A 57671-nucleotide genomic window follows, 5' to 3' on the forward strand; every position below is an offset into this window, starting at 1 on the left:
CACGGTCTTGGATGTGGGCAAAGCCAACCTTTCCTTTGCCGCGCTTGGTCATGAGACGGCCAGCGATAATAGCTGTTTCATTGAGTTCGTTTAATTCTTCTTTATCTTTATCGTTGTATTTTTCTTTCAGTTGAGCAGAGTTAGCAGTTCGCTCAAAGCGTTTGCCAAAAGGGTCAATTCCCTGCTCAGCCAGCGCAGCCATTTTTTCACGGCGGATAATCTGCTGGTCGTTTAATTCCTCGATATGTTCAGTCGTCATGTTTTTCCTCCAAAAGTTTTCCTACCTATTTTATCACAAAAGATAGGGAAATTCATCTATATTTGGCTATAAAGTAAGAAAAAAAGCTAGAAATCCAGCTTTAATTTTCTGCCTTTTCAAGTAAGTAATCCGTATTATTCCAAGTGATCAGCTCAAAATTCTCAAAGTCTTCTGTTTCAAGGATGGTGATGCTGGCGTTGGTCAGACCGCCATTCTTGCGCAGGAGAGGTGTGTCATAGCCCAGCATGGTTCGAATGCTGGCGGTTAAGTTAGCTCCGTGCCCGACAATGAGCACTTGTTCGTAGTTCTTGTCCTTTAAGGTCTTGATAAAGGAAATGGTCCGGTGGGTCGTATGGTAGACTGACTCAGCGTCAAAAAAAGTATGATTGAATTGCGAAAGGTTGTGGCGGAAGGCAGTCATCTGGTGCGGATAGATGGCTTCAATGGTAGAGATTCTTGCGCCTTCCAGTTTTCCCAACTGCCATTCTCGCAGTTCAGGTACTGATACGATTTCAGTCGGAAACTGGCTTTCTTCTTGAATAATCTCAGCAGAGCGAACGGCACGCGGGAGGTCGCTGCTGTAAATTTTGCCAAATTGAGTCTGGGCCAGATGTTTTCCTAGGGTATGCAGTTCTTCAACGGCGGCTGGCAGCAGTGGCGAATCACCGCTGGCTCCCTGAAAGCGGCCTTCCTGATTCCATTCCGTTCTTCCGTGTCGGACAAAGTATAATTTCATAGTGGTTGATTGTTTCTTTCTTATTAGGGTTTATTGAGAATATTAGGTGCAATATTGAAGAATTATGAGCTAGAATTTTCCTTGAGGTCTGCAAAGTTAGCTTGAACAAAATCCGCCAAATCTTGAGCCTTGATTTCGATACTGCGGCCGACTTCGCCAGCAGACACGACGATGCTATCTCGCTCTAGAGCTGACTGGTCAATATAGATTGGAAAGTTGTGCTTTTGCCGGATACCGACAGGATTGTTGGCTCCGTGGATATAGCCCGTTGTCTTTTCCAAGTCTTTCTGAGGAATCATACTGACCTTTTTATTACCGGAGATCTTGGCTATTTTCTTTTCGGACAAATGTTCTGTGATTGGCAGGATACCGATTATTGTGCCAGTCTTGTCTCCTGTCAAGGCCAAGGTTTTATAAATCTGGGAACGGTCCAAGCTTTCGGCAGGCTGTTCTGCTAAGGCATTTAGCTGCAGACCTTTATGTTCAATCTTAGCCTTGCTTAAAATTTGCTCGACCAGTGTTTTTTTGATTTTTGTTTTTTTAGCCATTAGTATATCTCTCTTCTAATTGTGACATCCAGAGTCCCAGCCAGGTTCCCAGGCCGAAGAAAAAGGCTGCAAGAACAAGTGTCAATATAGAAACTCCATGATAGCTAATGCTTTCACTGTTTCCTGCTTGAGGCACTACAATGAGAAGTGTACTGGATAGGACGATGCCAATGATAAAGTGATAGACACAAGAGTAGTAGTTTTTCAAAATATGATCCATCAGTTTAGAGAAGAGAATCAGTGCTAAGGCGCCTCCGATTCCGATAGGAAGAAAGGTGCCCAAGAGATCCAGTTTGCGGAAGCCATTCAGCATAGGGGCATAGAGGCCTAAAATCAGGAGAAGGTTGGACGGACTAAGTCCGGGAATTAAAATGCCCAGTGCAATCAAGGCTCCTGCTAAGATGAAAGAGAGGAAGTTGGCTGGCAAGGTGCCGACCATACCGTTTAGGGAATAAAGAAAAATTCCTGAGACGATGAGGCTGACCCAGAAAACGAGAATATCAATCCGATCACGCTCACTTTTAGCAACAGACTCTTTAATAAGACTAGGAACAGTCCCAATAATGGCTCCGGCAAATCCCCAGAGGACAATCACTTTGTAGTTGTCCAGCAGCAGATTGACAGGGTAGGAGAAGGCCGCTATTCCTAGAATCATCCCGATTCCAACTGGTATGAAATAGAGAACATTTTCGACGAAGTTTTCCTTTAAGTGTGCTAAAAAATGAATCAAGCGCTCGTAAATACCTAAGATAGCTGCTAAAACACCGCCTGAAACTCCCGGCAAAATAAAGCCAAGTGCAATGACCATTCCTTTGAAAATTCTATTCAACCAAGAAATCATTGTATTTTCCTTTTCTAATTTCATTTATCAAATCATTATATCATAAAATATAGGCTTTATTAAGAGGAAACGGCTGGAAATTTCCTATTTTTTGACAATAAAAAACGACAGCAATCATTAAGATTTGAGCTGTCGTTCTGAGCTATTGGCTTTCTTTAGGAACTGTAAATAGCTTTTGATAAGTAGCTGTCTGGTCTTTCAAGGTTGACAGCTGGTTCAAATCAAGATAATGAGAGAAACCAGTCAGCTGACCTTGTGATGTGTACTGATGCAAGTCGTAATCCTGCTCAGTATTTGGTGCGGCATTGTAGTAGCCGTCGTCATTACCATAAGTCGGAATCCAAATTGCTGTGAACTTATCGGTAGAGATGCTATGCTCTTCCATAAAATAAGTTCCAATATAGATACCAATATTTTTAACACCAAGTGACTCTAGCTTGGCTCGGAAAGCTTCAACTCCTGCATTCATATCAGACATGGTCTTTTCTTCGACGTCTAGCCAATAATATGTTGGATGGTACTTGGCAGAAGCCTTGTAGAAACTTTCAGCTTCTTTTTCCATTTCCTTTTTGCTATTGGCGGCCACATAGGCATAGACAGCGACAGGGATGTTGCGCTTTTGAAATTCTTTGATATGTCTTTCATAAGACTTGTCCAGACCATTCAGATGAGTTGCTGCGTTTTCTTTTTTTGCCTGCGCTCCACTATGAACACGGACAATTACTCCTGAAACATTCTGTGCGAGTAAGTCGTAATTAATCTCACTTGGCAGCTGCCAGCCAGAAATGTCAATGATTGGTCTGGAAATAAACTCTTCATCCAAGGACGAATCGTCAGATGTTTCCTCTTTTTTTGAGGAACTTGGAGTTTGTTTAGTTTGTAAAATTTTTGCCTGTGCTTGCTTTTCCTGAGAGTCAGTAATTTGCTTGCTTATCAAAATAAAAGCGATAAAAGAAGCAAAGAAAATTAGGATTGCAAGCGGTTTAATCCTCTTCCTCATACTGGTTTATTTTAACTTAAAACAAATAAAAAAGCAAAAAATATCCCTAGAATTGCTAGAAAATGAATGAAATGTAATATAATTGAAATATTATAAAGCAAAAACAAGACGTTTTGAAAGTTCAAAATGCCTTGTTTTTAAAGACCTTAGCCAAGCTGTGGAAGATGAGTTACCGTTGGCTAAATCGTTTTGCTTTTTTTTACCTTTTATAATAGCTTTTGAATGAGTTCTTCTATCTTTTGGGGAGAGGTTTGTGGAGAGAAGCGTTTGATGACTGTTCCGTCTCGGCTGACCAGAAACTTTGTGAAGTTCCATTTTATTTTTTCGCCCAGAAGACCGCCCTTTTCTTTTTTGAGCCAGTCAAAGAGTGGAGCAGTATGAGGGCCGTTGACATCAATCTTAGCAAATCGAGGAAAGGTCGTTCCGTAGTTAAGGCTGCAAAAGCTGTTGATTTCTGCTGCGTCTCCTGGAACCTGCTGGCCAAACTGATTGCAGGGGAAATCCAGGATTTCAAATCTGTCTTTCTGATAGCGCTCATAGAGTTCCTGCAGTTCTTGATACTGAGGAGTGAAGCCACAGCCGGTCGCTGTATTGACAATCAGCAGAATCTTTCCTTTATAATCACTCATTTTTTGCGGACTTCCGTCTTGTTTTTGGATTTCGATATCATAAATGTCTGTCATGTTCTCCTCCTTTGTTTGCTTCCTATCTTATCACCTTTTTATATAAATAAGGCAAAGCAAGCCATGATTGTCCCTGTCTTTGCGCTAGTGCTTTTTTTTCAATCCAAAAGGTGGTATAATGGGAATTGAATTTTTAGAAGTTTGATGGTGAAATATGAAAATTGACAAGAAGCACTTTTTGAATTATTCCATCTTGATTCCCTATTTGATTTTATCTGTCTTGGGATTGATTGTGGTCTATTCAACGACGAGTCCTACCTCGATTCAGGCCGGAGGAAATGGTTTTGGGATGGTCATGAATCAGGGGATTTTTTGGATAATAAGTCTCTTTATAATTGCGCTCCTATATAGAATCCGCTTGGGTTTCTTAAAAAAAGGAAGTATCCTGACTATAGTTATCTTTGCTGAGATTATCCTCTTGCTTTTATCTCGTTTTATAACAGGGACTATCAACGGAGCTCATGGCTGGCTCAAACTTGGAGCTTTCAGTATTCAGCCTGCAGAGTATTTGAAGATTATTCTGGTCTGGTATCTAGCATTTCGCTTCACAAAGAGGCAGGAGGAGATAAAGGTCTATGACTATCAAGCCCTGACTCACAACCATTGGTTTCCTAAAGCCTTTAACGACTGGCGGACTATGGTGGCTATTCTGATTGGGATTGTAGCTATTATGCCAGACCTTGGAAATGCGACTATTCTATTTTTGACCGTCGTGATAATGATAGCTGTCAGCGGGATTGGCTATCGATGGTTTTCTACGATGCTGGGAGCCATTGTTAGTGTTTCCGGCTTGGTTCTAGCTAGCATTTGGTTAATTGGGGTTGAGCGCGTGGCTAAGATTCCAGTCTTTGGGTATGTGGCCAAGCGTTTCAGTGCTTTTTTCAATCCCTTCAGGGATTTGTCTGGCTCAGGCCACCAATTGGCTAATTCCTACTATGCTATGAGTAATGGCGGCTGGTTTGGTCTAGGCTTGGGGAACTCTATTGAGAAACGAGGTTATCTGCCGGAAGCTCATACAGACTTTGTATTTTCTATCGTGATAGAAGAGTTTGGTTTCTTTGGTGCCAGTTTGATTCTGGCCTTGCTCTTTTTCCTGATTCTGAGAATTATCTTGGTAGGGATTCGGGCCAAGAATCCATTTAACTCCATGATGGCTTTGGGAATCGGCGGTATGATACTCATGCAGACCTTTATCAATATCGGTGGAATCTCAGGTCTCATTCCTTCTACAGGAGTAACCTTCCCCTTCCTATCGCAAGGAGGGAACAGTCTTCTGGTCTTGTCAGTAGCCATCGCCTTGGTTCTCAATATTGATGCCAACGAGCGACGTGATGCCCTCTATGAACAGATGGAAGCGGAGGCGCAAGACCAGTCTGAGGAAGCTTAAACGCAGTTCGTGTGAACAGTTGTTGCAAAAATGAAAGGTGCAGATTATGTCATTTAACAAATTAGAAAGCTACAGCAATAAAGAAGTGATTCGAGAAGAAGTCGCTATTTTGACAGACTTGCTTGCCGATATTACTCGGAATCTTCTCAGCCCTGAGACCTTTGAAAAAATCTCCCTCATGGAAGAGCTGGCCGTTAACTCCAAATATCATGAGTTAAAAGCGATTGTGGAAGAACTGACGACGGATGAAATGGTTTATATTTCTCGTTATTTCTCTATTTTGCCGCTTTTGATTAATATCTCAGAAGACGTGGACCTAGCTTATGAAATCAACCATCAAAACAATATCAATCAGGATTATCTTGGAAAGCTGTCAACAACTATTGACCTGATTTCAACGCGGGAAAATGCTCAGGAGATTCTGGAAAATCTGAATGTTGTGCCAGTACTGACAGCTCACCCGACCCAGGTCCAGCGCAAGACTATTCTGGACTTAACCAATCATATTCATAGTTTACTGCGTCAGCATCGTGATGTTAAGGCTGGCCTGGTAAATGAGAAGAAGTGGCTCGGAAATCTCCGCCGTTATATTGAGCTCATGATGCAGACAGATATGATCCGTGAGAAGAAGCTGAAAGTGACCAATGAGATTACCAATGTCATGGAGTACTACAACAGCTCTTTCCTACAAGCGATCACTAACTTTATGGTCGAATACAGACGCTTGGCGGAAGAGCGGGGGATCAAGCTGGATAATCCTAAGCCTATTACCATGGGAATGTGGATTGGTGGAGACCGAGATGGCAATCCTTTTGTAACCGCAGAAACCCTCAAACTATCAGCTACCCTCCAGAGTGAAGTCATCCTCAACTACTACATTGACAAGGTTTATACACTCTATCGCACCTTCTCGCTATCGACCAACCTCTCAGAAACTAGTCAGGCAGTAGCAGAAATGGCAGCTCTGTCTACAGACAAGTCTGTTTATCGGGAAAATGAGCCTTACCGCCGAGCTTTCCACTATATCCAGTCCAAGCTGATTCAAACCTTGCTTTACCTTAAAGAAGGCAACTTTTCAAGTGACGATCAGCGATTGACTGACCGAGCTGAGGAAAAATTGTCTGCGAAGGCCAATCTTTCTGTCAGCAATAAAGGAAGAGAAATCATTCCTAACTATATCCAGTCTCGTATCAGCGAGACCCTGACAGAGCTGAAGAAAGAAGAGACACCTTCTTACAAAACAGCTCAGGAATTCAAGGAAGACTTGCAGGTCATTTATGATTCTCTTATCGAACATCATGGCGAAGCCTTGGTAAATGGGGACTTGACTGAACTTCTCCAAGCGGTTGATGTTTTTGGCTTTTTCTTGGCCAGCATTGATATGCGGCAGGATTCCAGCGTTCATGAGGCCTGTGTGGCTGAGCTCTTGGCTTCAGCTAATATTGTTCAAGATTATAGTAGTCTGTCTGAGGAAGAGAAGTGCCAAGTACTGCTCAAGCAGCTGCTTGAAGATCCTCGTATCCTATCAGCTACTCACGAGCCTAAGTCTGAACTCCTGCAAAAAGAACTGGAGATTTTCAAAACAGCCCGTCAGCTAAAAGATGCCATTGGTGAGGAAGTCATTAAGCAGAATATTATCTCTCACTCAACCAGTGTATCGGATCTACTTGAGTTGGCTATTATGCTTAAGGAAGTAGGGCTGATTGATGAAAACGGGGCTCGTGTCCAGATTGTTCCGCTCTTTGAAACCATTGAGGATTTGGACAATTCCTGCGATACCATGGAGAAATATCTGTCTCTGCCGATTGCACAGAAGTGGATTGCCTCTAAGGATAATTACCAGGAAATCATGCTGGGCTATTCAGACAGTAATAAGGACGGTGGTTACCTATCTTCTTGCTGGACTCTCTACAAGGCTCAGCAGCAGCTGACAGCCATCGGTGATAAGTTTGGCGTGAAAATCACCTTCTTCCATGGCCGGGGAGGTACGGTGGGACGTGGTGGCGGCCCAACCTATGAAGCTATTACTTCTCAGCCACTCCGCAGTATCAATGACCGGATCCGTCTGACTGAGCAAGGGGAAGTCATTGGTAATAAATATGGAAATAAAGACGCAGCCTACTATAACTTGGAAATGCTAGTGTCTGCTGCCATTAACCGCATGGTAACTCATAAGAAGAGCGATAGCCATACGTCTGATAAATATGAACGAATTATGGACCAAGTAGTTAATCGCAGTTATCAGATTTACCGTGATTTAGTCTTTGGTGACGAGCGTTTTTACGATTATTTCTTCGAATCCAGCCCGATCAAGGCTATCTCTAGCTTTAATATCGGTTCTCGTCCAGCTGCCCGTAAAACCATCACTGAAATCGGTGGTCTCAGAGCTATTCCATGGGTCTTCTCATGGTCTCAAAGTCGGGTTATGTTCCCAGGCTGGTATGGTGTTGGGTCAAGTTTCAAGGAATTCATTGATGAAGACCCAGAAAATAACTTAGCCTTTCTGCAATTTATGTATAAGAGATGGCCTTTCTTCAAGTCACTCTTGTCAAATGTAGACATGGTTCTGTCTAAGTCAAATATGAATATCGCTTTTGAGTATGCGCAGCTTTGTGAAGATCAGAATGTGCGTGATATTTTCAATATTATCTTGGATGAGTGGCAGTTGACTAAGGATGTTATTTTGGAGATTGAAGGTCATGATGAGCTCCTAGCAGAAAACACCTATCTGAGAGATAGCTTGCACTATCGTATGCCTTACTTCAATGTTTTGAACTATATCCAGCTAGAACTGATCAAGCGTCAGCGAAACGGCCAGCTCACACCTGATCAAGAAAAGCTGATTCACATCACCATCAACGGTATTGCGACTGGTCTGCGAAACTCTGGCTAATACAAAGAGAAAATCGGAATTGTTCCGGTTTTTTCTATTTTTGTAACCAAAGGGCTACTTAATTCGTTATACTAGTGAAGGAGGGGGTGAGCTTATCAAACTAGATGAATATGAAACAATCTTGATAGGCTTTGCTCGCGAGATTGTCTCCTATCTGCAGAAGTCAGGGGCTTCTAAAGTGGAAGCAGAAGATGTAGTTCAGGACGTTTTTGTCAAGATGTTGGAAACAGAAGTTATTATTCCGGCGGAAAAGATGCGAGCTTGGATGTATCGAGTTTCCATCCGGCGCTATATCGACAGATATAGGAGAGATAAGCATTATTTGGAGATTTTGCGAAAAGAATTTTTTGGAAAAGATCTTGTCAATCCCTTTGAAAATGAAGATTATGAGCTGCTAAGAAGTATGATAGAAGATCTACCACTCAAGGAAGCCACGCTTTTAGAACTCTATTATTTTCAAGATTTCACGGTCAAGGAGATTGCCCAAATCATGTCTTACTCAGTGAGCAAGGTCAAGATTCAGCTGATGCGCAGTCGTGCTAAACTCCGAAAGGAGCTGGAAAAGAAAGGATATCGAAATGGAAACATTTGAAAATGTTGCAAAGAAAAGCAGAAGAAAAAGACTCTGGAAGACAGTCGCTATTAGCTCCGTTTTATCTTTAGTTCTCTTAGGTCTTCTAGGAAAGGGGCTGGCAGAATTAGCCTCTGGTAACGGACGAGACTTGCAGAAACAGTACGAAGTTATGTCCGAAATCGCCTATCCTAATGTTGACTATGACAGTCTATACTACAATCCGACCTCTTATCTTTCGGGAACATTACGTTCTGATCGTTTTAAAGACCTTGATGGAGTGATGGTGGATTATCCAGCCTATGAGGGGAACTATTCACTAACAGGTTCTTATAAAAATCCGACGTCAGAGGCGACTTATTCCTCTACCTCAGGGACCTATACGCGAGAGCTTCGGCAGAAATATCCGGTCTTTTACAATGTCAATGCCAAACAGACGAAGTCTTCAGATCCAGCACCTCAGGAACTTGTATCTGTCAAAGAAATGCCGAATCAATTGGTAGAAATAGCTCTGACTTTTGATAAACCTTACACTTATAAGGAAATCCAGCAGATGATACCGAGCAACCTCAAGATTAACTGGTACTGGATTGGCAGTCAGTCAGAAGATGGTGAAAATGGTATGGCATTGCGCACCGATCCTCAGACGACTTATGGAGCTAATAGTACGCTGCTTAATCCCTATCCGTCGGACGGCAAAAAAGAGAGCAAAGAGGCTAAGCAAGAGCAACAGACTTTCTTAGACTATTTGAAAAAGGCCGATAAAAACCTTTTCCCAACTGTCAACAAGTACAATATGTACAATGATGTTGAGGCCTATCTCAAGAAATTTGGTCAGCTAGATATTCGTGAAGCAGCAAATCGGGATCAATTGACCTTTTCTGGTATTATTCTGACTGGGAAAGCTGAGAATTTCAGTCAATTAGAAGGGAAAGAATGGATTGCTGCTTCGAGTATTGGTGCTTCCGTTTCCAATCAGCCTTACTATCAGTTAGACAAGGAATAATTCACAAAAAAATGCTAAAAGACTTGCATTTTCATTTAAATTTGATAAAATAGTAAGGAAAGTTAGACTGTATTGCCTACTGTCTATCTATAAAATATATTTTATTGGAGGCTTTTACTCAAATGGCAAAAGAAAAATACGATCGTAGTAAACCACACGTTAACATTGGTACTATCGGACACGTTGACCACGGTAAAACTACTTTGACAGCAGCTATCACAACTGTATTGGCACGTCGCTTGCCTTCAGCAGTTAACCAACCTAAAGACTATGCGTCTATCGATGCTGCTCCAGAAGAACGCGAACGCGGAATCACCATCAACACTGCGCACGTTGAGTATGAAACTGCTAAGCGTCACTACGCTCACATCGACGCTCCAGGACACGCGGACTACGTTAAAAACATGATCACTGGTGCCGCTCAAATGGACGGAGCTATCCTTGTAGTAGCTTCAACTGACGGACCAATGCCACAAACTCGTGAGCACATCTTGCTTTCACGTCAGGTTGGTGTTAAACACTTGATCGTCTTCATGAACAAAGTTGACTTGGTTGACGATGAAGAATTGCTTGAATTGGTTGAAATGGAAATCCGTGACCTCTTGTCAGAATACGACTTCCCAGGTGACGATCTTCCAGTTATCCAAGGTTCAGCTCTTAAAGCTCTTGAAGGTGACTCTAAATATGAAGACATCATCATGGAATTGATGGACACTGTTGATGAGTACATCCCAGAACCAGAACGCGATACTGACAAGCCATTGCTTCTTCCAGTCGAAGACGTATTCTCAATCACTGGTCGTGGTACAGTTGCTTCAGGACGTATTGACCGTGGTATCGTTAAAGTCAACGACGAAATCGAAATCGTTGGTATCAAAGAAGAAATCCAAAAAGCAGTTGTTACTGGTGTTGAAATGTTCCGTAAACAGCTTGACGAAGGTCTTGCAGGGGACAACGTAGGTGTACTTCTCCGTGGTATCCAACGTGATGAAATCGAACGTGGACAAGTTATCGCTAAACCAGGTTCAATCAACCCACACACTAAATTCAAGGGTGAAGTTTATATCCTTACTAAAGAAGAAGGCGGACGTCACACTCCATTCTTCAACAACTACCGTCCACAGTTCTACTTCCGTACAACTGACGTTACAGGTTCAATCGAACTTCCAGCAGGTACTGAAATGGTAATGCCTGGTGATAACGTAACAATCGACGTTGAGTTGATCCACCCAATCGCCGTTGAACAAGGTACTACTTTCTCTATCCGTGAAGGTGGACGTACTGTTGGTTCAGGTATGGTTACAGAAATCGAAGCTTAATTCGATTCCGTTCCCAGATAACAATTATAGTCAGACACTAAACCCCGTGAAAACGGGGTTTTTTAATATTGTAATTGTTTTAAAAAATAAGGAAGAATAGAAGGTGATTGGAAATAACCAGATTATAGAGCTAGGTTTTTCGGAAGTAACTTGAAGATGATTTAGGAAACGGAAAAAGAAGAAGTATAGATATAAGCTTGATAGAAGTTTTCCCCTTTTTAATTAGGTTGGGGAGAAATGAGTATCTAGTACCCTAAGGATACTTTTTTTACAGGAATTTATGGTATAATTGGATAAAGTTTTATTTATAATGAAAGAGAGTTTGATTATATTGAAAGTGGTATCGCCACAAAAGATTTTCTTTTGGAATATTCTTGGCAGCCTGTCTTCAGCAGCTGTATCTGTTATTTTATTATTTATAGTTACTCGGACTTTATCTAGTGAGTCAGCTGACTTATATAGTTTTTCTTATGCAATTGCGAATTTACTAGTTATTGTTGCGGGGTTTCAAGTTCGAGATTTTCAAGCAACAGATATTAAAGAAAAATATTCTTTTGATGCATATTTGACTACTAGATTTCTAACTAATATTTTAATGATATTAATTTTATTAGGTTATTTAATTTTAAATTCTTCTACTCATGAAAATTTTTGGATTATATTTTGGGTATCTTTTTTCAGAGTTAGCGAAGCGCTGTCTGATGTATTTCAAGGTTTATTTCAGCAAAAAGAACGATTAGATATAGCTGGTCAATCATTATTTTTTAGAAATATGATTTCAACAATAACATTTGCTGTTCTGTTATTATTTTCTAAAAATCTTCTTTTATCTATTGTTTTTCAAACACTCACCTCTTTCATAGTAGTTCTTTTTTTTGATTTTCCAAAATCTAAGTTGTTTCATCGTATTAATATCTCTACAGTAAAGCTAAAAGATATTTATAGTATTTTAAAGGACTGCTTACCTTTATTTATAAATGCTTTTTTATTAGTTTCAATCTATAACCAACCTAAGTATGCATTAAACGATATTTTTAATAGAGGATTGATTGAAGCGGGAGTACAGAGAGACTTTAGTATTTTATTCACTCCAATTTTTGCAATGAATCTAATGATTGTTTTTTTACGCCCTATGGTTACACAACTAGCAATTTTCAAAGAAGAGAATAAAATTTCTCATTTTATTACGTATAAAAATAACTTGTTTAAAATTTTATGGGGAACAAGTGTTTTGATTTGTCTTGGTGGGACGATTGTTGCCATACCTATTTTAAATATCATTTATGGGACAAGGTTGGATCAATATCAAATTAGTTTCGTCATTCTTTTGTTAGGTGGTATTGCTAGTACGTTTTCTACAGTATGTGATAATATTTTAACTGTTTTTAGAAAACATCATTATTTAGTCATTTCATTCTTAGCGGGGTATCTTGTATCCATTCTTACAGCTGAACCACTAGTATCCCAATACGGAATTTTTGGAGCCTCTTTGTCTTTTCTTATCTCTATGATTGCTTGGTTGAGTGTCTCGCTGATTATTTATTTTATGACGAATCCATATACTTTTTTGAGAAGGAAAAAATAAGGAACTTATGAAATTTTCAATTATTATACCTGCCTATAATGTAGCGGATTATTTGGAAAAATGTGTTAAGAGTGTCTTAATTCAAGAATTTAAAGATTATGAAATTTTAATCATAAATGATGGGTCAACTGACGCTACTGCAATAGTCGCTGATAAATTGTCTGTGGAGAATACCAATAAAGTAAGGGTGTTAAATCAAACAAATGGTGGAGCTTCAAAAGCAAGAAATACAGGTATTGAGTCTGCTCGGGGAGAGTACTTATTGTTTTTAGATGGTGATGACTTTTGGAGTGATCAACACTTTTTGAATCAACTTGATGAAATAACTACAGAATGCGTTGATGATGTTATCGTTTTTGGCTACAGTTATTTTTATGATGATAGAATTATAGATTTCCCTATATCTATGTTTGAGGAAAATATTTTAAAAGCTACTTGCTTTGGAATATTTAATGGTCCAAATTGGAATAAGTGTGTATCGAAAAAATTATTTCAAAACGGCCTGAAATTTCCAGAGGGAATGGTATCTGAGGATAGTTTATATTGTTCTCGGATTTTAAAAATGACAAAGAAATTTTCAATTCTTAATAGTACTCAATACATGTATCGACAGAACCGCAAAGGAAGTTTGACTAATGTCGTGAAAGAAAAAAATGTTCAAGATACTCTTGAAGGAATCAGGATGGGACTTTCTGACTTGAAAAACTATTCAGTTGAAATTCAAAAAGCCTTAAATATCTATTTTGCAATCTCTTTTATCTCTATATTACCTTATGTAAATCAATACATTGATAATTTTAAAATTAAAGAGTTGCTTTATCAGTATAAGTATTTGCTACAGTATGCAAAATATATAGAGAACCGAGCATTTAAATTAACAGGCCTAGTAGCCAAGTTATTGGGGATAAAATTTTCAATAAAACTATTTCCTGTTTTATTGAAGTTTTATAAATAGAGCGGATTAGTTATGAAAGGAAAAATATGTCTAAACCAGCTATTTCAGTTATTATTCCAGTTTATAATGCACAAGACGGGATTAAACGCTGTGTAGATTCTCTTTTGAATCAATCGTTTAAGAATTTTGAAATTATTCTTCTGAACGATGGTTCGAAAGATAACTCTTTAAATATTTTAAAAGAATATGAATTGAAGTATAGTTTTGTAAGAGTAATTGACAAACAAAATGAAGGAGTTGCAGTAACTAGAAATAAGGGGATTCTTCTAGCTGAGGGAGAATATACTATGTTCATGGATAATGATGATTTTGTTGATAGTGATTACATTGAAACTTTTTATCAGGCTATCCATGAGAAAAATTTAGACTTGGTTATTGGTGGGTACAAACGTGTCAATCAGGATAACCAGATTATCTTTAGTCAAGATATACAGCAGTCAGAGTGGTCCAAGTATATTATAATGGCTCCTTGGGCCAAAGTTTACCGCACCGAGTTCTTGAAAACGAACAATCTAGAATTTTTTGACTATGGTATAGGAGAAGATATCATTTTTAACCTAGCTGCCTATAAGACAACAGATAAAATAGGATTGTTAGACTATAAAGGATATAATTGGTATTACAATAATAAGAGTATTTCTAACACTTCTCAGAGAGGTTTTTCTCCTAAAATTGATATTTTAGTTCTTTTTTCAAAAATATTAGAGCTGGGTAAGCCATCTGAGCTAGTAGTATACTACTTGAAAAGATATTATGTTTGGTATTTGCTTTTTTCTGGGAGAGCCTCATCAAATCAGGAGTTTATTCATCAGTATATTAGGATCAAGGAATGGTTAAAAGAGAATAAACTCATCAGTACTATCTCTCCGTTGTCTAAGAAGGTTCAGGGCGAAAGGTTTCAGACTAAAATTTCACTTATTGTTTTTTTGAGCATAGAGAAGTTAAGGTTAGTTCCATTATTTGCTAAAATTTATTGTAAAGGGAAGAAAGATAATTGAAAGTTTTAATGATAATTCCTGCTTATAATGAGGAAGAAAGTATTTTAAATACGATTATGAGCATTGTAGAATATCGGAAGAAAGTTGATTTTGACTTAGACTACGTAGTTATCAATGATGGGTCAGTTGATAGAACCAAGGATATTTTGGACAGCCATCATCTGAATGCTATTCATTTGGTTATGAATTTAGGGATTGGCGGAGCTGTTCAGACGGGTTATAAGTATGCTCTTGAGAAGGATTATGATGTGGCCGTACAGTTTGATGGAGATGGTCAGCATGATATTGAGTCGCTGGATGCTTTGCTGGAGCCTATTCGTCGTCAGCAGGCTGATTTGGTTGTTGGTTCTCGTTTTATCGGTGACAAGTCTTCGGAATTTCAGACGACTTTTATGCGGCGTTTTGGCATTACCATTATTTCAGCTTTTATTAAATTAACAACAGGCAAAAGGATTCTGGATACCACGTCAGGCTATCGTTTGGCCAATCGTGACATTATTCGACAATTCGCTGCGCGCTATCCTATAAAATATCCTGAGCCAGAATCGATTGTCCATATCTTGAAGCGGAAATATAAAGTGGTGGAAGCACCAGCCAATATGTTTGAACGTGCAGGAGGAGTCTCTTCAATTACTCCGATTAAGTCCATTCGCTATATGATTGAAGTTTGCTCTTCGATCTTGATTGCTGCTTTTATGAAAGAGAGTGAATAATGTCCATTTTGTCTATTGTTATGCTAGTGGCTTCAGTCCTATTCCTGTATTTTGTCTTTCGGAATATCAATCAAAACAATATTTTGTTTGAGCAAGCCTTTATGTGGATTATTATTGGCTTCGTTCTGATTGTTATTTCTATTTTTGATTGGATTCCCGTTTCGATTGCCAAATTGTTAGGCTTTGAGTTGACCTCAAACTTTGTCATGTCCTTGGCCATCTTTTTCCTGCTGGTTATTGTTTTTTTACATACTATTTCCATTTCCAAACAAAAGGAGCAAATCAAGCAGTTGGTGCAAGAACTGTCCATCATGAAGCAAAGAATGTCCAAGTTAGAGAGTGAAAAAGATGAAAAATAACCATACCTGGGTGATTTGCGCCTATGGCGAAAGTGAATTTTTAGAAGCTTGTATCCTGTCTCTGCAAGCCCAAACCTTGTCATCAAAGATTATCTGCTATAGCTCAACACCGTTGGATTCAATCAAGCAGCTGTGCCAGAAGTACGGTATTCCTTTTTACACGAAAGAAGGCGGTGGTATCGGTAAGGACTGGAATAATGCCCTTACCTTTGTTGAGACTTCTTATGCTACCATTGCTCATCAGGATGACTACTATGAGCCAACTTATCTAGAAGTAGTGATGCAAAAAATAGAGCAGTCGAAGGACATTCTCATTGCCTATACAGACTATTTTGAAGAGAAAAATGGAGTTAAAATTCCGGCTAATACCAATCTGAAAATCAAGACTCTCATGCTTAAAACCTTGAATCTGATGCCATCCAGTCGTTTTTGGAGAAATCGGGTTCTAGCTTTTGGCAATCCCATTTCCTGTCCGGCGGTGACATACAATTTAGAGGCATTAAGGGATTTTCGATTTGATGAGGAAATGCGCGTGAGTCTGGATTGGTACGCTTGGTACAAGATTAGCGCCTATAAGGGTCGCTTTGCTTATATTTCTGAGAAGCTTATGTGCCACCGGATTCATGGAGAGTCGGAAACAACCAAGACTATTTCAGATAATACTCGGACCAAAGAGGACTTGTTTATGTATCAACTTTTCTGGCCAAAGTGGGTGGCTAATCTGATAAATAGAGCATACATGAAGAGTCAAGATGCTAACTCAAACTAATAGAGTTATTTACAAGGAAAGTATATGAAAGATTTAATATCTGTTGTTGTAACTTGTTACAACCATCAAGATTATATTGAACAGTGTTTGCGCAGTATTTTTGCTCAGACCTATCGAAATATTGAGTTACTGGTATTGGATGATGGCTCCTCTGACTATTCTGCTGAAATCATAGAGGCTGTCTTGGCGGATTCCCCTTTTCCGACTCAGTTTGAAAGCCACGAAAATATGGGGGTTGTCAAGACAAGAAACAAGGCTTTGCAGCAAATTCAAGGCACTTATTTTATTTTTGTGGATAGTGACGATTTTCTGGATTCAGACTATGTTGAGAGCTTCTACACAACCATGGTGCAAGAGGAAGCAGATATTGTCTATGGGGATTTGTATGATCCTGATAAAAAGGAGTTTTACCTTAAATCACGGCCCTATGACAAGCTAGCTTTCTTAACAGAGAATTATATTTCCAACTGTTCCCTCATTCGTCGTTCGGTTGCTGATGGTATTTATTATGATGAAGCGCTGAATCGTGAAAAACTGGAGGACTATGATTTCCTTTTAAACTTAATTATCAATCAAGGAGCGAGACCAGTTTATGATGCAAAAACAAAGCTGAATTACCGGGTCTTTGATAAGGAATCAATCTCTAAACGGGATTCTACGAGATATCATTACGAAATGTATCTGAAAATCTTGCGTAAGTATGTGAGAAAGATACCAGATGAAATATATCAAGCTTTGGGCAAGAACATATTTACTCTGGAAGGCCGTTTGGATGAACTGATTCAGCATATGGATAAAGTGAACGACTATGTTCTTGAACTGCAGGAGGATCAGCGACAGTTACATAAAAATCTAGATTCTCTGAAATCCAGACTGAGAACGATAAAGGAACAGCGAGATGAGGCTATTCAGGAGCAGTTTCGTATTCGCCGATCTATTTCCTATCGGCTGGGGAATGGTGTGATTACCCCATTGAAACGTCTGGCTCGATTAGTCAAAAATCCTCGCAGTATCAAAGCTGTTTTAAGTCGGATTAAGCAACAGTTGATTCGTCTAAAACGTCAAGTTAAGTCTCCTAAAGTTTATTATTATCAATGGCTGCGGAACTCTCAAAGGGAAAAAGCTCTTGCTTCAGTTTCAAGCGGCGAAAAAGTCTTAATTTATGTCATTTTTGAATCCGAGCCTCGCTTGCAGCAGTATAAGGTTATCTTTTTAGAAAAATTAGCAACTTTGGCTGATAAGACTCTCATCGTCGTTAACGGCGGACTGGCTGCAGAGGATTTAGAAACTTTAGAGCAGTATGGGCAAGTCTTGGTGCGGGATAATACCGGCTATGATACAGCAGCTTTTCGTGAAGGCATTCTTTCCTTAGGAAAGGAAAAGCTGCAGCATTGCTCTCAGCTGATGCTCGTCAATGACACCAATATCGGACCTATGAGTGATCTGGCGGCTGTCTTTCAAACTATGGTTGGCCGAAATCTTGATTTTTGGGGAATTTCCTATGGTGAAACTCAGGAAGATATCACTGGTTTTAACCGCTATGGTTACATTCCCAACCACCTACAGTCTTATTTTTTGGTGATTGAGCCTTTGCTGCTTCAGTCCGAAGAATTTTACGACTATTGGGAAGTGCTGACTGACACGGATTCACGGGAAGAAGCTATCGGAAAGCATGAAACGACTTTTACCAAGTACTTTGCTGACTTGGGCTATCGTTACGATGCCTTGGTTCACGAAAATCGGGATTCGGCTATGTATATTCATCCATTAAGGATGTTAAAGGCGGGCAGTCCTCTGATTAAGTATACTTCTTTGAAGAATTATGATGATCAGCAGTTTTTATGGCAGGGTCTGGGAAGAGAGTCAGAGGTTCCTGATGTATTGGACTATGTTCGGGAGAAGACAGACTACCCAGTGGAGATTCTTGAGAACATTGTTCAAAAATTTAAAGCGGTGCCTCGTGATCAATACATTCTCATCATTGACGGTGTAGAGAATATCATTCCGCAGTGTACGCGCTACCGTGTTCTCAATAAGGCAGAGCAGCTTAGAAAGAATGGCTTTGCTGTGAAAGTGGTCAATGCGTCTGAGTTTAGTCTGGCTCAGGCCCAGTATGCTAGCCACATCATTATCTACCGCGCTCCTTGGTCCGCCCAGCTCCAGCTTTTATGCGATTTGGCTCGGGAGGAGCATAAGCCAGTCTATTTTGATATTGATGATTTGGTCTTTGATACCCTTTATACGGATCAGCTTAGCTATACCCAAGGTTTGTCTGAGAAGGAAAAGGGCAATTACGATGCTGGTGTCAAGAATTACGGGAAAATGCTGGCGGCTTGTGATGGGGCGATTACCTCCACTAATCAGCTAAAAGAGGAATTGCTCAAATACAAGGACTCCGTCCTGCTGAATCGTAATCTGGCGTCCAGCGAATTGATTGCGGTTAGCTCGCAGTTCTTGAAGGAAGACTTTGGTGCAGACGACAGAATCAAAATCGGCTATTTCTCTGGCTCTATCAGCCACAATGAAAATTTTGAGCTCATCAAGCCGTCTATCAAAGAAGTTCTTGACAACTACCCAACCGTTGAGCTTCATATTGTAGGGCACTTGGATATCCCGCAGGATATGAAACAATATTCGCGGCGTATTATCGTCCATGACTATGTGGACTGGAATGCCTTGCCTCAGCTGATTAGTCAGGTTGATATTAATCTAGCTCCACTGGTTGACTCAGTCTTTAATCGGGCTAAGTCAGAAATCAAGTGGATAGAAGCAGCTCTAGTCAAGGTGCCAACGATTGCCAGTCATATCGGTGCCTTTGCAGACATGATGATAGACGGTCAGACGGGACTTTTGGCTAAAGATAGTGAATGGAAAGAAAAGCTAGAAAGCCTGATTCTTTCTGCGGATTTACGTAGAGAACTGGCAGAGAACGCCTACGCTTTTGTATTAGAAAATTGCAGTTTAGATAAAAAAGATGAAATGGTGACTTATTTTGAAAAGAAATAAAGAAGTAAAAGTTGAGAATATTTTCTTATTATTGGCAAGTATCTTTGTCTTGACTTTTATGATTGCACAGCCGATTAATCGGGTGCCTGATGAGACCAATCACGCTCGTATGACATGGGAAATCTTCCATAAACCGACCAGTCGAACATATAAATGGATGGACAAAATCCCATCCACTCCGAATGTTTCGCCGGCTGAGTACAAGCAGCTGTTTTCAGAGAAGATAGATCTGGCGCAAGAAGAGTTTGCCTTTGGCTTTAATCTCAAGGCTATCTCTTTCCTGCCTCAGCTACTAGGTATGACCTTGGGAAGCATGCTTTATCCGTCAGTAGGCTTCATCGTGATGATGGGGCGGTTCTTTAATGCCTTGGCATATATCATCGGAGTTTATTTGCTGATTAAATACTTCAAATATGGCAAAAAAGCTCTGCTTTTCCTATCTCTTTTGCCTATTATGGTCCAGCAAGCAGCTTCTCTCTCTTACGATGTGATGAACTACCTGGAAATTATGTTGGCGGTTGGCTTTTTGACCAATATTGCCTACCATAAGAAATTCACTAATAGAAATATACTGGAGCTTTTGGTGATTTCTATAGGACTCTTTGTCACCAAACCGAATAATGTCCTTTTATTAGGCTTGCTGCCTTTTGTTGACTTTGAGTTTGAAGGATTCCTTGCGGTTCTGAACAAGCCTTTTCTTGCAACCAAAGCTTTTGTAGCTCGTTATCGCCCTATCTTCTATGTACTTGGCTTTTCAGCTTTCTTTCTTGCCTTGCATCTGGCATTTCGCAATCAGGGAGGGCTCTTGCACTATGGCCAAGTCTTGCTGAATACGCTCTTTAAGCAAAGTGTTAATGGCGACTTGAATACAATTTTGACAATCGGTATGTTTGGTTTTTTGGGAAATTTTACTATCCAGCTGCCGCTTTGGCTGATTTTTATCGATGTGGCAGTTTTGGCGCTTATCTTTTTGCAGTCGCAGAAGGATTTTATGACCAAGGGCTACGCAGTCATGTCGCGTTATCTGTTTCTGGTTCAAGTGATTGCTGTTGTGTCAATTATGTATCTGCAGTGGACACCCATTGTCCTCGGTAAAGGTGCCATGATATCAGTTGGTGCTCAGGGACGTTATTTTACACCCTTCTTAATCTTACTGCTACCAACTGTTGCTAATCTAGGGACCTTGGACATTAAAGACAGGGTGGTGAATCGAATGATGGTTGGGACTCTGGTAGCTAACTTCTTGGTTTCCCTCTACTTGATGGTGCCCTTTTATTGGAATGTACTAGGATAAGCTATGAAAAAAAAGATATTATTCATTTCGCCGACTGGAACGCTGGATAATGGAGCTGAAATCTCTATTGTCAATTTGATGGAATACTTGGTCCAGACGGGCCATCAGGTTATCAATGCGATTCCGGATTATCATGTAGCCGTTCAGCAGGACTATATATCCAGCTTGGCTGCCTTGGCTATTGAGACTATAGCCTTGCCGTCAGTTAAATGGTGGTGGGAGGATGCGCCTGGTGGCCTGCCAGATAGTCCTGAGACTATAGCTCGGTCATATCAGGATAATACCTCAGCGCTCAGAAAGATACTAACGGAGCGAAAGATTGATTTGGTTATTACCAATACGGTCAATATGTTTCAAGGTGCAGTGGCAGCGGCCTGCGAGGATGTTCCGCATTTCTGGCTGATTCATGAATTTCCTGACGGAGAGTTTGGCTACTATAAGGAAAAGCTAGATTTTATCAGTGATTATTCACAGGAAATATTTGCAGTTAGAGGTGCCTTGCAGAGACAGTTACAGGAGCTGCTGCCAGACAGAAAAGTCTTGTCTTTTGCCCCTTTTACGAAAATTCATCCTACTAATACAGGAGAAAGGGATGGAGCCGAAAGGCGTATTGTGTCAGTCGGACGTTTGACAGAGCGGAAAAATCAATTAGAATTGATAAAGGCCTATAACCAGCTATCTCAGCCAAAACCGGCCTTAGTTTTTATCGGTGCCTGGGATGAGGAGTACAAAAAAAGATGCGATACTTATATCTCTGAACACCAGATAAAAAATATTAGTTTCCTGGGACACAAGGACAATCCTTGGGCAGAGGTGACGGCAGCAGATCTTGCGGTATTTCCTTCTGCAATGGAAACTTTTGGCTTAGTCTATATTGAAGCGATTATGAATGGCCTTCCGACCATTTTGTCGGACAATCCTGGTCATCTATCTGCCTATGAAATCTTTGAAGAAGGCCAGCTGTATTCATCTGGTAATATCGAGGGGTTGGCTGATAAGATAAACATTGCCTTGGCAAACTTTGAGGGATTAAAAGACCAGTCGGTGGCCAATCTTGGCAAAATCCAAGAGCGCTACTCGGTTCAGAGTGTTTACCAAAACTTATTGGATAAGATTGAAAATACTGAAATGTATCAGGCTAACTCTTTGCGCCATGTCAAGTGCTTATTGGATACAAATTTACCTTCTCAACAAGCCAGCTCTTTCTTACGCAAAGTGAAAAATAAGCTGTTTTCTGGTAGAAGAGGTTAAAGAAAGAAAAGGACAAGTTCAGCCGTGGCTCTACCTGTCCTTTTTGTATTATACAAACACACTAGAAAGTGGTATAATAGAATGGATTGTAAAATCTTGAATTGAGGGAAATCATGAAACATGTCTTCATCATTGGGAGTCGGGGACTTCCTGCCAAATATGGAGGATTTGAAACCTTTGTCGAAAAATTGACAGAGCATCAAATCTCTTCTCAAATCCAGTATCATGTGGCTTGCTTATCAGATGATGAAGCTTTTCATCATTTTGACTACAAGGGAGTTGACTGTTTTACAGTCAAGCCACCTAAGCTTGGCCCAGCCCGCGTAATTGCCTATGATATGATGGCTGTCTCCTATGCCCTCAAGTTTGCTAAAAAAGAGCGGATTGAACAGCCTATTTTCTATATTCTTGGAAATACGATTGGTGCTTTTATCTTTCCCTTTGCTCGTCGTATCCATCAGGCAGGCGGTAAATTCTTTATCAATCCTGACGGGTTGGAGTGGAAGCGGGCCAAATGGTCCAAGCTAGTTCAAACCTATCTCAAGTATTCTGAAAAGGTCATGACTAAGCATGCAGACTTGGTTATTGCGGATAATCAAGGCATCGAAAGCTATATTCAAAAAGCTTATCCTTGGTCTAAAACGACCTGTATCGCTTATGGAACCGACCTTTATCTGTCCAATCTGACGGAAAACGAAGGCAAGGTCAGGGTCTTCTTTGAAAAGTGGGCTAGTAAGGAAAAAGCTTATTACCTCATTGTCGGACGCTTCGTTCCGGAAAACAACTATGAAACCATCATTCAAGAATTTATGAAATCCAAAACCCAACGTGACTTGCTGATTATCTGCAATCATGAGGGCAATCCCTATTTTGAAGAACTCAAGCAGAAAACGGGCTTTGACCGTGATTCTCGCATTAAGTTTGTCGGTACGGTCTACGATCAAAATCTGCTCAAATATATCCGTAATCATGCTTTTGCGTACATACATGGACATGAGGTTGGTGGGACCAATCCGGGACTCTTGGAAGCTCTGGCTCAGACAGATGCCAATCTGGTGCTAGATGTGGACTTCAATCGGAAGGTAGCAAAAGAAACGGCTCTGTACTGGCAAAAAGAATCTGGCCAGCTGGCCCAGCTGATTGACCGAGTAGATGCGCAAACAGATTTTACGGAGCTAGGTCAAGCCGCCAAAGAAAATATGAAAGAAAACTACACCTGGGAAAAAATTGTGGGTGAATACGAGGATTTATTTTTATCATGAAAGTGACCATTCTTCTGTCCACCTATAATGGGGAGCAGTTTCTGTCCGAGCAGATTAAGAGTATCCAAGAGCAGACATACAGGGATTGGCAGCTGCTGATTCGTGATGATGGCTCTACAGATGGGACGCGGGCAGTCATCGAGGACTTTTGCCGCAAGGATGACCGCATTGCCTTTATCAATCGGGAAAATCCACAAAATCTGGGTGTCATTCAGAGTTTTCATAGCTTGCTTCAATACCAAGATTCGGATTTCTATCTCTTTAGCGACCAAGATGACGTTTGGCTGCCAGACAAGATTGCCATGCAATTGGCTGAGGCAGACAAATATGATAGCAGTCAGCCCTTACTGGTTTATACTGACTTGAAGGTCGTGGATCAAGAGCTACAGGTTGTTCATGAAAGTATGATTCGCACTCAGTCAGATCACGCTAATACAGAACTAGTCCAAGAGTTGACGGAGAATACAGTGACGGGTGGTGTTTCTATGATAAATCGCGCCTTGGCCCAACTTTGGACTGGGAAGGAAGAGCATGAACTGCTCATGCACGACTGGTATCTGGGCTTGCTGGCTGCGGCTTTTGGAACGTTGGTCTATATTGACAAGCCGGGTGAGCTCTATCGGCAGCATTCGAATAATGTGTTGGGAGCTCGAACGCTCAGAAAACGCGTAAAAAACTGGGTGCGTCCCCATGTTCTTTTTGCCAAATATTGGAAATTGATAAAAGACAGTCAGACTCAGGCTAGAAATTTGCTGGTCCTGCCGCTGACTGCTGAAAATAGAGAGTTAATTGAGAACTTTGTGACCATTATGGAGGCGCCTTTTAAGGAGCGCTGGCGCAGGATTCGCCAGTATGGCTACCGTAAAAACCGTGCTTTTCATACCCTTGTTTTTACGAGCCTCATTCTCACAAAGTTTGCTTATAAGGAGTAATATTCATGGATTTTTTTAGTAAAAAAAATCGTATTCTTTTGAAAGAATTAATCAAGACGGATTTTAAGTTGCGTTATCAAGGGTCTTTGGTCGGTTATCTTTGGTCGATTTTGAAGCCATTGATGATGTTTACTATCATGTATCTGGTCTTTGTCCGCTTTTTGCGCTTTGATGACGGAACGCCCCACTATACAGTAGGACTCTTGCTGGGGATGGTCTTCTGGTCTTTCTTTACCGAAGCCACCAATATGGGCATGCTTTCCATCGTTTCTCGGGGAGATTTGCTTCGTAAATTAAACTTTCCCAAGCATACCATTGTCATTTCATCGGTTCTTGGAGCGGCAATCAATTTTCTGATTAATCTGGTCGTTGTTTTCCTTTTCGCCTTGATCAATCAGGTGGAATTCGGCTTGCATACGCTAGTGATTATTCCTCTTTTTCTGGAGGTATTGGTTTTGGCAATGGGCTGTGCCCTCATGCTGTCTTCCTTGTTTGTGAAGTATCGGGATATTGGACCGATTTGGGAAGTGGCACTTCAAGCAGGAATGTATGCTAGTCCTATTATTTACTCTCTGACCTTTCTTTTGCAGCGGAAGCAATTCTTTGTCGCTAAAATTATGATGCTCAATCCGATTGCTCAGATGCTGCAGGATATGCGCCATTTCATTGTTGCTCCTGTTAATGTCAGAGGCTGGGATATTGTGAATAACAAACTAATCGCCCTCATCCCTTACTTGATTCCTTTTGTGATATTGGCTCTAGGTTTGTTCTTCTTTAATAAAAATGCTAAGAGATTTGCGGAGATTTTATAATGTCAAATAATATTGCAGTAAAAGTCGACCATGTAAGTAAATTCTTTCGATTGCCTACTGAGGCTACTCAGAGTTTGAGAACCAGTCTGGTCAATCGTTTTAAGGGGATCAAAGGCTACAAAGAACAGCATGTTTTGAAAGATATTTCCTTTGAGGTCGAAAAGGGTGACTTCTACGGTATTGTCGGCCGCAATGGCTCTGGTAAGTCCACCCTCCTTAAAATTATCTCTGAGATTTATATTCCGGAGAAAGGCAAGGTAACTATTGATGGTAAGTTGGTTTCCTTTATTGAGCTGGGTGTCGGATTCAATCCAGAACTAACTGGCCGCGAAAATGTCTATATGAACGGTGCCATGCTGGGATTCTCAACAGAAGAAGTAGACGCCATGTACGATGATATCGTGGAGTTTGCTGAGCTGGGCGAGTTTATGAACCAAAAACTTAAGAATTATTCCAGCGGTATGCAAGTGCGTCTGGCCTTTTCAGTGGCCATCAAGGCTCAGGGTGATATTCTGATTTTGGACGAGGTCTTGGCTGTCGGGGACGAAGCCTTTCAGCGTAAGTGTAATGACTACTTTAAAGATCGTAAGGAATCAGGTAAGACGACCATTCTGGTGACCCATGACATGGGAGCTGTTAAAAAATATTGTAATAAGGCTGTCTTGATTGAAAATGGCTTGGTCAAGGCTATTGGCAATCCAGATGATGTGGCCAACCAGTACAGTCTGGACAATGCGACTGAAACAAAAGCCATGAACGAAGGATTCCAGGTTGAGAATGCAGCAGTCTCTGATTTGAAGGTTAAGCTCTTGCATTCGCCTCAGATTTCACCTGAACAAGAAATTGAATTTGAAATTTCTTATCAGGTAAATCAAGACCTTCCGACCTATGTTTCCTTTTCTCTGACAGATATCGATCGAACTATCTGGCTTTACAATGATAATTCCATGGATCAGCCAACAGAAGGACCTGGACAGAAGCGCTTGACTTATAAGTGTCATGTGACACAGATAAATAACGCTAAGTTAAAACTGCAGGTTTCAGTGCGGGATCAGGAAGAACAGATTTTAGCCTTTGCAGACTCTCAGAACAACCCTGTTATCTTAGTCAATCGCCAGGATATTAAGGATGACGATGTCTCTGCTAAGGATTCTGCCACTGGCTTAATCCAGCGTAATGGCAGTTGGAAGATTTCTCAATCATAAAGAATAAGGTATTTTCATGGAACGAATATTACTCTATGTTCATTTCAATAAATGCAATCATATAAGCGGTCATGTCTTCTATCAATTGGAGCAGCTAAAGCCGCTTTTTTCTAAGATTCTTTTTATTTCAAATAGTCCTTTGAGCAATGAGGACAAATGCCGGCTGAGAGAAGACTTGGGAATTTCTGACTTGCTTGAGCGGGATAACCGAGGCTTTGATTTTGCAGCTTGGCGTGATGGTATGAACTGGCTGGGTTTTGACGCTTTGCAGAACTCAGACTCCCTGACTCTCATGAACGACACTTGCTTTGGTCCACTATGGGATTTGGCGCCCATTTATCAGCGCTTAGAAGAGGATTCGCAAGTCGATTTTTGGGGAATGACTAATTTTCGCAAGACCAGATACTTTGAAGAACACCTGCAGAGCTACTTTGTCACCTTTAAGCAGTCAGTTCTCAAAGACAAGTCTTTCCGTGAATTTTGGTCTCAGGTAGAAGATTTTACTGACGTTCAAGATGTGATAGACCATTACGAGACCCAGTTTACCAAACGTTTTGTAGAGGCAGGATTCAAATATCAAGCTCTCCTTGATACCCGTCAGGAAGAAGCAGGAGAATTGGTTCATCCAGATTTTTCATACTATAAGCCTCTTAGGATTCTGGAAGCAAAGATTCCTTTTCTAAAGGTGAAGGCTCTCACGGGCAATCCTTTTTTGGCTAGGTATTTGCTGGAAGATCTTGAAACCAACTCATCCTATCCAACTTCGCTTATTAGGGAACACCTGTTCTATCATTTTGGTCCAGACCTTCCTTGTTTGCTGCAGGACAAGTATTTGTCTCAGGCAACTTCGAACTATCGGACAGATCAGCCTGTCCTCCTGCATATTCATGTAACGGATTTTCCTATTTTTCAGCAGTATCAGGACAAGCTATTCTCTCTGTCGTCTCAGTATCAGTATTTAGTGACTGTAACGCAGCCAGAAATGCTGAAACAGCTGCAGACAACTCTGGCTCATCTGGGCGATAAAGTTCAGCTTGTACTAAGCCAGAAATCTCATGCCTGGCTTGCCATGCTGGAGCAGAAGGAAATTCTGCAAGACTATGCTTATATCGGCCATCTATCTACTCATAGAATAATGGAAAATCAGGCTGTTTTTGACCAAGCTATGCGCTCTGATTTGATAAATATGATGGTTTATTATGCAGATACAAGCATAGAAGCGCTAGAGCAGGAGTCTGCTGTAGGGCTGGTTATTCCAGATTTGCCGCGCCTAGTCAGAGATGGCTTGTTTGAGTCAGAACCGCCGCGTCCAAGGCTGGCTGCTATCTGGCAGGAAGCTGGTTTGCATAAGTCTTTTGACTTTATGACTCCCCCTTCTCTAACGAGAGTCTATGGTGGCTTTGTATGGTTTAAATACTCTGCTTTGGCTAGTTTGTTCCAGATGAAGAGTTTAGAAAGCTTGCCATCCTCTGAGCAGGAGCTGTCTGATGTTTTAGAGCATTTATTGGTTTATCTAGCTTGGGACAGTCATTATGATTTCAAGATTATGCCCTTATCTTCCCTCCCCTCTTTACTGGACTGGCAGAGGAAAAAGGCAGAGTTGACCGAGCAAAAAGAAAAATTAAGTCAGAAAAATTTATCTCAAAAGATTAGAAATCGTTTGTCCAATCTTTTAAAGAAAAAGTGAGATTCTTAATTCACAAAAAATCTCGCTAGAGAATTTAACTATTTACCAGAAAGAAAAATGAAATTTTTACTCAACCACTATAAGCAGTTCTCATACCTGCTGATTAGTTTTTTACTTTTAGATATAGTCGCTGTCACGACAGTTTTACTCTTGGAGGAAGGCGAAGATTTTCGGAGCTATCCAGCCTTGTGGCTGGCCTTTCTGATGTTGCTTCCTCTTTTGTTTGGCTTGGGCAAGCTTTTGTCTCAGCTCTTCAGCAAAAGATTTTTCCTATGGTCAGCTATTATTTACGCTCTTTATACAGGATTTTCTTACTTACTGACAGTAACGCAGCATGTCAATGATTTTGAGTTCAAAGCAGATCGAGTTTTCAGCAATCATTTTTGGCAGTTTAACTCCCTGCCTGGCTTGCTTTTGATTTTCTTATTTGCGTATATTTTTATCCATTTTCCAAAGCTTAAAAAACGCTTCCCGGGTAAGTTTTTGCAGGTTACCAAGAAAAATAGAGAGGTACTGGAAAATCTTTTTCTGTCCCAATTCTTTCTATTTCTTGCTTTGATGGACGATAAGATGCCGGAATTGCTGCATCACCAAAGCTATTTAGTGAATTTCCTTGAGGAAGGCAAGTTGGATATAACGCAGAACTTTATGCTAACTCTCCTCTGCCTTATCGCACTTATCTTTATCCTGCTTTCTCTCCCCAGCTTTCTAGCTGTTAAGGGATTGCGTGATCTCGCTCAGAATAAAGCCAGTGTTTCTGTTGCTTTTGTGTTGAGTGCAGTCTTTGCTCTTGTCTTTAACTATACTATCCAAAATAGTATCCGAGGAGACGTGATTGTTTTGGATCAGTATCTTTTCACTGGAGCCAGTCTCTTTCAAATCATCGTCTTTTTCATGATTTTTATGGCTCTTTACCTGATTTTCAATCATTTTCTCCTGCCAACCATGCTGATAACAGCGCTAGTAGTGGTTGCTACCATAGCCAGCAGTCTGAAATTCCAGTATCGCCAAGAGCCAATATTGCCTAGTGATATGGTCTGGCTGAGAAATCCCAAGACCCTCTTTGACTTTCTCGGAGGCAATTATGGATTTTATGCTATCTTGGGACTAGTTGCTTTAGGCGCTCTCTACTGGTATTTGCGTAAGAAAATCTTGCCAGGAAAGCTTATTACCGTTCTTAAATATCAGCTCCTCTTGCTAGTCCTGCCTCTGGTCTTTTTCTTGGGAGTCATGGATATATTCGCCACTAAAAAGAATGGCAAGGTAGTAGAGAATATCCCAGTCATTTCGGTATTGAATAATTACCATGACCTGACATGGATGGGAAATACTGTCAATTCACAGCTGCGCTCTCTTTCCTTTGTCTGGTTTTCACAGATGTCGGATACAACCATGATTGAGCCGCGTGGCTATTCTAAGGAAAAGATTCAAGAGATAGAAAAAAAGTATAAGAATATTGCAGAATCTATTAACAAAGAACGCCAGAATAAAATCGAAGATCAAACGGTAATTTATCTTCTGAGTGAAAGTTTTTCTGACCCTGCTCGGGTTGACGGCGTTACTATGTCTGAAAATCCTATTCCTTATATCCAGGAAGTTAAAACTCGCACCACCAGTGGACTGATGAAGTCAGACGGCTATGGTGGAGGAACAGCCAACATGGAGTTTCAAACTCTGACTGGTTTGCCTTTTTATAATCTGTCTCCATCTATTTCGGTTCTCTATACTGAAATTGTCCCGAGGATGAATAGATTCCCTTCCATTAGTGATGCTTATTCATCTAAGAATCGGACAGTAATCCATCTGGCCTCCCCTAGCAATTATGCCAGAAATGTTATTTACCAGGATTTGGGATTTGATACCTTTATTCACTATGGCACTAAAGGCCTGAAAGGTGATAATATAGGTGGTAATTACAGCGATCAAACGACTTATAATCAAGTCTTGGAGCATTTGAATGGCAAGCAGGGACAGTTTTTCTCTGTCATGACTATGCAGAACCACATGCCTTGGAGTGAGCCCAATCCTGTCTACATGTCTGCAAGCTATCCTGACTTTAGCAAGGAAGGGAACGAATCTCTTTCCAGCTATGTCAGAATGCTTTACCATACAGATCAGGCGACCAAGGATTTTCTTGAGAAGCTTTCAAAGGTAGATAAAAAGGTAACAGTCGTCTTTTATGGAGATCATCTGCCAGGTCTCTATCCTCAGTCAGCCTTTAAAGAAGATCCAGAAAGCCAATATCTGACAGATTATTTCGTTTGGAGCAATTATGAAAGTCCTAAACTTGATTATCCAAGAGTCAATTCTAGCGATTTCTCCGCTCTCTTACTGGAGCAGACAAATTCCAAAGTATCACCTTACTATGCTTTATTAACAGAAGTATTGCATAAGGCTAGTGTAGATAAAAAGGAATTGGACGAAGAAGCACAAGAAATAGCAGATGATTTGAAACTGATTGAGTATGATATGGTCAGAGGCAAGGGCTACTTGTCTGATAGCTTCTTTAAGACAGCAAAATCATAAATAAAAAAATAGAATAGGCAAGTCTACCTGTTCTATTTTTTCTTAATTTATGCTAAACTAGTAGTATGGGGGTGTGAGCATGATAAAGATTTTCGGTAAGGTTCGCTATCACTGGCAGCCAGATGTAGCTATCCTGATAATATATTGGTCTTTATCGGTCATTCCGATTTTTGTTGGCCTGGCTTTGATGTATGAAAGCTCACGAGTGCCGACTCTTGTTCTATTTTCTTTCTTCTTGTTCATGGTTTTGCTGGGCATAGGAGTTCATCGTTATTTTACCATTTATGACGATGGAACCTTGCGAATTATCACAGCCAATCCCTTTACTCCGATAAAGGTCAAGATTTCAGATATTGAAAAAGTCGAAGTGACTAAGACGTCTATTACCTTATATTTTAAAGGGCAGAGCCGCAGCCGGACTTTTTGTATGCGCAAGTGGCCTAAGAAATATTTTGTCAATGCCCTGGCCCTTAATGAGTATTTTAAGGGTGAGGTAGAATTAGTAGATAATTTTACCCATATTGACTATTTTGAAGCTTACTATGGCAGTCAGTCCAAAAAATCCTAGTCTTTCAAAAGAGCTCGGGTTGGGCAGTTTTTGATGGCTTCCACGACATCGGGATCCTCAGCGATTTCCTTTTCTAGGAGCTGGTCGTCCTGGTAAAATTTGACGATGCCATTGTCATGATAGTCAAAAAGATCAGAGTAGGTTTGACAAAGCCCACAGGCAATGCACCGTTCGGGAATGAGTGTTACTTTCATACCCATATTGTAATAAGATTTTAAGAAAAACTCAAGGAGGAAGTCATGGAAAAAGAACCATGGGAAGAAGATGTATACGATAACGGAGAAGATAAGCTGAAACGAACCAAGAAATTTAGCGCCTTGAATGCAGACCGTTTGTTGACCATATTAACCATTATTTTCTGTATTTTAGTGGTTGCGGTGGTGTGCTTCCTGACCTATCTGTCTACTGGGGGAAGTAATAGACAGACCCAAATGGAAGGTTTTTACGGCACTTCAGCAGCAAGTTCCAGCAGTGAAGCGTCTTCTATAGCAGAGCAGACGGCGGCAAATACCACAGAATCATCTGAAGGAACTTTGACGGTTCAGCCTGGTGAAGGTGAGGCAGCCATTGCGGCGCGTGCAGGTATTTCTATTGCCAAGCTTGAACAGCTTAACCCTTCTCATATGTCCACTGGTTCTTGGTATGCCAATCCAGGTGACGTTGTGAAGATTGAGTAGGAGCCAGCTATGAAACAGATTCAAATTGCGATTGACGGTCCAGCTTCCAGTGGAAAATCGACCGTTGCCAAGATTATTGCTAAGGATTTTGGCTATACTTATTTAGATACAGGAGCCATGTATCGGGCTGCAACCTATTTGGCTCTGCGGCATCATCTAACAGAAGCAGATGCCACTGAAATTGTAGACTTGCTCAATAATCATTCGGTCAGTTTTGGTCGAGCGGAAGATGGCGAGCAGTTGGTCTTTGTCGGAGATGTAGATGTGACTCACCCAATTCGAGAAAATGATGTTACCAATAACGTTTCGTGGGTATCTGCCATTCCTCAAGTCCGTGAGAAACTGGTGGCCTTGCAGCAGCAAATTGCAGCTCAGGGAGGGATTGTCATGGATGGCCGTGATATTGGAACGGTTGTCTTGCCTCAGGCTGAGCTCAAGATTTATCTGGTTGCTTCCGTTGACGAAAGAGCTGAGCGCCGTTACAAGGAAAATCTATCGAAAGGCATTCCTGCTGACTTGGAGAAACTGAAAGAAGAAATTGCAGAGCGGGATTATAAGGACAGTCACCGCGAGGTTTCGCCATTGAGACCGGCAGACGATGCCCTTCATTTTGATACCACGGGTGTTGGTATTTCTGAAGTTGTTGCATTTATCGAAGAAAAAGCGAAAAAAATCATTGACAAATAAAATGAAACTTGGTATGATAATAGAGTTGAGAAAAGCAGAAGTGAGAGCTTCTCGCCTTGCGACTAACGTTGTCTGGCTCTACAGGATTCAGTTTCAGAAATGAAATACTATCGTGTAGTGCGGGTTTGCGTTAGCAGGTCCGCACTTGTTTTTCTCTAAAAATAAAAAAAGAGGTGAAAACCATAGCAAAACAAGACTTATTCATCAATGATGAAATTCGTGTGCGTGAAGTTCGCTTGATCGGTCTTGACGGCGAACAATTAGGTATTAAACCGCTGAGCGAAGCGCAGTCTCTTGCGGATGAAGCAAATGTCGATTTGGTCCTGATTCAGCCACAAGCTAAACCACCTGTTGCAAAAATTATGGACTACGGTAAGTTCAAATTTGAGTACCAGAAAAAACAAAAAGAACAACGCAAGAAACAAAGTGTTGTTACTGTGAAGGAAGTCCGTCTGAGTCCAACCATTGACAAGGGAGACTTTGACACTAAACTTCGCAACGCACGCAAGTTCCTTGAAAAAGGGAATAAAATTAAGGTATCTATCCGCTTCAAAGGCCGGATGATTACCCACAAAGAAATCGGGGCTAAAGTTTTAGCAGATTTTGCTGAAGCGACTCAAGATGTTGCTATTATTGAGCAAAAGCCTAAGATGGATGGACGTCAGATGTTCATGCAGATGGCGCCAATTCCTGACAAAAAATAGATTGTCAGAAAGACAGAAAAAGGAGAAAACATTATGCCAAAACAAAAAACACACCGCGCATCAGCTAAACGTTTCAAACGTACAGGTTCTGGTGGCTTGAAACGTTTCCGTGCTTACACTTCTCACCGTTTCCACGGAAAGACTAAGAAACAACGCCGTCATCTTCGCAAAGCAGGAATGGTGCATGCAGGAGATTTCAAGCGTATCAAAGCAATGCTTACAGGTCTGAAATAAGAACTACTGTAACGATTATCTAGGAAATATTGGAGGAAATATAAATGGCACGTGTTAAAGGTGGCGTTGTATCACGCAAACGCCGTAAACGTATTTTAAAATTAGCTAAAGGTTACTATGGAGCAAAACATATCTTGTTCCGTACTGCAAAAGAGCAAGTAATGAACTCTTACTACTATGCATACCGTGACCGTCGTCAGAAAAAACGTGATTTCCGCAAACTTTGGATCACTCGTATCAATGCGGCAGCTCGTTTGAACGGACTTTCATACTCACAATTGATGCATGGTTTGAAGTTGGCTGAAATCGAAGTGAACCGTAAAATGTTGGCTGACTTGGCTGTTAACGATGCAGCAGCTTTCACAGCTCTTGCAGACGCAGCTAAAGCTAAGCTTGGTAAATAATTAAAATAAGAACTGAGGATTTCCTTGGTTCTTTTTCGATAACTCTTAATGAAAAGTTTGAAGAGAGAAATAGCCTGCCATGCCACTTATAGTATAGATAAAGGCTTGTTACTGATAAGACAGCTTTCATGATAAAGCTAGTTAAAAATAGGGATTTGCGATATAATAGAAAAAACAGACATTTATGTAAATAAAAAATCAGTAGAATGGAGAAATTATGTCAGAGAATCGTTTAGCTTGGGATCAGTATTTTGCGGCTCAGGCTCTCTTAATCGCTAATCGCTCAACCTGTAAGCGAGCCAAGGTTGGCGCTGTATTGGTCAAGGATAATAAGGTTATTTCAACTGGTTACAATGGCTCAGTTTCAGGGACTGAGCACTGTATTGACCATGAATGCTTGGTCATTGATGGTCACTGCGTACGGACCTTGCATGCTGAGGTCAATGCCATTTTGCAAGGAGCAGAGCGGGGAGTTCCCAAGGGATTTACGGCTTATGTGACTCATTTTCCCTGCCTCAACTGTACCAAGCAATTGCTTCAGGTCGGCTGCAAACGGGTGGTCTACATCAACCAATATCGCATAGATGACTATGCTCAATATCTCTACAAGGAGAAAGAGGTGGAATTAGTTCATCTGCCGCTGGATGATGTCAAGCAGGCTATCGCTCAGACCGATTTGGTTTAGGCGAGAAGTTCTGGAGGTAAAAGGAGACGGCGGATGGATGAGAAATTGGCAGTCGCTTGGCAGCATTTCTTTGAAGGACAGTTAAATAAGGCCGAAGAACTAGAGCAGCAGCTGGTAAAAGATTCCTTTAGCCGCTGGAATTTGCGGGCTTATCTAGCTGTAGAAAGGCAGGATTATCAGAACGCTTTTGCAAATTTAGAGGCTTATCTGATTCAGGCTCAGAAAGAAAGTGATAGAGAAAATGAGCATATCGCTTATCATCAGCTAGCTTATGTTGCTAGATCTGCGGGAGATTTTTGTCAAGCTTTAGAGTGGATTGAAAAAGAAGCTGCTTTCCTAGCGAAGTATTTCCCAGATGACCATTATCGTCAATCAGTTAATCTCTATGAGCTAGGCTATCTAAATCTTAAATTAGGCCGATTGACTCAAGCACAGGAGTTTATGCGAAAGGCGCATATCTATGCTAAGGAGTCAGATGATGTAGTAAACCATGCATGTATTTGCCGAGGCTTAGGTGAAATTGCTCAAGCTTTGGGAAATCTCCAAGAAGCAAGAACCAACTTTGTGGCTGCTATCAAACTTTTTGACCAAGCTGGTGATGCTATCGGTAAGGCGGAAGTTGAAGAGTTGTTAGCAGGCTGCCCTTAGTTTGTCATTGCAATAAAGTTATAGTTTTCGGCTATAGCTTTTTCTATTTAAAAAATTCTGAATTTTTTAGCGAAAAGTGGTATAATGAAGAAGTTATATAGTCCCGATAAGATGGTAGGAAACTTCTATCAGTACTTTGTAACTCGCAAACAATGACGGCTCCAAAAGTCGCACGTCATTCTACGGTTGCCGCTATTCTGCGGTCAACCTATGCGTCTTACTAGCTTCAGAAATAAAAAGGTATTGTTTTTATTTCTTTCGCGTCGTAACTCGCAGGTGACAAGATTTTCATTATTTTGGAGTTTGTTTATTTGTTTAATATTTTTTAAGGGGGGACATTTCTATGTCAGAACGTAAACTTTTCACGTCTGAATCTGTATCGGAGGGACATCCCGATAAGATTGCAGACCAAATTTCCGATGCTATTTTGGATGCTGTCTTGAGTCAGGATCCAGATGCCCATGTGGCTGCCGAAACAGCCGTTTATACAGGCTCGGTTCATGTTTTTGGTGAAATTTCGACCACAGCTTATGTAGATATTAACCGTGTGGTTCGTGATACCATTGCAGAGATTGGCTACACCAATACAGAGTATGGATTTTCAGCCGAGACAGTCGGTGTGCATCCGTCTTTGGTAGAGCAGTCGCCAGATATTGCTCAGGGTGTCAATGAAGCTTTGGAGGTTCGTGGGAATATAGACCAAGATCCATTGGACTTGATTGGTGCTGGAGACCAGGGGCTTATGTTTGGCTTTGCAGTGGATGAAACGCCAGAGCTCATGCCGCTTCCTATCTCGCTCAGTCACAAGCTAGTCCGTCGATTGGCAGAGTTGCGCAAATCAGGAGAGATTGCCTATCTGCGTCCAGATGCTAAGTCACAGGTGACCGTTGAGTATGATGAAAATGACCAGCCTGTACGCGTGGATACAGTGGTTATTTCGACCCAACATGACCCAGAAGTGACCAATGAAGAGATTCATCGTGATGTGATTGAAAAGGTAATTAAAGCAGTTATTCCAGCCCAGTATTTGGATCAGCAGACAAAATTCTTCATCAATCCGACTGGCCGTTTTGTAATTGGCGGTCCGCAAGGGGACTCTGGCTTGACTGGCCGCAAGATTATTGTGGATACTTACGGAGGTTATGCTCGTCACGGCGGCGGTGCCTTCTCTGGTAAGGATGCGACCAAGGTCGACCGCTCAGCTTCATACGCAGCTCGCTACATTGCTAAAAATATCGTGGCTGCTGGACTGGCCAAGAAAGCAGAAGTGCAGCTAGCCTATGCCATTGGTGTGGCTCAGCCGGTTTCTGTACGGATTGATACTTTTGGAACTGGTACTGTTGCAGAAAGCAAATTGCAGGAAGCTGTTCGTCAGATTTTTGATCTGCGTCCAGCCGGTATCATTCAAATGCTGGATCTGAAACGTCCGATCTATCGTCAGACGGCAGCTTATGGCCACATGGGTAGGACAGACATTGACCTGCCTTGGGAAAAGTTGGATAGGGTGGACGCTTTGAAAGCAGCAGTGTGGTAAGAAGACAGTTCTCAATCGTCATGATTGGGAACTTTTCTATTTTCTAAAGAAAAAGTCATTTCTATACAGGCAACTTTAAAAAGGCAAGCAGTCTAACCTTGTGCTTCTTTCATTTTTTGCAATGCTGTTTTTTCTGAAAAATTATTGAAAAAACTATTTTCCCTGTTTCATTTTAATTTCAATTGTCTTATTTATCTAAAAGTATAGGAAATTTCCCGAATCTGTGGTATAATAAATGGCAATACCTTGAAAGAGCTTTAATTTAAACATGAAAAAAATTGTAATACATGGTGGTCGCCCCTTAAAAGGAGAGGTGACTATTAATGGTGCTAAAAACAGTGTCGTTGCCTTGATTCCGGCTGTGATTCTGGCAGATGATATTGTAACGTTGGATGGCGTTCCGGATATTTCGGACGTGGATAGCCTGATTGATATTATGATTGCCATGGGAGCTAGTGTTACTCGCTCTGAGGACAGTCTGACAATTGATCCGCGTGGTATCCAAAACGTCCCTATGCCTTATGGAAAAATCAACAGTCTAAGAGCCTCCTATTATTTCTATGGTAGCTTGCTTGGCCGCTATGGTGAAGCGACGGTAGGCCTGCCTGGTGGTTGTGACTTGGGTCCACGTCCTATTGACTTGCACCTCAAGGCTTTTGAAGCAATGGGGGCTAAGATGACCATGGATGGCAACTACATGAACCTATCTACAGGAGGTCAGCAGCTGAAAGGCGCTAGCATTTATATGGATACGGTCAGCGTGGGTGCTACCATCAACACGATGTTGGCTGCTGTCAAAGCAAAAGGTCGGACTATTATTGAAAATGCAGCGCGGGAGCCTGAAATCATCGATGTGGCAACTCTCTTAAATAATATGGGAGCACATATCCGCGGAGCAGGAACTGATATTATCACGATTGAGGGAGTTCCTCACCTCCATGGAACTCGTCATCAAGTTATTCCTGACCGTATCGAGGCAGGAACTTATATCGCCCTTGCTGCAGCTATTGGTCAGGGAATTCAGATTAATAATGTCCTTTATGAGCATTTGGAGAGTTTTATTGCCAAGCTTGAGGAAATGGGTGTTCGGATGACGGTTTCTGAAGACAGCATTTTTGTCGAAGAGCAGCAAAATCTGCGAGCTATAAACATTAAGACTTCTCCTTATCCAGGCTTTGCAACTGACCTACAACAGCCCATCACTCCGCTCTTGCTGACGGCTAATGGCCACGGTAAGATTACGGACACCATCTATGAGAAGCGGGTTAACCATGTGGCGGAGCTGGCTAAGATGGCAGGCAAGATTTCGACCAGTAGTGATCAGATTGTCTATGAGGGGCCAAATCAACTGCAGGGAGCTCAGGTCAAGGCGACCGATTTGCGAGCAGGAGCTGCCTTGGTTATTGCAGGTTTGATGGCTCAAGGAAAGACAGAGATTACTAATATCGAGTTTATCCTGCGTGGCTATTCTAATATTATTGAAAAATTAACAAGTCTGGGTGCAGATATCCAGTTGATAGAAGAATAAGCGTTTTTCGCTTATTTTTTGTAGAGGTAGCAGATGAATTTATGGACACATTTAGCATCCTGTTCATTTATTGAGACGGAGCATGCTTTTTTGCGGCCCATTGTCTTTGAAGATGCAGGGGCCCTATATAAGATTGCGTCCAATCCGGAAAATACTCAGTTCATCTTTCCGACAGAAGCAAGCCTAGAGGAAAGTGAATACATCATTGCCAATTTCTTTATGAAAAATCCTCTGGGGATTTGGGCCATTTGTCACAAGGAAACGCAGGAAATGATTGGCTCTGTCAAGTTTGAAAAGATGGATGAGATCAAGAAAGAAGCTGAGTTAGGCTATTTTCTGCGGCAAGACTACTGGGGTCAAGGGCTGATGACAGAAATTGTTCGAGAAATTGCTTTTCTATCTTTTACCCGCTTTGACTTCAAACGCCTCAGTATTATCACTCATGCAGAGAACCTAGCTAGTCAAAAGGTAGCTCAAAAATCTGGCTTCAGCCTCTACCGGCAGTTTAAAGGGAGCGATCGGTACACCAGGAAGATGAGAGATTATCTGGAGTACCGTTATGAGAGAGGAGATTTTAATGAGTAAGCATCAGGAAATTTTAACCTATCTTGAAAATCTTCCAATCGGCAAGAGGGTCAGTGTCCGCAGTATCTCAAACTATCTGGGAGTTAGTGATGGGACGGCCTATCGAGCTATCAAGGAAGCGGAGAACCGCGGTATTGTTGAGACTAGGCCTCGGAGTGGTACGGTTCGGGTCAAGTCCAAGAAAGTTGTCTTGGAGCATCTGACCTACAAGGAAATCGTTGATATTACAGGCTCAGAAGTATTGGCCGGAGAAGATGGTCTAGAAAAAGAATTTAATAAATTCTCTATCGGAGCCATGACGGAGCAGAATATCCTGCGCTATCTGACAGAGGGCGGTCTCCTGATTGTCGGAGACCGGACGAAAATTCAGCTCTTGGCTCTGGAAAATGAGAATGCGGTACTGGTGACCGGAGGATTTGAAGTCAGCTCGGAAGTTCTGAAGATGGCTAATTTGCTCAATATACCGGTTCTCAGGACCAAGCACGATACCTACACCGTCGCAACCATGATTAATCGTGCCCTGTCCAATATGCAGATCAAGACCGATATATTAACAGTGGAGCAGGTCTATCGCTCCAGCCACGAGTACGGCTTCTTGCATGATACTGATACTGTTCGTGACTATCTAGACTTAGTTCGTCGCAATCGCGCCAGCCGGTTTCCGGTTATCAACCAACAGCAGATGCTGGTGGGAGTAGTAACCATGCGGGATGCAGGGGATAAGTCTCCTCTGACAACCTTGGACAAGGTCATGACGAAAAACGTCTTTATGACTGGTCTATCTGCCAATATTGCCAATATCAGTCAGCGCATGATTGCAGAAGATTTTGAAATGATACCAGTGGTTCGTAGCAATCAGACCTTGCTAGGTGTAATTACGCGTCGGGATATTATGGAAAAAATGAGCCGTTCTCAGATTTCCAGCTTGCCGACTTTCAGTGAGCAGGTAGGACAGAAGATTAGTCGTCAGGATGATTTGTTTTCCTTTACCGTTGAGCCTTTTATGCTGGAGCAAAATGGTGTGCTGGCCAACGGTGTGCTGACAGAAATTTTGACTCGGATTGCCCAGCAGCTCATGGTCAACAGCGGCCGCAGCTTGATTATCGATCAACTGATGATTTATTTCTTTCAGGCGGTCCAGATTGATGACCTGCTGCATATCCAGCCGCGCATTATCCGTCAGACTAGGCGGACAGCTATTATTGACTTTGAGATGTATCTGGAAGCGATGCTAGTTGCCAAAGCGACGATTACAGTGAAAATTAATTAAGAAGAGGAATTTAGAGAAAGAATGATTACTTTAAAATCACAGCGTGAAATTGACTTAATGGACAAGAGTGGAGATTTTCTGGCTTCTGTCCATATTGGTTTGAGAGACTTGATTAAGCCAGGTATTGACATGTGGGACATTGAAGAGTATGTTCGCAAGCGTTGTAAAGAAGACAATGCGCTGCCCCTGCAAATTGGTGTTGAAGGCTCTGTCATGGACTATCCTTATGCGACCTGCTGCTCTCTTAATGACGAGGTAGCCCATGCCTTTCCCCGTCATCAGAAGCTGGTAGAAGGTGATGTCATCAGCGTTGATATGGTGGTTGGCTTGATCGATAAGGCAGAGCTGGATGTGTCCAAGCTAGATTTTGACAATGTGGAACAGATGAAGCAACACACAGAGAGCTTCCGGGGCGGTGTGGCAGATTCTTGCTGGACCTATGCAGTAGGGAAAATTAGCCCAGAAGCTCAGCAGCTGCTGGACGTGACCAAGGAATGTCTCTACCGTGGAATTGCGGCAGCTAAGGTCGGCAATCGTATCGGCGACATTGGTGCAGCTATTCAGGAATATGCTGAAAATCATGGCTATGGCGTTGTGCGGGATTTGGTAGGGCACGGCGTTGGCCCAACCATGCATGAGGAGCCTATGGTGCCGCATTACGGTCGAGCAGGACGCGGCTTGCGCTTGCGTGAGGGAATGGTTCTGACTATCGAGCCCATGATCAATACAGGTACCTGGGAAATTGATACGGACTTTGAGACCGGCTGGGCACATAAAACGCTGGATGGCGGCTTGTCTTGCCAGTATGAGCATCAGTTTGTCATTACAAAAGATGGACCTGTCATTCTGACCAGCCAGGGAGAAGAAGGGACTTATTAGAAATCAAAGGCTGGGCACTTGTCTCAGCTTTTTTTGAAGGAGAAGAGAGTGAAGAAATTATTTAGTAAGGTTCGGGAAAATCAGTTTTTAAGAGAATTTTTCCGTTTTTATAAAGAGTCAGATAGTGAGCTGAGCAGCGTTGCAGTTGCTTATTATTGGCTGATTTCCGTTTTTCCTTTGCTCTTGATTGTGGTGAATATTTTGCCCTATTTTCACATTCCGGTGACGGATTTTCTGACAGCCATCAAGGACATGCTGCCAGAGACTTTATATGATGTTGTAGCAAAAATCATGCGTGAAGTGCTGACCCAGCCTTCGACTGGCCTGCTGAGCTTCTCAGTCTTGTCGGCTCTTTGGACTTTTTCCAAGTCTATGAATTTCCTGCAAATTGCCTTTAATAAAGCCTATGGAGTAGCCAAGAGACGGGGGCTGATTTCTCATCGCATCATGAGTCTCTTTGTGAGTCTAGGTCTGCAGATTCTCTTTGCATTGGCTCTCTTTCTGACCATGTTCGGCCATATGTCGCTGGATTTCCTCCGTACTTACTGGAAGATAGATAGCCAGCTCTATCAGCACTTGCAGAATTTTACCGAGCCCCTGATTTACGCCTTACTCTTCGCGGTTTTGGTTATGCTCTATTATTTCCTGCCTAATGTGAAAATCAACAAAAAACGCTTTGTTCTGCCCGGAAGCGCCTTTGTGCTCCTGACCATTCTGGCTTTGCTGAATATCTTTTCTGTATACATGGATAATTATTTAAATCACCTAGTTGATGTTCGCTTTTTCAGCTCCATCATTATGGTTGTGATGATGTTTTGGTTTATCATAATTGCTAAAATTTTGATTGTTGGTGCAGTACTCAATGCCAGTATCCAGAGCTGCTGTGAGTCAGGGTTTCAAGTTGAAAGCACTGGACGCTTTACTTTCAAGAAGAAAGAGCAGGATGAAGAAGAGGACTGATGTTGTTTTAGAGTGGAAAAGGATAAATAGGTATGAAAAGTAAAAAACTAACTAAATGGAAGAGTATTGTGGTTGCTCTAGTCTTGATTCTAGGATTTGTAGGCTATTATATCTGGGATAATTGTCAAAAGGCAAAATTTCAAGAAAATTATGGTCAATATACCTACTATGTGCCTGAGTATAGACCGAATTATAAATTTTTTGAAGGAAAAAAAGCTTTGTTTTATAATTGGGAGCTCGTAGACTCGGAAGAAATGCAGAAAATGGCAACAGTTAAGTCAGAAACAAGTAAGTTTACTAGTGTAAGGGCATTTAATTATGGCTATTTTGTAAATAACTATATGAAGCTGAAGAACAATCCAGAGCAAGGCCTATATGATTTTAATCGGAATGTACCAGAAAAAGGAGAATATTGGAGGTTAGCTGTTTATAAACTAGTGGGAGAAAAACTAGAAAGAAAAGAATTTGATATTTTTAAGATGGTGCGTTCTTTTGATGATAATCTTGTTCCTTCTGAAATAGACTCAATAGGAATGGGGAGAGGTGCGACTAGTGAGAAGAAGTACGTTAGGATTATTCTTCATCCCAAATATTCTGAAAACGATGAGGATTATAAAGTTTACTTCATTGATTTGGATGAGGGAAAGATTCTTCCAGCTGATAAAGTGAAAACCGATAAGTTATCTACTAAAAATAATTTTGTTTCCAATACAAGCTTTTATGATAACCTCGCTAAGAAAGGAGTAAGCGTATCTATGACCAGTGTTGGTTTAAATGATACGTATCCTCGCAAAAATCTTAAAAAAACAGTCCTTGGTCAAGATTATCCCGAATTGCACAAGATTTTGCAAGGCTATGATTCTCGTGTAGCTTTCTTAAATGAAGAACCTGATATCAAGTTGGTTCAGAAAGTTGCTGAACTCTTCTTTCCGCTAGGGACTAATGTATTTGAGGATGTGACTATCCCAGCTAAATATTCATTAGATGGGCAGGAACATGTCATTAATTCAGCGGAAGAATTACAAAAATACTATAAGGAAGAAAACTAGAAAAAGATATTTTTGCCAAATTTAAAGAGGATTTTCCTCTTTTTCTTTTTAGTTAATTTTATTGCATTTGCAATAAAATGTGATATAATAGATTCAAATAAAAATTAAAGGAGGGAATATGTCAGTATTGCGGGAAATTGGGATTATTGCCCGAGCTTTGGATTCTATTGCTAATATTGAGTTCCGTGATATAGATTTGGCGCGGGGGCAATATCTTTATCTGGTACGAATCGCGGAGAACCCAGGAATTATCCAAGAGGAGCTGTCGGAGCTGCTCAAGGTGGATCGCTCAACGGTTGCCCGTTCTGTCAAGAAGCTAGAGGCCAAGGGCTTGGTCCAGCAGAAGGCAGCCAAAGACAACAAGAAGAACAAGGAATGGTTTGTGACGGAAACAGGGGAAAAACTTTATCCTTTTATCCTAGCTGAGAACGACTATTCTGAAGAGACATCCCTGCAGGGCTTTTCTCAGGCAGAAGTTCAAGCCTTGGAGGAAATGCTGGTCCGAGTGCGTGAAAACATCACAGGTGACTGGGAAGCAGTCAAAAAAGGACAAAAAAGAAACTATTAAGATTGAAGAGGTAGATCATGAAAGTTACAGTTGAAAATGAATTTTGGCAAGTATTTCCGGAAGGGCAGATTAGTGTTTTAGTGGTAAAGGGGCTGGATAATAGTGTGGATGAAAGTAAGGATCCATATTTCAAATCCCTGCTGGATAAGGGAGCGAAGCGAGCTGATGACTTTATCCCAGACGAGAACTTCACTCAAAATGAAGTCATTCAGGAGTGGCGGCAGGCTTTCAGCAAATTCAAGACCAAGAAAGGAGCACGATCCTCTATCGAAGCTCTGCTCAAGCGGGTCAGTCAGGGGCGTGAATTTCATCCAATCAATCCTTTGGTTGATATCTACAACAGTGTCTCGCTGTCTTATGCGGTTCCATGTGGCGGTGAGGATTTGGATAAGATTGTCGGAGGTCTTTATTTAGGAAAAGCCAAGGGTGGGGAAGCCTTTTTCCCATTGGGTGCTGAGAGTGACGCACCGGCACTGCCGGAAGAAATTATCTACTATGATGAAGAGGGAGCTGTCTGCCGTTGCCTTAATTGGCGAGAAGCCCAGCGGACCATGCTGACTGAGGAAACCAAGGATGCCATCTTGGTCATCGAGGCCATCAACGAAGAGCAGGCAGTGCGTGCTCAAGCAGCCATGACAGAACTCCAGACTCTGATTGAGGACTATTTTGGTGTCAAAGGTGAAATCACCCATCTGACGCTTGATAATCCAAGCTTGGAAATCTGAGACTAAAAAAATCTGGATCAGAATTATCTGGTCCAGATTTGCTTTTATAGGGTGAAATAGGCTGATTCGTTGTTATTTCTCCTTGTTTTTAAAGACAAAAACCTTACTAAAGACATAGTTGAGAACGATGATCAGTACTTGAGCAATGAAAGTTTCGATGGTATTGACCATTTTGATATTGTTATTGACAAACTGGCCTATGATCTGTGGGAAGCTAGTGACAAAGATAAAAGTCAATAGTAAATTTAAGCCCATAGTAGCCAAACGTGCAGTGAAAAATTTGATAAGTCTAGAAGGCCAGCCACTCCTTGCTTGCTTGAAAACGATAGTATCGTTGGTTACAAAGGCAAAAAGGATCCCCAAAACATCACCGATGATTGTAGCCAGTAGTTCATTTCCCGTCAATTCATAGCAGAGCATCCGACTGACAACGGATACGACAGTTGTTGCCACACCAAAGAAAAGATAGGACAGAACCTCATTGTCAAAGAATTTTTTGATTAAAGTTTTCATAAAGATAGTCTATCATATTTCTAGGATTTATGCTATACTAGTTGGGTTGCCAAATCTGTGGGGGAATCATCTAATGATGCTCCTCTCATGTGACGCAACCCTTGGCGCTTAGCTTCTTTCGCCAAGCATATTACACGCGGTAAAGCCGCTAAAGGAGAAAACATGAAACAAGAAAAACTGAGAGTTCGTGATTTGGCTCAGATTGCCATTGTTGCTGCCATTTATGTAGCTCTTACGATTACGCCCCCTTTAAATGCTATTAGCTATGGTGCTTACCAGTTCAGAATTTCTGAGATGATGAACTTTATGGCCTTTTATAATCGGAAGTATATCATGGGCGTGACCATTGGCTGTATGATTGCCAATCTCTACAGTTTTGGAATCGTCGATGTCTTTGTTGGCGGTGGGTCCACTTTGGTCTTCCTGTCACTGGGTGTCTACCTTTTTGGTCGTTATAAGAATCAATATCTGATTAAAGGCTTGATTCGCTTGGATCATTTCTATTTTGCAGTATTCTTTTCTATTTCGATGGTGACCATTGCTGCAGAATTACACTTCTTGCAAGGCCTGCCATTCCTCCTGACTTGGTTTACAACAGCCATTGGAGAATTTGCTTCTTTGATTGTTGGAGCTATCCTTATTAACCAGATTACAAAAAGTATTGATTTGGCAAAATAAGACAGCAGAGAGCGGAATTTCCGCTCTTTTTATATCCTCTTGTTTTTTAGGAAAAATTGGGAACAAATAGAGGAAGATTTTGTGTATTTGTGATAAAATAGAAGTATGAAAGAAAGAATGTCAGAATTAGTAGAATTGCTCAACCGATATGCCCATGAGTATTATACGGCAGACAGGCCAAGTGTATCGGATAGCGAGTATGATAGACTCTATCGTGAGTTAGCGGAGTTAGAAGAAAAGTACCCAACAGATATCCTGCCTGACAGTCCGACGCATCGGGTGGGAGGGAAGATTTTAGAAGGATTTGAAAAATATCCACACCAGTATCCTCTCTTTAGTTTGCAGGATGCTTTTTCACGTGAAGAATTACTAGCCTTTGACCAGAGGATTCGCAAGGAATTTCCACAAGTCTCTTATCTCTGTGAGCTCAAGATTGATGGGCTCTCTATTTCTCTGACCTATGAAAAGGGAATCTTGGTAGCAGGAGCGACTCGGGGGGATGGCTCAGTTGGTGAAAATATCACTGAAAATCTCAAGCGGGTCAAGGATATTCCACTGACCTTGAAAGAACCGCTGGACATTACAGTTCGTGGAGAATGCTACATGCCCAAGACTTCCTTTGATGCGGTCAATCAACTACGGCAGGAGAACGGTGAGCCTGAGTTTGCCAATCCCCGCAATGCGGCAGCAGGAACCTTGCGGCAGCTCGACACAGCAGTTGTGGCCAAGCGCAATCTAGCAACCTTCCTCTACCAAGAAGCCAGTCCGACTCAGGTTGGCAGCCAAGAAGAAGTCTTAAACAAGTTGGCAGCTTTGGACTTCTCAGTCAATCCTACTCATATTCTGGCGGATTCTATCGAAGCAGTTTGGGAGTTTATCGAAAAGATTGCTCAGGAGCGAGACAGTCTGCCTTATGAGATTGACGGTATTGTCATCAAGGTTAATGACTTAGCGGTGCAAGAGGAGCTTGGCTTCACTGTCAAGGCACCTAAGTGGGCTATCGCCTATAAATTTCCAGCTGAGGAAAAGGAAGCCCAGCTTCTGTCTGTGGACTGGACAGTGGGGCGGACAGGAGTTGTGACTCCGACAGCCAATCTGACGCCAGTTCAGTTAGCAGGAACAACTGTCAGTCGAGCGACTTTGCACAATGTGGACTATATTGCGGAGAAGGATATTCGTCAGAAAGACACCGTTATCGTCTATAAAGCGGGAGATATTATTCCTGCTGTCTTGCGAGTAGTGGAGTCCAAGCGTGTCTCAGAGGAGCCTCTGGAAGTACCAAGTCACTGTCCGAGCTGTGAGAGTGACCTAGTGCACTTTGAAGATGAAGTCGCTCTGCGCTGCATCAATCCTCTTTGTCCAGCCCAGATTAAGGAGGGCTTGATTCACTTTGCCAGCCGGGATGCCATGAACATTACTGGCCTGGGTCCAGCAGTGGTAGAGAAGCTCTTTGCTCAAAACCTAGTCAAGGATGTAGCTGGAATCTATCGGCTGACGGTAGAAAATTTACTAGAACTAGAAAACTTTAAGGAAAAATCAGCAAATAAATTGTATACTGCTATTCAAGCTTCCAAGGAGAACTCGGCCGAACGCCTCTTGTTTGGTTTGGGGATTCGCCATGTGGGAAGCAAGGCCAGTCGGATTTTGCTGGAGAAATTCCATGATATCCCTAAGCTGTCTCAGGCCAGCCAAGAAGAGATTGCGGCTATTGACAGTCTTGGAACTGTGATTGCCCAAAGCCTGCATACCTATTTTGAGCAGGAAGGCTCTCAGATTCTTTTAGCGGAGCTGCAGGAAGCAGGTGTGAATCTGGACTATCTGGGACAAAAGGCAGCGGCTGATGCAGCCCTATCAGGTATGACGGTTGTCTTGACTGGTAAATTACAAAAATTGACACGCAATCAAGCTAAAGAAAAATTGCAGAGTCTGGGTGCCAATGTTTCTGGATCTGTTTCTAAAAAAACGGATCTGGTAGTGGCTGGCCAAGATGCCGGCAGCAAGCTAGCCAAGGCTCAGGAGTTAGGAATTGAAATTCGGGATGAAGATTGGCTTGATAGCTTATGAGGCTGAAGTATGAAGGATAAGATTAAACGAGCACGATTGATTTATAACCCGACTTCGGGACAGGAAATTATTAAGAAAAATATAGCGGAAGTTCTGGATGTTTTGGAGGATGTGGGCTATGAAACCAGCGCCTACCAAACCACTCCAGCGCCTCTTTCTGCTCAAAAAGAAGCTGAAAGAGCAGCAAAAGCAGGATTTGATTTGATTATTGCGGCAGGCGGCGACGGTACCATCAATGAGGTAGTTAATGGCGTGGCGAATCTGGATGAACGGCCTAAATTGGCCTTTATTCCAACTGGCACAACCAACGATTATGCGCGTGCTCTGAAGATTCCCATGGGAGACCCAGTAGCGGCAGCCCGCATTATCGAAAAGAACCAGACCATTAAAATGGATATTGGCCGGGCCTATGGTAACAAGTATTTTATCAATATTGCTGCAGCCGGAACCCTAACAGAGCTGACTTACAGTGTACCTAGCGAGGTCAAATCCCGCCTAGGCTACTTTGCTTATGTCGCAGAAGGAGCAAAAAAGCTCCCTCGCTCTAAGTTCCGCAAGGTCCGTATCAAGCACGACCACGGTGTTTTTGAAGGGAAGATTTCGCTGATGTTTGCGGCTCTGACCAACTCTATCGGCGGTTTTGAAAAGCTAGCGCCAGATACTAAATTAGACGACGGGAATTTTACCTTGATTTTGGTCAAGACAGCTAATCTCTTTGACATGCTGAGTCTGATGATGCAGGCTATCAATGGCGGTCAGCACGTTGGCGATATCAATGTAGAATACCTTAAAACAAGCAAGCTGCAGCTGGAAGTTTTAGATAAAAAAGGTCCATTTATGCTGAATTTGGATGGAGAATACGGCGGCGATACGCCTGTTGAACTGGAAGTGCTGCACGGACATTTGGAATTTTTTGCCAATATTGATGAAATCAGTCAGACAGCCCTTTCAATAGAATAATTTTAGATAAGAGATGAAAAAACATGCTAGACTATAAAGTCTTAGTCCATTACCACAATCCTACTGGAGATTATTTCTCCTATGATATGTGGCAGTGGCAAATAAACCAATGGGGAAAGGAAGCAGCCTTTTCCAAACTTGATTATTTTGGTATTCAGGGGGAATTATCATTTCAAACCTGGGAGCCCTTAGATCATGCTCATGTGATTATCAAACGTTCAGACTGGTCTAGCCAGTCCTGTGACTATCATATTGATCTGTTACCTCCTCATCTGGTTACGGAAATTTGGCTGATTGAGGGAGATACGCAGGTTTATTATTCCCTGCAGGCTGCAACGACGAGTCACCAGTATTCACGCCGGCGTCCGCATAACTTTGATATGGCTCTAAGAACAGACTATTTTGATGAATGCTGGGGCTATCAAGGCTGGTTGGGACACCGTCAGGCGGACGGCGCACATACTTTCAAAGTTTGGGCACCGACAGCTAGGAAGGTAGAGCTAGTAGTCTATGAATCGGCTGACAATCAAGCTCCTGTTTATAAAATCTTCCCAATGCAAAAAGGTGACCGATATTCCCACGACCATAAGGAAAATACCATCGGTGTCTGGTCAGTTGAAATAGCAGAAGACTTGACCGGCAAAACTTATCACTACCATGTTAGCTTTGAATACCGCAATTTTTATACTCGAGATCCCTATACCATTGCGACCAGTCCAGATGGCAAACGCTCAGCGATTCTTGGAGCGGATGAGACAGAGGTAGCTGGTTTTCAGGTCCGACAGGGCAAAGAAGCGGTTTGGCGCTTGGATAATCCCAATCAAGCAGTGATTTATGAGATGCACATTCGAGATTTGACCAAGTCGGAGACTTCAGGCGTGGATAGTCAGCTGCGCGGGACCTTCTTGGGAGCCTGTCAAAAAGGTACTACCAATCATCTAGGGCAAAAGACAGGCTTTGACTATATCAGTGATTTAGGCATTAATGTTGTCCAGCTTCAGCCCGTGTCTGATCGTCACAAGGACTATGATGAAAATGGAGAGCTAATCTACAACTGGGGCTATGACCCGCAGAATTATCATGCTCCAGAGACTAGCTTTTCCAGCAATCCTGCTGACCCAGCGCAGGCCATCCGTGATTTGAAAACGATGATTCAGGCCTACCATGATGCGGGAATCTCTGTGACACTGGATGTTGTCTACAATCACATCTACTCGACCTATGATTCTGCTTTCCAAGCTACGGTACCGGATTATTACTATCGGATGAATCCTAACGGCTCTTTCCAAAATGGAACTGGAGTGGGGAGTGAGACGGCCAGCGAGCACGAAATGTTTCGCAAGTTTATGATTGACTCTCTGCTATACTGGGTAGAGGAGTTCAATGTAGACGGCTTCCGCTTCGACCTGATGGGAATTCATGATGTAGAAACGATGAATGCCATTCGTCAAGCTATGGATGAGGTAGATCCGCGAATCCTGCTCTATGGAGAAGGCTGGGATATGGGAACGGGCTTGAGGCCAGAAGACAAGGCCAAGAAGGACAATGCTTATCAGTTGCCGCGGATTGGATTTTTCAATGATACAGAGAGGGATGCGGTCAAAGGAGCCGAGGTTTACGGTGGAATCAAGGCTGGTTTTGTCAGTGGTCAGGCGACGGAAGATATCGTTGCTAAGTCTATCCTTGGCAGCAGTGAGCTAGGCAGCTATCTCAGTCCTGATCAAGTCCTTAACTACGTGGAGGCTCACGACAATTTCAACCTGCATGATTTGCTTGTGGAGCTGCATCCTGATGATGATATTCTGACTCGCACCAAGCGGATTGAGCTGGCAACTGCCATGAATCTCCTCATGCAAGGTATGGCATTCATGGAGGTTGGACAGGAATTTTCTCGTACTAAGCTTGTAGCTACGGGGGAAGACGGCCAAGTCCTGCATAGCGATCGCGAAAGGGCTATGAACAGCTACAATGCGCCAGATGCAGTCAATCAAGTGAATTGGGATATTTTGCAGGACCATCAAGAGAGTATTGATTTTATCAAGGACATCATTCGTCTCAAGACAAGCTACAAGGCCTTTTCTTATCAGGCTTATGAAGATATTTACAAGCATGTCTTTGTCCAATCAGCAGAGCAGGGCAGTGGCTTGATTATCTTTGAGATTAAGGACGACAAGCATTATCAGGTTATTTTTAATGCTAGCGGCCTGCCCTATTATCTGCCTAATGCAGATAAGCTACATCTCATAGTGGGCAATAGCCGTCATAAGAAGCCTTTCTATGTTGAAAATCTGACGGTTTCTGTTTTTGAAGTTATTCAATAAGATATTAGCTACATGAAAAGCGGCTCTTTGTCAACTGTAGTGGGTTGATGAAAAGTTATAATCTGGAGAGGACTAAATCAGTCCTCTCCTTTTTGATATTCAAATTGATGAGGATTCTAGTTTTAAAATTGTCAAAGTTCCGAAAGCCGAAAGTGTTGCGCTTGATGACCTTGATGAGGTTGTTAGTAGCTTCTAGTTTTGCATTTGAGTAGGGCAGTTCCAGCGCGTTCAAGATCTGGTCCTCATCTTTCATAAAGGTCTTAAAAACAGTTTGAAAGATAGGTTTCACACACGAAATGGTATCTTCAATGAGTCCAAAGAAATGGTCAGCTTGTTTCTCTTGAAAATGAAACAGTAAGAGTTGGTAGAGCTCATAATGTTCTCGTAGTTCTTGAGAGTAAGAGAGAAGCTTTTCCAGAATCTCTTTGTTGGTCAAATGCAACCGAAAAGTTGGACGATAAAAGCGTTTATGGCTGAGTTTACGGCTATTTTGTTGGAGCAGTTTCCAGTAGCGTTTCAATGACTTATATTCGTGCGATTTTCGATCAAATTGATTCATGATTTGAACACGAACACGACTCATAGCACGGCTGAGATGTTGCACAATGTGAAAGCGATCGAGAACGATTTTAGCAGAAGGAAATAGTTTCTTAGCGATATCATAGTAGGGGTTAAACATGTCCATTGTAATGACTTTTACTAGGCTTCTCACCTGTCTAGAATAACGAAGGAAATGATTGCGAATCGTTGCTTGTGTCCGCCCATCTAAGATAGCTACAATCTTTCTTGAATCAAAATCCTGTGCAATGAAGCCCATCTCTATCTGCCGATTGAAACAGTCACTTCCCTGACTGTTTCCACATCCCAGCTCATGTGTTCTGGAAGGTAGTTAAGGTCAGTCTTGAACTTGAATTCTTTCAATTTACGAATGACGGTGGAAGTAGAGACAGCTAAGCTTTCAGCGATGGCTGTCATAGGGACTTTCTCGATTAGTTTTTGAGCGATTTTCTGCTTGACGATGGCTGCGATTTGGTGATTCTTCTTGACTAAGGAAGTCTCTGCGACAGCTACTTTCCTACAGACTTTACAGCGGAAACGTCGTTTCTTTAAGCGAATCAGCGTTTTGTATCCCGCACACTCTAAATAGGGAATTTTTGATTCTTTCTGGAAGTCATATTTAGCCATTTGTCCTTGGCAGTAAGGGCATTTAGGAGCAGGATAATCCAGCTTAGCGATGATTTCTTTATGAGTTCCAGCATCTAGAACATCCAAGATAGTGATGTTAGGGTCTTTGATTTCCAGTAAGTTTGTGATAAAATTGAACTGTTCCATAAGAGTCTGTCTAATGATAGTTTCGTCGCTTTTCATTATAGGTCATATGGGACTTTTTTTCTACACTCAAAAAGGCTCCATAATATTTACCCACTACAGAAATTATAGAGCCTGAAAAGCCTTAAGTCCAATGGACTTAAGGCTTTTGCTATCTATGGATTGGCTGTGGAACTAGAGCTGGAAGAGCTTGAGTCTTCTTGACTGCTGTCTTCGTCGCTGCTGCTAGTTTGGAACTGCTCTGGATGCAGTGCCCGATAGCTTGGCGAGTTAAATAGGTCCACAGTGGAGACATTGCCTCGCTTGGAGTAAAGACTGGTTGATTGGTCGCCTTTTTCCTTTTCAATAGCCAACAAGGCTTTCATTGAATTAAGATAAGAGTAATCTTTAGGGTTGACCTTGCCCAAGTCATTCCCCTTGTAGAAGCGAATCAAGTCGCCGGTCTGAATAGCGTCACTCATCTTCAGCTGAGTATTGGCAGCATTGCGAATCTCATCCAGCTCCTTCTTGATGGTTTCGTCAGGATTAGTAATTTCCTCACCGGTCTGGGTGTAGTAGGTCCGTCCATTGAAGCTAGTGTATTTTGGAGTGACAAAGTTATTGCTGGATCGGAAAGCTGTGATTTGCTGATGCTGAGATGACAGTAGGTCTTGTCCAACTTGAAGGTAGTTCTTAGAGTCAATGCCCAGCAAATGCTCCAATGTTGGCAGCATATCTACTTGACCACCGTATGTATCTATTATCTTTCCTTTGTCCATGCCAGGAACTACGACCATGTAAGGCACGCGCTGCATCATGGCATTGTCGTAGTTGGACCAAGTTTCAGAAGTCTTGCCTACAAGAGGGGCCAAGTTAGGATTGCGGGTCTGGGAAATTCCAAAATGGTCTCCATAGAGAACGATAATAGAGTTGTCATAGAGGCCAGATTCTTTGAGATAGTCAAACAAGGCCTTGACAGAAGAATCTAGATAGTTAGCAGTGGCAAAGTAGCCGTTGATGGTTTCATCCTTGGTCTTAGCCAGCGGGAAGCCAATTTCGTCACCAATCAGACTTGTCGTGTAAGGATAGTGATTGGAAACCGTGATATACTTAGCATAGAAAGGCTGCTGCAGGTGTTCCAGGTATTTGATGGAATCTTTCAGCATAATCTTGTCATTTAAGCCGTACTGGAAAGAGTTGGTGTCGTCCTGCTTGGTAAAGTAAGACGCATCGAAGAAATAGTTATAACCCCATTGCTTGTAAGCAGTATTACGGTTCCAGAAGCTTCCAGTATTTCCGTGGAAAACAGCAGAAGTATAGTCGCCGTTTTTGGAAAGAATAAAAGGCGCTGCTTGCTGGGTATTGGTACCACCGTAATTGACCATGAAGGATCCTTGATTAAGACCGAAGAGCCCAGTTTCAATCATGGTTTCAGCATCAGAGGTCTTACCAGCCTTGACCTGGTTGAAAACATTAGAGAATGCCAGAGTCGAGTTGGAGTGGTAGAGGGAGTTGAGGAAAGGTGTCACCTCGTACTCTTTCCCATCTGCCTGCAGCTTATAGTCAATCAGGAACTGCTGGAAGCTTTCCAGATGGACGTAGATGACATTGCGACCCTTGGCAATCCCGTAATATTCTGGATTTGGTTCCGCATAGTGGGATTGGATATATTCTGTTACTGGTTCCAAGTCTTTTTCAGAAGCTTTGGAGCGCTCACGATTGGCAGTATATGTCTGGTTGGCACTGTAACCTAGAAAGGCTGGCAAGCCCAGAGCCCGAACGACATAATAGTTGGAAAATCCACGTGACAAGAGCTCAGGCCGGTCAATTTCAGCCAAGAAAAGGTTGGCTGAGAAAAGCATGGCGGACAGGGAGGTCACAGCAAAGCTGGCGCGTTTATTGAAAGGCCGGTCATCCATACGGATATATTTCTTAAAGAATAAGAAGGCCAAAATCGGGAAATCAATCAGATAAAGAATATCCCAAGGGCGGAAGAGCTCAAGTGCTGCTTCCCCAAGTCCAGCTGAAACGCTGCTAGAAGCCAGCATGGTATTGACTGTAACAAAGTCGCTGAACTCGCGATAGTAAATGGAGTTAGATACCAGCCAAGCAAAGAGAAGCAGATAGATTCCGAAGGCTAGGCTGTAGAATAATTTGGTTCGTTTTACATAAAGTGCCAGTCCCAGCAGTAAGAGGCTGATAGGGAAAGGATTGATAATAGCTAAAAATACTTGATAGGCACCTTGAATATCAAGGTTAAAATCAATCGTGTAGGCCCACATGGTTTTTATCCAATAGAGGACCAGTAAAATCAAGACAAAACCTAGTCTCGTACTCATGAAATTGAGTAAATTCTTGGTTGTTTTTTTCACAAAAAGTTACTTCCTTGTCTTATTTCCTAAAAATTTTCTCCTCTAAGTATAACATAATTTCTCCAGTTAAGGAAAATTTGAGCCGCATTTGAGATATTTTAAATCGGCGAAATTGTAATATTTCTATAAAAGCCTTATCCTCTCTATGGAGAGGTTTATAGTCGTTTTGCACTTGTTTGTGAAATCTTTTATTAACTCAAATGTAAAATATGTTTTGAGAATTTTCACAATCTTTGGTATAATATAATTTATGAATAAGCTTACTGTTAATCAAGAGGCAGAAGAAAAACTGAGAAAGGGCATCCTTTTATTAGATAAAAAGGATTTTGGCGCTCTTTCGCTTCAAAATCAATGTGTCGAGCTACAAAACCGTCAGGGAAAGTTTTTAGGCACAGCCTATCTCTCTCCGCAGAATAAAGGAGTAGGCTGGCTGATTTCCCAGAAGAAGGTAGAGCTGAACTCGGATTTTTTTCAAGGCCTCTTTGAGCAGGCTAAGAGCAGACGTTCTACTTATTTCCATTCAGCTGACACGACAGCTTTTCGACTCTTTAATCAAGAGGGGGATGGCTTCGGTGGCTTCACGGTGGATTTCTACAATGACTTTGCGCTCTTTTCTTGGTACAATGACTTTGTCTTTGCTATCAAGGAGCGGATTCTGACAGCCTTCGCTAAGGTTTTCCCAGAGATTCAGGGAGCTTATGAAAAGATTCGTTTCAAGGGTTTGAACTACGAATCGGCTCATCTCTACGGAGCGGAAGCACCGGAAACCTTCACAGTCTTGGAGAACGGTGTTCGCTATCAGGTTTTTCTGAATGATGGTCTCATGACCGGTATCTTTCTGGATCAGCACGATGTACGGGCTAGTCTGGTAGAGGGTCTGGCTGCTGGTAAAAGTTTGCTCAATATGTTTTCCTATACAGCTGCTTTTTCAGTAGCAGCAGCCATGGGCGGTGCCAGTCAGACAGTATCAGTTGATTTGGCCAAGCGAAGCCGTGAGCTTTCTGAAGCTCATTTTCTGGCCAATGGTCTGACACTGAATCAGCATCGCTTTCAGGTGATGGATGTCTTTGATTATTTCAAATATGCTAAGCGTCACGATCTAAGCTTTGATGTCATTGTGATAGATCCGCCCAGCTTTGCTAGAAATAAAAAGCGGACATTCTCAGTTGCTAAAGATTATCATCGTTTGGTTGCACAAGCTTTGGAAATCCTCAATCCTCAGGGAATCATGATTTTAAGTACCAATGCAGCTAATCTTTCCAAAAGTAAGTTTAAACAAGAAATTGAAAAAGGTTTTGCCGGCAGAAAGCACCGCTATCTTGCGGAGTATGGCCTGCCAGCAGACTTTGTCTATAATAAAAAAGACGGGAGCAGTAATTACCTCAAGGTATTTACAATAAAGGTGGACCAATGAAATTAGTCGTTTCTGTAATGCCCAAGAGTATAGAAGAAGCTCAAGAAATTGATATATCTCGCTATGAAGAAGCGGATATTATTGAATGGCGGGCAGATTTTCTGGCCAAGGATGACATTTTAAATGTTGCGCCAGCTATTTTTGAAAAATTTGCCGGACGTGAATTGATTTTCACCTTGCGGACCCGTCAGGAAGGCGGAGAAATCGAACTGTCCGATGATGAATACGTAGCTCTTATCAAGGAAGTGGCCGGTTTTTACCAGCCGGATTATATCGACTTTGAATATTTCTCTCACAAGGGGAAATTTGAAGAAATGCTGGAGTTTCCTAATCTGGTGCTGAGCTACCATAACTTCGAGGAAACGCCTGAAAATATGATGGAAATCCTGTCTGAGCTGACTTCTCTGACCCCTAAGGTAGTCAAGGTTTCTGTCATGGCTCACAATGAACAGGATGTGCTGGACTTGATGAACTATACTCGCGGTTTCAAGACTTTGAATCCTGAGCAGGATTTTGTCACCATTTCCATGGGAAAAGTCGGCAAGATTTCACGCATTGCGGCTGATTTGACAGGTTCCAGTTGGTCATTTGCCAGTCAGGAGATGGCGTCAGCACCTGGTCAGATTTCTCTGAGCAATATGAAGAAAATCCAGGAGATTTTGAATGAGAATTAATGGCCACACCCGCATGGCTGCTGTGGTTGCCAAGCCAATTAAGCACAGTATTTCTCCTCTTATTCACAATATGGCTTTTGAAAAGACCGGTGTCAATGGTGTCTATCTAGCTTGGGAAGTAGAAGTAAAGGATCTGCAGGCCAGTATAGAAAATATCCGCAGATTCGATATGTTTGGTGTCAATCTTTCCATGCCCTACAAGCAGGAAGTGATACCTTATCTGGACGAGCTGGATGTCAGTGCCCGTCTTATTGGAGCAGTCAATACCGTTGTGAATAAAAATGGTATTTTAGTTGGTTATAACACAGATGGCAAGGGATTTTTTAAGAGCTTGCCTTCTTTTGCTATTCGGGGCAAAAAAATGACGATTTTGGGAGCAGGTGGAGCTGCGACAGCTATTATTGCTCAAGCAGCTTTGGACCAAGCAGAGGAAATTTTCGTCTTTACTCGGCAAGCCTCCTATGAGAAGACTGTCAGAAAGATAGCAGCTATCAGCCACCAAACCAAGAGTTGTATCCAGGTACTAACCTTGGAAGATGTGGATAGCTTGCAGGATAAAATCAACCAATCAGACCTTCTGGTAAATGGGACTAGTTTAGGCATGGATGGCATTAGCATGCCCCTACCTAAACAGATTGAGCTGCCTTGCCAGATTTTAGTTGCGGATGTTATCTACCAACCTTTTGAAACGCCCTTTCTCAAATGGGCCAGAAATCAAAATGTCACAGCGGTCAATGGACTTGGTATGCTGCTCTATCAGGGAGCAGAAGCCTTTGAGCTTTGGACTGGCAAGACCATGCCCAGTCAGGAAATTTGGCAGTGTTTAGAAGAATTGTATAAATAAGGAGGCGCTTATGAAACTAAATGTGAATCTCCCGCATCATCCCTATGATATTCTCATCGAAAAAGGGTCTTTATCTCAGGCTGGAAGTTGGCTGGGTCAGCTTTGGCAGCCTCAAAAGGTAGTCATCGTCACGGATAATCGAGTGGCTCGACTCTATGCGGAAAAGGTCAAGCTGAGTTTGGAATCGGCTGGGTTTGAGGCCTATGTCTTTGACTTTTTGG

The 57671-nt window shown here is 41.9% G+C and carries 55 protein-coding genes, 1 riboswitch and 1 other annotated feature (2 of these 57 cut by a window edge); of the genes, 45 read left to right on the forward strand and 10 right to left on the reverse strand.

The window, feature by feature from the left end:
- From lysS to J1C81_RS04425, 6 genes are all read right to left on the reverse strand, one after another.
- Positions 1–259, reverse strand: the start of a protein-coding gene (gene lysS, locus J1C81_RS04400; RefSeq protein ID WP_002914784.1) for a lysine--tRNA ligase. It extends 1232 nt beyond the left edge of the window; only the first 259 of its 1491 coding nucleotides appear in the window; it begins with the start codon at positions 257–259; the stop codon falls past the left edge of the window.
- 100 nt (positions 260–359) lie between these two features.
- Complete coding sequence (locus J1C81_RS04405) at positions 360–995, reverse strand: histidine phosphatase family protein (protein WP_002914785.1); 636 nt, start codon at positions 993–995, stop codon at positions 360–362.
- 62 nt (positions 996–1057) lie between these two features.
- A complete protein-coding gene (locus tag J1C81_RS04410; protein ID WP_002914786.1) occupies positions 1058–1543 on the reverse strand; it encodes an aminoacyl-tRNA deacylase in 486 nt (161 codons plus the stop codon).
- Positions 1536–2384, reverse strand: coding sequence for a DUF368 domain-containing protein (locus J1C81_RS04415; protein ID WP_032909694.1), 849 nt, complete (start codon positions 2382–2384; stop codon positions 1536–1538). The genes J1C81_RS04410 and J1C81_RS04415 overlap by 8 nt, the downstream gene beginning before the upstream one ends.
- A 142-nt stretch (positions 2385–2526) precedes the next feature.
- On the reverse strand, positions 2527–3384 hold the full coding sequence (locus J1C81_RS04420) for a glycoside hydrolase family 25 protein (protein ID WP_002914788.1): 858 nt from the start codon (positions 3382–3384) through the stop codon (positions 2527–2529).
- Between the two features lie 206 nt (positions 3385–3590).
- The gene (locus J1C81_RS04425; protein WP_002914789.1) at positions 3591–4067 is read right to left on the reverse strand and encodes a glutathione peroxidase; all 477 of its coding nucleotides are present in this window, start codon (positions 4065–4067) and stop codon (positions 3591–3593) included.
- Between the two features lie 154 nt (positions 4068–4221).
- Here J1C81_RS04425 and ftsW point away from each other — a divergent pair, with 154 nt between their 5' ends.
- The 21 genes from ftsW (at position 4222) to J1C81_RS04530 (ending at position 31165) form a co-directional block, all read left to right on the forward strand.
- A complete protein-coding gene (gene ftsW, locus J1C81_RS04430) occupies positions 4222–5454 on the forward strand; it encodes a cell division peptidoglycan polymerase FtsW (protein WP_002914791.1) in 1233 nt (410 codons plus the stop codon).
- A 46-nt stretch (positions 5455–5500) separates the two neighbouring features.
- Positions 5501–8347 (forward strand): phosphoenolpyruvate carboxylase, encoded by a 2847-nt coding sequence (ppc, locus tag J1C81_RS04435; RefSeq protein ID WP_002914792.1) that lies wholly within the window; start codon positions 5501–5503, stop codon positions 8345–8347.
- 121 nt (positions 8348–8468) lie between these two features.
- Complete coding sequence (locus J1C81_RS04440; RefSeq protein ID WP_002909338.1) at positions 8469–8939, forward strand: RNA polymerase sigma factor; 471 nt, start codon at positions 8469–8471, stop codon at positions 8937–8939.
- Entirely contained in the window at positions 8926–9924 is a 999-nt protein-coding gene (locus J1C81_RS04445) for an anti sigma factor C-terminal domain-containing protein (RefSeq protein ID WP_002914793.1), read from the forward strand. The genes J1C81_RS04440 and J1C81_RS04445 overlap by 14 nt, the downstream gene beginning before the upstream one ends.
- A 122-nt stretch (positions 9925–10046) precedes the next feature.
- Positions 10047–11243: an elongation factor Tu gene (gene tuf, locus J1C81_RS04450; protein ID WP_002895003.1), complete on the forward strand. Its 1197-nt coding sequence runs from the start codon at positions 10047–10049 to the stop codon at positions 11241–11243.
- Positions 11244–11553: 310 nt separating this feature from the next.
- Positions 11554–12828, forward strand: coding sequence for a lipopolysaccharide biosynthesis protein (locus J1C81_RS04455; protein ID WP_002895005.1), 1275 nt, complete (start codon positions 11554–11556; stop codon positions 12826–12828).
- Between the two features lie 7 nt (positions 12829–12835).
- Positions 12836–13783 (forward strand): glycosyltransferase family 2 protein, encoded by a 948-nt coding sequence (locus J1C81_RS04460; protein ID WP_002914795.1) that lies wholly within the window; start codon positions 12836–12838, stop codon positions 13781–13783.
- A gap of 26 nt (positions 13784–13809) precedes the next feature.
- Positions 13810–14781, forward strand: coding sequence for a glycosyltransferase family 2 protein (locus J1C81_RS04465; protein ID WP_002895009.1), 972 nt, complete (start codon positions 13810–13812; stop codon positions 14779–14781).
- Positions 14778–15494 carry a glycosyltransferase family 2 protein gene (locus J1C81_RS04470; protein ID WP_002914796.1) on the forward strand — a complete coding sequence of 239 codons (717 nt, stop codon included), beginning with the start codon at positions 14778–14780 and terminating at the stop codon, positions 15492–15494. The genes J1C81_RS04465 and J1C81_RS04470 overlap by 4 nt, the downstream gene beginning before the upstream one ends.
- Complete coding sequence (locus J1C81_RS04475) at positions 15494–15853, forward strand: DUF2304 domain-containing protein (protein WP_002912850.1); 360 nt, start codon at positions 15494–15496, stop codon at positions 15851–15853. Before J1C81_RS04470 ends, J1C81_RS04475 begins: the two co-directional genes overlap by 1 nt.
- Positions 15843–16622 carry a glycosyltransferase family 2 protein gene (locus tag J1C81_RS04480; RefSeq protein ID WP_002914797.1) on the forward strand — a complete coding sequence of 260 codons (780 nt, stop codon included), beginning with the start codon at positions 15843–15845 and terminating at the stop codon, positions 16620–16622. Before J1C81_RS04475 ends, J1C81_RS04480 begins: the two co-directional genes overlap by 11 nt.
- Positions 16623–16646: 24 nt before the next feature.
- The gene (locus J1C81_RS04485; RefSeq protein ID WP_002914798.1) at positions 16647–19628 is read left to right on the forward strand and encodes a rhamnan synthesis F family protein; all 2982 of its coding nucleotides are present in this window, start codon (positions 16647–16649) and stop codon (positions 19626–19628) included.
- A complete protein-coding gene (locus tag J1C81_RS04490; protein ID WP_002914799.1) occupies positions 19615–20922 on the forward strand; it encodes a DUF2142 domain-containing protein in 1308 nt (435 codons plus the stop codon). Before J1C81_RS04485 ends, J1C81_RS04490 begins: the two co-directional genes overlap by 14 nt.
- Positions 20923–20925: 3 nt before the next feature.
- Positions 20926–22173: a glycosyltransferase family 4 protein gene (locus J1C81_RS04495; RefSeq protein ID WP_002914800.1), complete on the forward strand. Its 1248-nt coding sequence runs from the start codon at positions 20926–20928 to the stop codon at positions 22171–22173.
- A 113-nt stretch (positions 22174–22286) separates the two neighbouring features.
- Positions 22287–23435, forward strand: a complete 1149-nt coding sequence (gene cps2T, locus J1C81_RS04500; protein ID WP_002914801.1) for a beta 1-4 rhamnosyltransferase Cps2T — start codon at positions 22287–22289, stop codon at positions 23433–23435.
- Positions 23432–24367 carry a glycosyltransferase family 2 protein gene (locus J1C81_RS04505; protein ID WP_002914802.1) on the forward strand — a complete coding sequence of 312 codons (936 nt, stop codon included), beginning with the start codon at positions 23432–23434 and terminating at the stop codon, positions 24365–24367. Before cps2T ends, J1C81_RS04505 begins: the two co-directional genes overlap by 4 nt.
- A 5-nt stretch (positions 24368–24372) precedes the next feature.
- The gene (locus tag J1C81_RS04510; protein WP_002914803.1) at positions 24373–25179 is read left to right on the forward strand and encodes an ABC transporter permease; all 807 of its coding nucleotides are present in this window, start codon (positions 24373–24375) and stop codon (positions 25177–25179) included.
- Complete coding sequence (locus tag J1C81_RS04515) at positions 25179–26384, forward strand: ABC transporter ATP-binding protein (protein ID WP_002914804.1); 1206 nt, start codon at positions 25179–25181, stop codon at positions 26382–26384. The genes J1C81_RS04510 and J1C81_RS04515 overlap by 1 nt, the downstream gene beginning before the upstream one ends.
- Positions 26385–26400: 16 nt before the next feature.
- A complete protein-coding gene (locus J1C81_RS04520; RefSeq protein WP_002914805.1) occupies positions 26401–28071 on the forward strand; it encodes a rhamnan synthesis F family protein in 1671 nt (556 codons plus the stop codon).
- Positions 28072–28128: 57 nt separating this feature from the next.
- Complete coding sequence (locus J1C81_RS04525) at positions 28129–30597, forward strand: LTA synthase family protein (protein WP_002914806.1); 2469 nt, start codon at positions 28129–28131, stop codon at positions 30595–30597.
- Between the two features lie 79 nt (positions 30598–30676).
- Entirely contained in the window at positions 30677–31165 is a 489-nt protein-coding gene (locus J1C81_RS04530) for an EbsA family protein (protein WP_002914807.1), read from the forward strand.
- Here the strand turns inward: J1C81_RS04530 and J1C81_RS04535 are convergent.
- Positions 31162–31359 (reverse strand): ferredoxin, encoded by a 198-nt coding sequence (locus J1C81_RS04535; protein WP_295345912.1) that lies wholly within the window; start codon positions 31357–31359, stop codon positions 31162–31164. The genes J1C81_RS04530 and J1C81_RS04535 overlap by 4 nt on opposite strands.
- Before the next feature lie 45 nt (positions 31360–31404).
- Between J1C81_RS04535 and J1C81_RS04540 the strand changes: the two genes are divergently transcribed.
- The 16 genes from J1C81_RS04540 (at position 31405) to J1C81_RS04615 (ending at position 44302) form a co-directional block, all read left to right on the forward strand.
- Positions 31405–31842: an SAG1386/EF1546 family surface-associated protein gene (locus J1C81_RS04540; RefSeq protein WP_002914810.1), complete on the forward strand. Its 438-nt coding sequence runs from the start codon at positions 31405–31407 to the stop codon at positions 31840–31842.
- Positions 31843–31851: 9 nt separating this feature from the next.
- Complete coding sequence (cmk, locus tag J1C81_RS04545) at positions 31852–32529, forward strand: (d)CMP kinase (RefSeq protein ID WP_002914825.1); 678 nt, start codon at positions 31852–31854, stop codon at positions 32527–32529.
- 26 nt (positions 32530–32555) lie between these two features.
- Positions 32556–32686, forward strand: a sequence feature (ribosomal protein L20 leader region).
- 16 nt (positions 32687–32702) lie between these two features.
- Positions 32703–33233, forward strand: coding sequence for a translation initiation factor IF-3 (gene infC, locus J1C81_RS04550; protein ID WP_002895037.1), 531 nt, complete (start codon positions 32703–32705; stop codon positions 33231–33233).
- Positions 33234–33266: 33 nt separating this feature from the next.
- Positions 33267–33467, forward strand: a complete 201-nt coding sequence (gene rpmI, locus J1C81_RS04555; RefSeq protein WP_002895038.1) for a 50S ribosomal protein L35 — start codon at positions 33267–33269, stop codon at positions 33465–33467.
- Between the two features lie 44 nt (positions 33468–33511).
- Positions 33512–33871 carry a 50S ribosomal protein L20 gene (rplT, locus tag J1C81_RS04560; RefSeq protein ID WP_000124830.1) on the forward strand — a complete coding sequence of 120 codons (360 nt, stop codon included), beginning with the start codon at positions 33512–33514 and terminating at the stop codon, positions 33869–33871.
- 217 nt (positions 33872–34088) lie between these two features.
- The gene (locus J1C81_RS04565; protein WP_002914826.1) at positions 34089–34556 is read left to right on the forward strand and encodes a deoxycytidylate deaminase; all 468 of its coding nucleotides are present in this window, start codon (positions 34089–34091) and stop codon (positions 34554–34556) included.
- Between the two features lie 33 nt (positions 34557–34589).
- Positions 34590–35204: a tetratricopeptide repeat protein gene (locus J1C81_RS04570; RefSeq protein ID WP_002914827.1), complete on the forward strand. Its 615-nt coding sequence runs from the start codon at positions 34590–34592 to the stop codon at positions 35202–35204.
- 343 nt (positions 35205–35547) lie between these two features.
- Positions 35548–36738, forward strand: a complete 1191-nt coding sequence (gene metK / locus J1C81_RS04575) for a methionine adenosyltransferase (RefSeq protein WP_002914828.1) — start codon at positions 35548–35550, stop codon at positions 36736–36738.
- A 268-nt stretch (positions 36739–37006) separates the two neighbouring features.
- Positions 37007–38266 (forward strand): UDP-N-acetylglucosamine 1-carboxyvinyltransferase, encoded by a 1260-nt coding sequence (locus tag J1C81_RS04580; RefSeq protein WP_002895048.1) that lies wholly within the window; start codon positions 37007–37009, stop codon positions 38264–38266.
- A 33-nt stretch (positions 38267–38299) separates the two neighbouring features.
- On the forward strand, positions 38300–38851 hold the full coding sequence (locus tag J1C81_RS04585; protein WP_002914829.1) for a GNAT family N-acetyltransferase: 552 nt from the start codon (positions 38300–38302) through the stop codon (positions 38849–38851).
- Positions 38844–40121: a CBS-HotDog domain-containing transcription factor SpxR gene (gene spxR, locus J1C81_RS04590; RefSeq protein WP_032909696.1), complete on the forward strand. Its 1278-nt coding sequence runs from the start codon at positions 38844–38846 to the stop codon at positions 40119–40121. Before J1C81_RS04585 ends, spxR begins: the two co-directional genes overlap by 8 nt.
- 21 nt (positions 40122–40142) lie before the next feature.
- On the forward strand, positions 40143–41000 hold the full coding sequence (locus J1C81_RS04595; protein ID WP_002914831.1) for a methionyl aminopeptidase: 858 nt from the start codon (positions 40143–40145) through the stop codon (positions 40998–41000).
- 33 nt (positions 41001–41033) lie between these two features.
- Positions 41034–41960: a YihY/virulence factor BrkB family protein gene (locus tag J1C81_RS04600; RefSeq protein WP_002914832.1), complete on the forward strand. Its 927-nt coding sequence runs from the start codon at positions 41034–41036 to the stop codon at positions 41958–41960.
- A 32-nt stretch (positions 41961–41992) separates the two neighbouring features.
- Positions 41993–43009 (forward strand): hypothetical protein, encoded by a 1017-nt coding sequence (locus J1C81_RS04605; protein WP_002914833.1) that lies wholly within the window; start codon positions 41993–41995, stop codon positions 43007–43009.
- Between the two features lie 118 nt (positions 43010–43127).
- Positions 43128–43577, forward strand: a complete 450-nt coding sequence (locus tag J1C81_RS04610) for a MarR family winged helix-turn-helix transcriptional regulator (RefSeq protein WP_002914834.1) — start codon at positions 43128–43130, stop codon at positions 43575–43577.
- A gap of 17 nt (positions 43578–43594) precedes the next feature.
- Positions 43595–44302 (forward strand): B3/B4 domain-containing protein, encoded by a 708-nt coding sequence (locus tag J1C81_RS04615; RefSeq protein WP_002914835.1) that lies wholly within the window; start codon positions 43595–43597, stop codon positions 44300–44302.
- 72 nt (positions 44303–44374) lie between these two features.
- Here the strand turns inward: J1C81_RS04615 and J1C81_RS04620 are convergent, their stop codons facing one another.
- Positions 44375–44815: a GtrA family protein gene (locus J1C81_RS04620; protein ID WP_002914836.1), complete on the reverse strand. Its 441-nt coding sequence runs from the start codon at positions 44813–44815 to the stop codon at positions 44375–44377.
- Positions 44816–44843: 28 nt separating this feature from the next.
- Positions 44844–44980: riboswitch (PreQ1 riboswitch) on the forward strand.
- Here J1C81_RS04620 and J1C81_RS04625 point away from each other — a divergent pair.
- The 4 genes from J1C81_RS04625 to pulA all read left to right on the forward strand — a co-directional run bounded on the left by J1C81_RS04625 (position 44978) and on the right by pulA (position 50838).
- Positions 44978–45493 carry a QueT transporter family protein gene (locus J1C81_RS04625; protein ID WP_002914837.1) on the forward strand — a complete coding sequence of 172 codons (516 nt, stop codon included), beginning with the start codon at positions 44978–44980 and terminating at the stop codon, positions 45491–45493. Its footprint overlaps the riboswitch before it by 3 nt.
- A gap of 105 nt (positions 45494–45598) precedes the next feature.
- Entirely contained in the window at positions 45599–47557 is a 1959-nt protein-coding gene (gene ligA / locus J1C81_RS04630) for an NAD-dependent DNA ligase LigA (RefSeq protein WP_002914838.1), read from the forward strand.
- A gap of 9 nt (positions 47558–47566) precedes the next feature.
- Positions 47567–48517 (forward strand): diacylglycerol kinase family lipid kinase, encoded by a 951-nt coding sequence (locus J1C81_RS04635; RefSeq protein WP_002914839.1) that lies wholly within the window; start codon positions 47567–47569, stop codon positions 48515–48517.
- Positions 48518–48540: 23 nt separating this feature from the next.
- Positions 48541–50838 (forward strand): type I pullulanase, encoded by a 2298-nt coding sequence (gene pulA, locus J1C81_RS04640; protein WP_002914840.1) that lies wholly within the window; start codon positions 48541–48543, stop codon positions 50836–50838.
- 55 nt (positions 50839–50893) lie between these two features.
- Here the strand turns inward: pulA and J1C81_RS04645 are convergent.
- Together J1C81_RS04645 and J1C81_RS04650 are read right to left on the reverse strand one after the other, a co-directional pair.
- A protein-coding gene (locus J1C81_RS04645) for an ISL3 family transposase (RefSeq protein ID WP_268869250.1) occupies positions 50894–52170 on the reverse strand; the annotation gives its coding sequence in 2 pieces (ribosomal slippage) (positions 50894–51660 and positions 51660–52170; 1278 coding nt in all).
- A gap of 152 nt (positions 52171–52322) precedes the next feature.
- Positions 52323–54518, reverse strand: coding sequence for an LTA synthase family protein (locus J1C81_RS04650; RefSeq protein ID WP_002914843.1), 2196 nt, complete (start codon positions 54516–54518; stop codon positions 52323–52325).
- 250 nt (positions 54519–54768) lie between these two features.
- Here J1C81_RS04650 and J1C81_RS04655 point away from each other — a divergent pair, with 250 nt between their 5' ends.
- The 4 genes in view from J1C81_RS04655 to aroB are tightly spaced (at most 10 nt apart) and all read left to right on the forward strand, a layout consistent with a single transcriptional unit that may run on beyond the window.
- A complete protein-coding gene (locus J1C81_RS04655) occupies positions 54769–55932 on the forward strand; it encodes a class I SAM-dependent rRNA methyltransferase (RefSeq protein ID WP_002914844.1) in 1164 nt (387 codons plus the stop codon).
- On the forward strand, positions 55929–56606 hold the full coding sequence (gene aroD / locus J1C81_RS04660) for a type I 3-dehydroquinate dehydratase (RefSeq protein ID WP_002914845.1): 678 nt from the start codon (positions 55929–55931) through the stop codon (positions 56604–56606). Before J1C81_RS04655 ends, aroD begins: the two co-directional genes overlap by 4 nt.
- On the forward strand, positions 56596–57450 hold the full coding sequence (locus J1C81_RS04665) for a shikimate dehydrogenase (protein ID WP_002914846.1): 855 nt from the start codon (positions 56596–56598) through the stop codon (positions 57448–57450). The genes aroD and J1C81_RS04665 overlap by 11 nt, the downstream gene beginning before the upstream one ends.
- Positions 57451–57460: 10 nt before the next feature.
- A protein-coding gene (gene aroB, locus J1C81_RS04670; protein WP_002914847.1) for a 3-dehydroquinate synthase crosses the window boundary here: on the forward strand, positions 57461–57671 show its start. It continues 857 nt past the right edge of the window; only the first 211 of its 1068 coding nucleotides appear in the window; its start codon is at positions 57461–57463; its stop codon lies off the right edge, out of view.

The sequence above is a fragment of the Streptococcus sanguinis genome (genome assembly GCF_050225395.1).
In the GTDB taxonomy this organism is placed as follows: Bacteria; Bacillota; Bacilli; order Lactobacillales; family Streptococcaceae; genus Streptococcus.

What these genes read in the sequence shown, in the direction of transcription:
- J1C81_RS04405 (WP_002914785.1), bottom strand. Translation starts at nt 995, where the DNA reads ATGAAATTATACTTTGTCCGACACGGAAGAACGGAATGGAATCAGGAA.
- J1C81_RS04410 (WP_002914786.1), bottom strand. Translation starts at nt 1,543, where the DNA reads ATGGCTAAAAAAACAAAAATCAAAAAAACACTGGTCGAGCAAATTTTA.
- J1C81_RS04415 (WP_032909694.1), bottom strand. Translation starts at nt 2,384, where the DNA reads ATGATTTCTTGGTTGAATAGAATTTTCAAAGGAATGGTCATTGCACTT.
- J1C81_RS04420 (WP_002914788.1), bottom strand. Translation starts at nt 3,384, where the DNA reads ATGAGGAAGAGGATTAAACCGCTTGCAATCCTAATTTTCTTTGCTTCT.
- J1C81_RS04425 (WP_002914789.1), bottom strand. Translation starts at nt 4,067, where the DNA reads ATGACAGACATTTATGATATCGAAATCCAAAAACAAGACGGAAGTCCG.
- ftsW (WP_002914791.1), top strand. Translation starts at nt 4,222, where the DNA reads ATGAAAATTGACAAGAAGCACTTTTTGAATTATTCCATCTTGATTCCC.
- ppc (WP_002914792.1), top strand. Translation starts at nt 5,501, where the DNA reads ATGTCATTTAACAAATTAGAAAGCTACAGCAATAAAGAAGTGATTCGA.
- J1C81_RS04445 (WP_002914793.1), top strand. Translation starts at nt 8,926, where the DNA reads ATGGAAACATTTGAAAATGTTGCAAAGAAAAGCAGAAGAAAAAGACTC.
- tuf (WP_002895003.1), top strand. Translation starts at nt 10,047, where the DNA reads ATGGCAAAAGAAAAATACGATCGTAGTAAACCACACGTTAACATTGGT.
- J1C81_RS04455 (WP_002895005.1), top strand. Translation starts at nt 11,554, where the DNA reads ATGAAAGAGAGTTTGATTATATTGAAAGTGGTATCGCCACAAAAGATT.
- J1C81_RS04460 (WP_002914795.1), top strand. Translation starts at nt 12,836, where the DNA reads ATGAAATTTTCAATTATTATACCTGCCTATAATGTAGCGGATTATTTG.
- J1C81_RS04465 (WP_002895009.1), top strand. Translation starts at nt 13,810, where the DNA reads ATGTCTAAACCAGCTATTTCAGTTATTATTCCAGTTTATAATGCACAA.
- J1C81_RS04475 (WP_002912850.1), top strand. Translation starts at nt 15,494, where the DNA reads ATGTCCATTTTGTCTATTGTTATGCTAGTGGCTTCAGTCCTATTCCTG.
- J1C81_RS04480 (WP_002914797.1), top strand. Translation starts at nt 15,843, where the DNA reads ATGAAAAATAACCATACCTGGGTGATTTGCGCCTATGGCGAAAGTGAA.
- J1C81_RS04485 (WP_002914798.1), top strand. Translation starts at nt 16,647, where the DNA reads ATGAAAGATTTAATATCTGTTGTTGTAACTTGTTACAACCATCAAGAT.
- J1C81_RS04495 (WP_002914800.1), top strand. Translation starts at nt 20,926, where the DNA reads ATGAAAAAAAAGATATTATTCATTTCGCCGACTGGAACGCTGGATAAT.
- cps2T (WP_002914801.1), top strand. Translation starts at nt 22,287, where the DNA reads ATGAAACATGTCTTCATCATTGGGAGTCGGGGACTTCCTGCCAAATAT.
- J1C81_RS04505 (WP_002914802.1), top strand. Translation starts at nt 23,432, where the DNA reads ATGAAAGTGACCATTCTTCTGTCCACCTATAATGGGGAGCAGTTTCTG.
- J1C81_RS04510 (WP_002914803.1), top strand. Translation starts at nt 24,373, where the DNA reads ATGGATTTTTTTAGTAAAAAAAATCGTATTCTTTTGAAAGAATTAATC.
- J1C81_RS04515 (WP_002914804.1), top strand. Translation starts at nt 25,179, where the DNA reads ATGTCAAATAATATTGCAGTAAAAGTCGACCATGTAAGTAAATTCTTT.
- J1C81_RS04520 (WP_002914805.1), top strand. Translation starts at nt 26,401, where the DNA reads ATGGAACGAATATTACTCTATGTTCATTTCAATAAATGCAATCATATA.
- J1C81_RS04525 (WP_002914806.1), top strand. Translation starts at nt 28,129, where the DNA reads ATGAAATTTTTACTCAACCACTATAAGCAGTTCTCATACCTGCTGATT.
- J1C81_RS04530 (WP_002914807.1), top strand. Translation starts at nt 30,677, where the DNA reads ATGATAAAGATTTTCGGTAAGGTTCGCTATCACTGGCAGCCAGATGTA.
- J1C81_RS04535 (WP_295345912.1), bottom strand. Translation starts at nt 31,359, where the DNA reads ATGAAAGTAACACTCATTCCCGAACGGTGCATTGCCTGTGGGCTTTGT.
- J1C81_RS04540 (WP_002914810.1), top strand. Translation starts at nt 31,405, where the DNA reads ATGGAAAAAGAACCATGGGAAGAAGATGTATACGATAACGGAGAAGAT.
- cmk (WP_002914825.1), top strand. Translation starts at nt 31,852, where the DNA reads ATGAAACAGATTCAAATTGCGATTGACGGTCCAGCTTCCAGTGGAAAA.
- rpmI (WP_002895038.1), top strand. Translation starts at nt 33,267, where the DNA reads ATGCCAAAACAAAAAACACACCGCGCATCAGCTAAACGTTTCAAACGT.
- rplT (WP_000124830.1), top strand. Translation starts at nt 33,512, where the DNA reads ATGGCACGTGTTAAAGGTGGCGTTGTATCACGCAAACGCCGTAAACGT.
- J1C81_RS04565 (WP_002914826.1), top strand. Translation starts at nt 34,089, where the DNA reads ATGTCAGAGAATCGTTTAGCTTGGGATCAGTATTTTGCGGCTCAGGCT.
- J1C81_RS04570 (WP_002914827.1), top strand. Translation starts at nt 34,590, where the DNA reads ATGGATGAGAAATTGGCAGTCGCTTGGCAGCATTTCTTTGAAGGACAG.
- metK (WP_002914828.1), top strand. Translation starts at nt 35,548, where the DNA reads ATGTCAGAACGTAAACTTTTCACGTCTGAATCTGTATCGGAGGGACAT.
- J1C81_RS04580 (WP_002895048.1), top strand. Translation starts at nt 37,007, where the DNA reads ATGAAAAAAATTGTAATACATGGTGGTCGCCCCTTAAAAGGAGAGGTG.
- J1C81_RS04585 (WP_002914829.1), top strand. Translation starts at nt 38,300, where the DNA reads ATGAATTTATGGACACATTTAGCATCCTGTTCATTTATTGAGACGGAG.
- spxR (WP_032909696.1), top strand. Translation starts at nt 38,844, where the DNA reads ATGAGTAAGCATCAGGAAATTTTAACCTATCTTGAAAATCTTCCAATC.
- J1C81_RS04595 (WP_002914831.1), top strand. Translation starts at nt 40,143, where the DNA reads ATGATTACTTTAAAATCACAGCGTGAAATTGACTTAATGGACAAGAGT.
- J1C81_RS04605 (WP_002914833.1), top strand. Translation starts at nt 41,993, where the DNA reads ATGAAAAGTAAAAAACTAACTAAATGGAAGAGTATTGTGGTTGCTCTA.
- J1C81_RS04610 (WP_002914834.1), top strand. Translation starts at nt 43,128, where the DNA reads ATGTCAGTATTGCGGGAAATTGGGATTATTGCCCGAGCTTTGGATTCT.
- J1C81_RS04615 (WP_002914835.1), top strand. Translation starts at nt 43,595, where the DNA reads ATGAAAGTTACAGTTGAAAATGAATTTTGGCAAGTATTTCCGGAAGGG.
- J1C81_RS04620 (WP_002914836.1), bottom strand. Translation starts at nt 44,815, where the DNA reads ATGAAAACTTTAATCAAAAAATTCTTTGACAATGAGGTTCTGTCCTAT.
- J1C81_RS04625 (WP_002914837.1), top strand. Translation starts at nt 44,978, where the DNA reads ATGAAACAAGAAAAACTGAGAGTTCGTGATTTGGCTCAGATTGCCATT.
- ligA (WP_002914838.1), top strand. Translation starts at nt 45,599, where the DNA reads ATGAAAGAAAGAATGTCAGAATTAGTAGAATTGCTCAACCGATATGCC.
- J1C81_RS04635 (WP_002914839.1), top strand. Translation starts at nt 47,567, where the DNA reads ATGAAGGATAAGATTAAACGAGCACGATTGATTTATAACCCGACTTCG.
- pulA (WP_002914840.1), top strand. Translation starts at nt 48,541, where the DNA reads ATGCTAGACTATAAAGTCTTAGTCCATTACCACAATCCTACTGGAGAT.
- J1C81_RS04655 (WP_002914844.1), top strand. Translation starts at nt 54,769, where the DNA reads ATGAATAAGCTTACTGTTAATCAAGAGGCAGAAGAAAAACTGAGAAAG.
- aroD (WP_002914845.1), top strand. Translation starts at nt 55,929, where the DNA reads ATGAAATTAGTCGTTTCTGTAATGCCCAAGAGTATAGAAGAAGCTCAA.
- J1C81_RS04665 (WP_002914846.1), top strand. Translation starts at nt 56,596, where the DNA reads ATGAGAATTAATGGCCACACCCGCATGGCTGCTGTGGTTGCCAAGCCA.